At 67.0% G+C, this 56,643-nt stretch carries 53 protein-coding genes and 6 pseudogenes (1 of these 59 only partly in view); 43 read left to right on the forward strand and 16 right to left on the reverse strand.

Translation table 11 applies throughout. The features are described from left to right. Nucleotides 1-290: the 3' portion of a helix-turn-helix domain-containing protein gene (locus tag WJ438_RS07265; RefSeq protein WP_406729621.1), read on the forward strand. Its footprint begins 7 nt before the window's first position; the window shows 290 of its 297 coding nt (coding positions 8-297); the start codon falls outside the window, past its left edge; its stop codon occupies nt 288-290. 620 nt (nt 291-910) lie between these two features. Here the strand turns inward: WJ438_RS07265 and WJ438_RS07270 are convergent. Next, nucleotides 911-1,324 (reverse strand): transposase, encoded by a 414-nt coding sequence (locus WJ438_RS07270; protein ID WP_406724466.1) that lies wholly within the window; start codon nt 1,322-1,324, stop codon nt 911-913. A 242-nt stretch (nt 1,325-1,566) separates the two neighbouring features. On the opposite strand from WJ438_RS07270, the gene icmF reads away from it, so the two are divergent. Beyond that, nucleotides 1,567-4,815: a fused isobutyryl-CoA mutase/GTPase IcmF gene (gene icmF / locus WJ438_RS07275; protein ID WP_406724467.1), complete on the forward strand. Its 3,249-nt coding sequence runs from the start codon at nt 1,567-1,569 to the stop codon at nt 4,813-4,815. A 47-nt stretch (nt 4,816-4,862) separates the two neighbouring features. Next, nucleotides 4,863-5,726, forward strand: a complete 864-nt coding sequence (locus WJ438_RS07280) for a 3-hydroxybutyryl-CoA dehydrogenase (RefSeq protein ID WP_406724468.1) — start codon at nt 4,863-4,865, stop codon at nt 5,724-5,726. A 149-nt stretch (nt 5,727-5,875) separates the two neighbouring features. On the opposite strand, the gene ltrA is transcribed toward WJ438_RS07280, so the two are convergent. Further along, on the reverse strand, nt 5,876-7,138 hold the full coding sequence (gene ltrA, locus WJ438_RS07285) for a group II intron reverse transcriptase/maturase (RefSeq protein WP_406724469.1): 1,263 nt from the start codon (nt 7,136-7,138) through the stop codon (nt 5,876-5,878). Between the two features lie 620 nt (nt 7,139-7,758). Here ltrA and WJ438_RS07290 point away from each other — a divergent pair. The 3 genes and pseudogenes from WJ438_RS07290 to WJ438_RS07300 all read left to right on the forward strand — a co-directional run bounded on the left by WJ438_RS07290 (nt 7,759) and on the right by WJ438_RS07300 (nt 11,198). Continuing rightward, the gene (locus tag WJ438_RS07290; RefSeq protein WP_406724470.1) at nt 7,759-9,333 is read left to right on the forward strand and encodes an IS4 family transposase; all 1,575 of its coding nucleotides are present in this window, start codon (nt 7,759-7,761) and stop codon (nt 9,331-9,333) included. A 381-nt stretch (nt 9,334-9,714) separates the two neighbouring features. After that, nucleotides 9,715-9,918, forward strand: a pseudogene (locus WJ438_RS07295) (transposase); the annotation flags it as partial. Between the two features lie 200 nt (nt 9,919-10,118). Continuing rightward, on the forward strand, nt 10,119-11,198 hold the full coding sequence (locus WJ438_RS07300; RefSeq protein ID WP_406729622.1) for an ISAs1 family transposase: 1,080 nt from the start codon (nt 10,119-10,121) through the stop codon (nt 11,196-11,198). Here the strand turns inward: WJ438_RS07300 and WJ438_RS07305 are convergent. Further along, nucleotides 11,113-12,282: an acyl-CoA dehydrogenase family protein gene (locus WJ438_RS07305; RefSeq protein WP_406724471.1), complete on the reverse strand. Its 1,170-nt coding sequence runs from the start codon at nt 12,280-12,282 to the stop codon at nt 11,113-11,115. The genes WJ438_RS07300 and WJ438_RS07305 overlap by 86 nt on opposite strands. Before the next feature lie 82 nt (nt 12,283-12,364). Between WJ438_RS07305 and WJ438_RS07310 the strand changes: the two genes are divergently transcribed. The 6 genes and pseudogenes from WJ438_RS07310 to WJ438_RS07335 form a co-directional block, all read left to right on the forward strand. Next, complete coding sequence (locus WJ438_RS07310; protein ID WP_406724472.1) at nt 12,365-13,087, forward strand: TetR family transcriptional regulator; 723 nt, start codon at nt 12,365-12,367, stop codon at nt 13,085-13,087. 358 nt (nt 13,088-13,445) lie between these two features. Further along, nucleotides 13,446-13,835 (forward strand): hypothetical protein, encoded by a 390-nt coding sequence (locus tag WJ438_RS07315; protein ID WP_406724473.1) that lies wholly within the window; start codon nt 13,446-13,448, stop codon nt 13,833-13,835. Between the two features lie 151 nt (nt 13,836-13,986). Next, entirely contained in the window at nt 13,987-14,382 is a 396-nt protein-coding gene (locus tag WJ438_RS07320) for a hypothetical protein (RefSeq protein WP_406724474.1), read from the forward strand. Continuing rightward, entirely contained in the window at nt 14,379-14,576 is a 198-nt protein-coding gene (locus WJ438_RS07325) for a DnaB-like helicase C-terminal domain-containing protein (RefSeq protein ID WP_406724475.1), read from the forward strand. Before WJ438_RS07320 ends, WJ438_RS07325 begins: the two co-directional genes overlap by 4 nt. A 103-nt stretch (nt 14,577-14,679) precedes the next feature. Continuing rightward, nucleotides 14,680-14,841, forward strand: a pseudogene (locus tag WJ438_RS07330) (DUF6444 domain-containing protein); the annotation flags it as partial. A 306-nt stretch (nt 14,842-15,147) separates the two neighbouring features. Continuing rightward, nucleotides 15,148-16,020 (forward strand): annotated as a pseudogene (locus WJ438_RS07335) (helix-turn-helix domain-containing protein); the annotation flags it as partial. A gap of 121 nt (nt 16,021-16,141) precedes the next feature. On the opposite strand, the pseudogene WJ438_RS07340 reads toward WJ438_RS07335, so the two are convergent. Further along, nucleotides 16,142-17,405 (reverse strand): annotated as a pseudogene (locus WJ438_RS07340) (IS701 family transposase). Between WJ438_RS07340 and WJ438_RS07345 the strand changes: the two are divergent. Beyond that, nucleotides 17,399-17,683 (forward strand): integrase core domain-containing protein, encoded by a 285-nt coding sequence (locus WJ438_RS07345; RefSeq protein ID WP_406724476.1) that lies wholly within the window; start codon nt 17,399-17,401, stop codon nt 17,681-17,683. The pseudogene WJ438_RS07340 and the gene WJ438_RS07345 sit on opposite strands and share 7 nt — an antisense overlap. Nucleotides 17,684-17,722: 39 nt before the next feature. On the opposite strand, the gene WJ438_RS07350 is transcribed toward WJ438_RS07345, so the two are convergent. Both WJ438_RS07350 and WJ438_RS07355 read right to left on the reverse strand, forming a co-directional pair. After that, the gene (locus WJ438_RS07350; RefSeq protein WP_406724477.1) at nt 17,723-18,232 is read right to left on the reverse strand and encodes an Lrp/AsnC family transcriptional regulator; all 510 of its coding nucleotides are present in this window, start codon (nt 18,230-18,232) and stop codon (nt 17,723-17,725) included. 185 nt (nt 18,233-18,417) lie between these two features. Next, the gene (locus WJ438_RS07355; RefSeq protein WP_406724478.1) at nt 18,418-18,561 is read right to left on the reverse strand and encodes a hypothetical protein; all 144 of its coding nucleotides are present in this window, start codon (nt 18,559-18,561) and stop codon (nt 18,418-18,420) included. A gap of 424 nt (nt 18,562-18,985) precedes the next feature. On the opposite strand from WJ438_RS07355, the gene WJ438_RS07360 reads away from it, so the two are divergent. The 14 genes from WJ438_RS07360 (at nt 18,986) to WJ438_RS07425 (ending at nt 33,175) form a co-directional block, all read left to right on the forward strand. Beyond that, a complete protein-coding gene (locus WJ438_RS07360; protein WP_406724479.1) occupies nt 18,986-20,032 on the forward strand; it encodes a thiamine pyrophosphate-dependent enzyme in 1,047 nt (348 codons plus the stop codon). 1 nt (nt 20,033) lies between these two features. After that, entirely contained in the window at nt 20,034-21,008 is a 975-nt protein-coding gene (locus WJ438_RS07365) for an alpha-ketoacid dehydrogenase subunit beta (protein ID WP_406724480.1), read from the forward strand. A gap of 10 nt (nt 21,009-21,018) precedes the next feature. Further along, nucleotides 21,019-22,347 carry a dihydrolipoamide acetyltransferase family protein gene (locus WJ438_RS07370; protein ID WP_406724481.1) on the forward strand — a complete coding sequence of 443 codons (1,329 nt, stop codon included), beginning with the start codon at nt 21,019-21,021 and terminating at the stop codon, nt 22,345-22,347. Next, nucleotides 22,344-22,664, forward strand: coding sequence for a hypothetical protein (locus tag WJ438_RS07375; RefSeq protein ID WP_406724482.1), 321 nt, complete (start codon nt 22,344-22,346; stop codon nt 22,662-22,664). Before WJ438_RS07370 ends, WJ438_RS07375 begins: the two co-directional genes overlap by 4 nt. 41 nt (nt 22,665-22,705) lie before the next feature. After that, nucleotides 22,706-24,097 (forward strand): dihydrolipoyl dehydrogenase, encoded by a 1,392-nt coding sequence (gene lpdA, locus WJ438_RS07380; RefSeq protein ID WP_406724483.1) that lies wholly within the window; start codon nt 22,706-22,708, stop codon nt 24,095-24,097. A gap of 493 nt (nt 24,098-24,590) precedes the next feature. After that, nucleotides 24,591-24,857: a hypothetical protein gene (locus WJ438_RS07385; protein ID WP_406724484.1), complete on the forward strand. Its 267-nt coding sequence runs from the start codon at nt 24,591-24,593 to the stop codon at nt 24,855-24,857. A gap of 205 nt (nt 24,858-25,062) precedes the next feature. Further along, nucleotides 25,063-25,458 carry a VOC family protein gene (locus tag WJ438_RS07390; RefSeq protein ID WP_406724485.1) on the forward strand — a complete coding sequence of 132 codons (396 nt, stop codon included), beginning with the start codon at nt 25,063-25,065 and terminating at the stop codon, nt 25,456-25,458. A 76-nt stretch (nt 25,459-25,534) separates the two neighbouring features. After that, entirely contained in the window at nt 25,535-26,350 is an 816-nt protein-coding gene (locus WJ438_RS07395; RefSeq protein ID WP_406724486.1) for a phytanoyl-CoA dioxygenase family protein, read from the forward strand. Nucleotides 26,351-26,493: 143 nt separating this feature from the next. Next, complete coding sequence (locus WJ438_RS07400) at nt 26,494-27,582, forward strand: SDR family oxidoreductase (RefSeq protein ID WP_406724487.1); 1,089 nt, start codon at nt 26,494-26,496, stop codon at nt 27,580-27,582. Continuing rightward, on the forward strand, nt 27,579-28,037 hold the full coding sequence (locus WJ438_RS07405) for a nuclear transport factor 2 family protein (RefSeq protein WP_406724488.1): 459 nt from the start codon (nt 27,579-27,581) through the stop codon (nt 28,035-28,037). Before WJ438_RS07400 ends, WJ438_RS07405 begins: the two co-directional genes overlap by 4 nt. Beyond that, nucleotides 28,018-29,256 (forward strand): MFS transporter, encoded by a 1,239-nt coding sequence (locus tag WJ438_RS07410; protein ID WP_406724489.1) that lies wholly within the window; start codon nt 28,018-28,020, stop codon nt 29,254-29,256. The genes WJ438_RS07405 and WJ438_RS07410 overlap by 20 nt, the downstream gene beginning before the upstream one ends. Before the next feature lie 162 nt (nt 29,257-29,418). After that, entirely contained in the window at nt 29,419-30,306 is an 888-nt protein-coding gene (locus WJ438_RS07415) for an HpcH/HpaI aldolase/citrate lyase family protein (protein ID WP_406724490.1), read from the forward strand. 245 nt (nt 30,307-30,551) lie between these two features. Continuing rightward, nucleotides 30,552-31,550 carry a bile acid:sodium symporter family protein gene (locus WJ438_RS07420; RefSeq protein WP_406724491.1) on the forward strand — a complete coding sequence of 333 codons (999 nt, stop codon included), beginning with the start codon at nt 30,552-30,554 and terminating at the stop codon, nt 31,548-31,550. Between the two features lie 167 nt (nt 31,551-31,717). Further along, entirely contained in the window at nt 31,718-33,175 is a 1,458-nt protein-coding gene (locus WJ438_RS07425; RefSeq protein ID WP_406724492.1) for an MFS transporter, read from the forward strand. Here the strand turns inward: WJ438_RS07425 and WJ438_RS07430 are convergent. From WJ438_RS07430 to WJ438_RS07450, 5 genes and pseudogenes are all read right to left on the reverse strand, one after another. After that, a pseudogene (locus tag WJ438_RS07430) lies at nt 33,061-33,315 on the reverse strand (hypothetical protein); the annotation flags it as partial. The gene WJ438_RS07425 and the pseudogene WJ438_RS07430 overlap by 115 nt on opposite strands. 270 nt (nt 33,316-33,585) lie before the next feature. Further along, on the reverse strand, nt 33,586-34,134 hold the full coding sequence (locus WJ438_RS07435; RefSeq protein WP_406724493.1) for a helix-turn-helix domain-containing protein: 549 nt from the start codon (nt 34,132-34,134) through the stop codon (nt 33,586-33,588). Nucleotides 34,135-34,301: 167 nt separating this feature from the next. After that, nucleotides 34,302-35,387: an aldo/keto reductase gene (locus tag WJ438_RS07440; protein WP_406724494.1), complete on the reverse strand. Its 1,086-nt coding sequence runs from the start codon at nt 35,385-35,387 to the stop codon at nt 34,302-34,304. 55 nt (nt 35,388-35,442) lie between these two features. After that, the gene (locus WJ438_RS07445) at nt 35,443-36,321 is read right to left on the reverse strand and encodes an HpcH/HpaI aldolase family protein (protein WP_406724495.1); all 879 of its coding nucleotides are present in this window, start codon (nt 36,319-36,321) and stop codon (nt 35,443-35,445) included. Then, nucleotides 36,278-38,035, reverse strand: a complete 1,758-nt coding sequence (locus tag WJ438_RS07450; protein ID WP_406724496.1) for a helix-turn-helix domain-containing protein — start codon at nt 38,033-38,035, stop codon at nt 36,278-36,280. Before WJ438_RS07450 ends, WJ438_RS07445 begins: the two co-directional genes overlap by 44 nt. 76 nt (nt 38,036-38,111) lie before the next feature. Here WJ438_RS07450 and WJ438_RS07455 point away from each other — a divergent pair, with 76 nt between their 5' ends. From WJ438_RS07455 to WJ438_RS07485, 7 genes are all read left to right on the forward strand, one after another. After that, nucleotides 38,112-39,386: an FAD-dependent monooxygenase gene (locus WJ438_RS07455; protein WP_406729623.1), complete on the forward strand. Its 1,275-nt coding sequence runs from the start codon at nt 38,112-38,114 to the stop codon at nt 39,384-39,386. A 72-nt stretch (nt 39,387-39,458) separates the two neighbouring features. Next, the gene (locus WJ438_RS07460; RefSeq protein WP_406724497.1) at nt 39,459-40,247 is read left to right on the forward strand and encodes an SDR family NAD(P)-dependent oxidoreductase; all 789 of its coding nucleotides are present in this window, start codon (nt 39,459-39,461) and stop codon (nt 40,245-40,247) included. Between the two features lie 353 nt (nt 40,248-40,600). Then, entirely contained in the window at nt 40,601-41,782 is a 1,182-nt protein-coding gene (locus tag WJ438_RS07465; RefSeq protein WP_406724498.1) for an MFS transporter, read from the forward strand. After that, nucleotides 41,779-43,116 (forward strand): cytochrome P450, encoded by a 1,338-nt coding sequence (locus WJ438_RS07470; RefSeq protein WP_406724499.1) that lies wholly within the window; start codon nt 41,779-41,781, stop codon nt 43,114-43,116. The genes WJ438_RS07465 and WJ438_RS07470 overlap by 4 nt, the downstream gene beginning before the upstream one ends. 76 nt (nt 43,117-43,192) lie before the next feature. After that, on the forward strand, nt 43,193-43,384 hold the full coding sequence (locus tag WJ438_RS07475; RefSeq protein WP_406724500.1) for a ferredoxin: 192 nt from the start codon (nt 43,193-43,195) through the stop codon (nt 43,382-43,384). After that, nucleotides 43,384-44,583 carry an NAD(P)/FAD-dependent oxidoreductase gene (locus WJ438_RS07480; RefSeq protein ID WP_406724501.1) on the forward strand — a complete coding sequence of 400 codons (1,200 nt, stop codon included), beginning with the start codon at nt 43,384-43,386 and terminating at the stop codon, nt 44,581-44,583. Before WJ438_RS07475 ends, WJ438_RS07480 begins: the two co-directional genes overlap by 1 nt. Continuing rightward, nucleotides 44,584-44,739, forward strand: a complete 156-nt coding sequence (locus WJ438_RS07485; RefSeq protein ID WP_406724502.1) for a hypothetical protein — start codon at nt 44,584-44,586, stop codon at nt 44,737-44,739. It abuts the gene before it with no gap. A 402-nt stretch (nt 44,740-45,141) separates the two neighbouring features. Here the strand turns inward: WJ438_RS07485 and WJ438_RS07490 are convergent, their stop codons facing one another. Then, a complete protein-coding gene (locus tag WJ438_RS07490; protein ID WP_406724300.1) occupies nt 45,142-46,530 on the reverse strand; it encodes an IS1380 family transposase in 1,389 nt (462 codons plus the stop codon). A gap of 119 nt (nt 46,531-46,649) precedes the next feature. Further along, a pseudogene (locus WJ438_RS07495) lies at nt 46,650-46,976 on the reverse strand (amidohydrolase family protein); the annotation flags it as partial. Nucleotides 46,977-47,131: 155 nt separating this feature from the next. Here WJ438_RS07495 and WJ438_RS07500 point away from each other — a divergent pair. Both WJ438_RS07500 and WJ438_RS07505 read left to right on the forward strand, forming a co-directional pair. Next, a complete protein-coding gene (locus tag WJ438_RS07500) occupies nt 47,132-47,827 on the forward strand; it encodes an aminoglycoside phosphotransferase family protein (RefSeq protein ID WP_406724503.1) in 696 nt (231 codons plus the stop codon). 91 nt (nt 47,828-47,918) lie between these two features. Continuing rightward, entirely contained in the window at nt 47,919-48,332 is a 414-nt protein-coding gene (locus WJ438_RS07505) for a Tn3 family transposase (RefSeq protein WP_406724504.1), read from the forward strand. A gap of 288 nt (nt 48,333-48,620) precedes the next feature. Here the strand turns inward: WJ438_RS07505 and WJ438_RS07510 are convergent, their stop codons facing one another. Beyond that, nucleotides 48,621-49,559, reverse strand: coding sequence for an NADP-dependent oxidoreductase (locus tag WJ438_RS07510; RefSeq protein WP_406724505.1), 939 nt, complete (start codon nt 49,557-49,559; stop codon nt 48,621-48,623). Between the two features lie 259 nt (nt 49,560-49,818). Here WJ438_RS07510 and WJ438_RS07515 point away from each other — a divergent pair, with 259 nt between their 5' ends. The 3 genes from WJ438_RS07515 (at nt 49,819) to WJ438_RS07525 (ending at nt 52,586) form a co-directional block, all read left to right on the forward strand. Beyond that, a complete protein-coding gene (locus WJ438_RS07515) occupies nt 49,819-50,058 on the forward strand; it encodes a hypothetical protein (protein ID WP_406724506.1) in 240 nt (79 codons plus the stop codon). Between the two features lie 69 nt (nt 50,059-50,127). After that, a complete protein-coding gene (locus WJ438_RS07520; RefSeq protein ID WP_406724507.1) occupies nt 50,128-51,219 on the forward strand; it encodes an IS630 family transposase in 1,092 nt (363 codons plus the stop codon). A gap of 77 nt (nt 51,220-51,296) precedes the next feature. Beyond that, nucleotides 51,297-52,586 carry an IS701 family transposase gene (locus WJ438_RS07525; RefSeq protein WP_406724508.1) on the forward strand — a complete coding sequence of 430 codons (1,290 nt, stop codon included), beginning with the start codon at nt 51,297-51,299 and terminating at the stop codon, nt 52,584-52,586. A 135-nt stretch (nt 52,587-52,721) separates the two neighbouring features. Here WJ438_RS07525 and WJ438_RS07530 read toward each other — a convergent pair whose 3' ends face one another. Next, nucleotides 52,722-53,804 (reverse strand): zinc-binding dehydrogenase, encoded by a 1,083-nt coding sequence (locus tag WJ438_RS07530; protein WP_406724509.1) that lies wholly within the window; start codon nt 53,802-53,804, stop codon nt 52,722-52,724. A 114-nt stretch (nt 53,805-53,918) separates the two neighbouring features. Here WJ438_RS07530 and WJ438_RS07535 point away from each other — a divergent pair, with 114 nt between their 5' ends. The 4 genes from WJ438_RS07535 (at nt 53,919) to WJ438_RS07550 (ending at nt 54,957) form a co-directional block, all read left to right on the forward strand. Further along, entirely contained in the window at nt 53,919-54,185 is a 267-nt protein-coding gene (locus WJ438_RS07535) for a helix-turn-helix domain-containing protein (RefSeq protein ID WP_406724510.1), read from the forward strand. Further along, nucleotides 54,161-54,553, forward strand: a complete 393-nt coding sequence (locus WJ438_RS07540; protein ID WP_406724511.1) for a hypothetical protein — start codon at nt 54,161-54,163, stop codon at nt 54,551-54,553. Before WJ438_RS07535 ends, WJ438_RS07540 begins: the two co-directional genes overlap by 25 nt. 38 nt (nt 54,554-54,591) lie before the next feature. Further along, nucleotides 54,592-54,732 carry a hypothetical protein gene (locus tag WJ438_RS07545; protein ID WP_406724512.1) on the forward strand — a complete coding sequence of 47 codons (141 nt, stop codon included), beginning with the start codon at nt 54,592-54,594 and terminating at the stop codon, nt 54,730-54,732. 78 nt (nt 54,733-54,810) lie between these two features. After that, nucleotides 54,811-54,957 carry a hypothetical protein gene (locus WJ438_RS07550; RefSeq protein ID WP_406724513.1) on the forward strand — a complete coding sequence of 49 codons (147 nt, stop codon included), beginning with the start codon at nt 54,811-54,813 and terminating at the stop codon, nt 54,955-54,957. A 299-nt stretch (nt 54,958-55,256) separates the two neighbouring features. On the opposite strand, the gene WJ438_RS07555 is transcribed toward WJ438_RS07550, so the two are convergent. Beyond that, nucleotides 55,257-56,603, reverse strand: coding sequence for an MFS transporter (locus WJ438_RS07555; RefSeq protein WP_406724514.1), 1,347 nt, complete (start codon nt 56,601-56,603; stop codon nt 55,257-55,259). Between the last annotated feature and the right edge of the window lie 40 nt (nt 56,604-56,643).

Raw genomic sequence — 56,643 nt, forward strand, 5'->3', positions numbered from 1 at the left:
AGGGTGTCGACCTCGACTGGAAGAAGGACTTCTACCAGGGCACCGACGCGGGCAAGAAGGAACTCGCCAAGGACGTGTGTGCCATGGCCAACACTGTCGGCGGCATGGTCGTCATCGGCGTCGACGACGGTAAGCAAGACCACGCACACGCCCTGGCTCCCTTCGAGCCGGTCCAGGGCCGCGGCGAGGAGTGGATCCGCTCGGTGCTCGCGAACTGGATCCAGCCCATCGTTCCCAACGTGGGCGTGCGAGCTATGAAGTCCGCTGTCCACGAAGGCAAGATCTACTAGCTGCTCACCGTGCCCGCGAGCACCCAGGCCCCGCATGCGGTCGCGGCTCCGGGCAATGAATACAACTTCCGCGTGCACGTCCGGCACGGCACCACGACCCGCACCCTCGCCGAATCCGAGATCGCCCAGCGGTACCGTGACCGCTTCCAAGCTGCATCCGAAGACGTCGACCGCCTACACCAAGCCGCCGACGCGGGCTTCCGATACCTGTCGGGCTACCTGACCAGCGAGGCGCACGGCGGTAGCCCCGCGGCGACCTATACCCGGGCTGGGTCAGCCTGTCCGCGGTTCCGGCCGTCCGCGGCACCCACCCCCTGATCACACAGGCGGAGCGGAGCGCGGCGTTCGACCGCTTCTGCAAGCTCGCCGGCGAAGGAGTGACCACCCACGTCAAGCCGAACCGTCCCGTACTGGTCGGCCACTACCAGGTCCGCTTCGAAGGCGTTCCAATCGGTCAACTCCACCAGGACGGCAGCTTCTACGCCGCGCTGCCCATCAACCTCCAGAGCAACCAGTTCGATTCCGCCGGCCCCAAGTGGCTGTACCAGCGCGGACTCGAACTCGACCTCGTGGCTCTGGTGCAGGCTGCCGCAGCCTGGGCGGCGGATAAACGATGCCTGTCACCCTTCGTCACCACCGATTACGGGACAGAGCCGTTGACCGTACAGGCCTGTTGCACAGGGCGCGCAGGTGGGCCAGGAGAACGCTTTTGGCTTCTCCGGCGTTGTCGGGTGCGGATGAGGGTGTCGGTGCCGTGGCGGTGGGCGGGCAGCAGTGCTGGCAACGGCGTTGCCGGGCCTGAGCATTCCGGCCAGGGTTTCACTGGTGTTGTCCGGGAAGCACAACAGCGGGTGGTAGCCGAAGCTGCGCTTGTAGGTGGCCGCCACCTGCTCTTTCTCGGCGTGGCAGTTGACCAGGGTGGCGTCGGTGCCCAGGACTGGGCCCGGCAGGTGGCCTCCGCCGCGGGGGCCACGGGTATGCCGCTGCCCGTCTCGGCGGCCTGCAGCCAGGCAACCTCCCACTCCAACTGCCATGGAGCGCCCGGGCAGGTGATCTGTACCACGTCGGCCCGGGTGGCCTTGTGCGAGGATCAGTTTTCGAATGTACTAGGGCTTCCTAGTATATCTACTCTCTGCGACCGTGCGCCACCCTTCGTGATGTCTGGCCGTCTGGTCGATTAAGGGGAGTCGTTGCGGGCTGTGGCCGCGTCCCGCCGCGAATCCGATGTTCTCGATCTCGCCGTCTGCACCGGGTAGGCGGCTGTCTGGAGGGGACCGTGTTTGCTGCCGTCTCTGCTGTGCCGCTGTATCGGGCGAAGCACCCGGTCCGGTTCGTGACCGCCTCGAGCCTGTTCGACGGGCACGATGCGTCGATCAACATCATGCGCAGGATCCTGCAGGCGCAGGGAGCCGAGGTGATCCACCTCGGGCACAACCGCTCGGTGGCCGAGGTGGTGGACGCCGCGCTGGAGGAGGACGTGCAGGGCGTGGCCGTCTCCTCCTACCAGGGCGGGCACGTCGAGTACTTCGAGTACCTGGTGCGGCTGCTGCGGGAGCGCGGTGCCGGGCATGTGCAGGTCTTCGGCGGCGGGGGCGGTGTCATCGTCCCCGACGAGATCGAGCGGTTGGCGCGCTCGGGGGTGCGGATCTTCTCCCCGGAGGCCGGGCAGCGCCTCGGCCTCGCCGGGATGATCAACTCGATGATCGAGGCGTGCGACACCGCGCTGTGGGACCAGGCCCCAGCCGATCTGGACGGCGTACTGGCGGGGGAACGGCCGGCGCTGGCACGGCTGCTCACCGGCCTGGAGGCCGGCGCGATTGTGGAGCCCGACCTGCGGGCGCTGCGCGAGGCCGCCAACGCGCGGCCGGTGCCGGTGCTGGGGATCACCGGCACCGGCGGGTCGGGCAAGTCCTCGCTGACCGACGAGCTGGTCCGCCGGCTGCGCACGGACCAGCAGGACAAGCTGAAGGTGGCGGTCCTGGCCGTGGATCCCACCCGGCGGCGCGGGGGCGGGGCGCTGCTGGGCGACCGGATCCGGATGAACTCTCTGGACGGCGACCGGGTCTTCTTCCGCTCGCTGGCCACCCGCGGCAGCCACGAGCTGCCCGAGGGGCTGGAGGAATCGATCGCCGTCTGCAAGGCGGCCGGGTACGACCTGGTGATCGTGGAGACCCCGGGCATCGGCCAGGGGGATGCGGCCATCGTGCCGTACGTCGACGTCTCGCTGTACGTGATGACGCCCGAGTTCGGTGCGGCCTCGCAGCTGGAGAAGATCGACATGCTCGACTTCGCCGACGTGGTGGCGATCAACAAGTTCGAGCGGCACGGCGCGAAGGACGCCCTGCGCGACGTCTCCCGACAACTCATCCGCAACCGGGAGGCGTTCACCTCCCGGCCGAAGGACATGCCGGTCTTCGGCACCAGCGCGGCGACCTTCAACGACGACGGCGTCACCGCCCTCTACCAGCATCTGCGCGAGCTGCTCGCCGAGCGCGGCCTGCCGGTGGCGCCCGGCACCCTGCCCGAGGTATCGGTGCGGCACTCCAGCGGCGCCGCCCAGATCGTGCCCCCCGCGCAGGTGCGCTATCTGGCCGAGATCGCCGAGACCGTGCGCGGCTACCACGCCGAGACCGCCACCCAGGCGGAGACGGCCCGGCGGATCCAGGCGCTGGCGTCGGTCAGGGAGGAACTGGCGGCCGCCGGAGTCGGCACCGCGGACGTCGATCGTCTCCTGATCGATGCCCGGGACCGGCTCACCCCCTCCTCCCACCTCCTGCTCGAAGGCTGGCCGAAGACCGTGCGGGACTACTCGGGCGACGAGTTGGTGGTCACGGTCCGAGGCCACCAGTCGCGTACCGCGTTGGTGCGCGAGTCGCTGTCCGGCAACCGCATCCCCCGCGTCGCCCTGCCCCGCTACGCCGACCACGGCGAGCTGCTGCGCTTCCTGCGGGCCGAGAATCTGCCCGGATACTTCCCCTTCACCGCCGGGGTCTTCCCGTTCAAGCGGGAGGGCGAGGATCCGGCGCGGATGTTCGCCGGCGAGGGCGACCCGCAGCGCACCAACCGCCGCTTCCACTACCTGTCCAAGGACAGCGAGGCCACCCGGCTGTCCACCGCCTTCGACTCGGTCACCCTCTACGGCCGCGATCCCGACGAACGGCCCGACATCTACGGCAAGGTCGGCACCTCCGGGGTCTCCGTCGCGACCCTCGACGACATGAAGGCCCTCTACGACGGCTTCGACCTCACCTCGCCCACCACCTCGGTCTCCATGACCATCAACGGGCCGGCCCCCACCATCCTGGCCTTCTTCCTCAACACCGCCATCGACCAGCAGCTGGACGTTTTCCGCGCCGAGCACGGCCGCGAGCCAACGCTGGAGGAGGCGGGTGAGGTCCGCGCCCGGACCCTGCAGCAGGTGCGCGGCACCGTGCAGGCCGACATCCTCAAGGAGGACCAGGGCCAGAACACCTGCCTGTTCTCCACCGAGTTCTCCCTGCGCATGATGGCCGACATCCAGGAGTGGTTCATCCAGCAGCAGGTGCGCAACTTCTACTCGGTGTCCATCTCCGGCTACCACATCGCCGAGGCCGGTGCGAACCCGATCAGCCAGCTGGCCTTCACCCTGGCCAACGGCTTCACCTACGTCGAGGCCTACCTGGCCCGCGGCATGGACATCGACGACTTCGCCCCCAACCTGTCGTTCTTCTTCTCCAACGGCATGGACCCCGAATACTCCGTCCTCGGCCGGGTCGCCCGCCGGATCTGGGCCGTCGCGATGCGCGAGCGCTACGGGGCCAACGAGCGGAGCCAGAAGCTCAAGTACCACGTCCAGACCTCCGGCCGCTCCCTGCACGCCCAGGAGATGGACTTCAACGACATCCGCACCACCCTGCAGGCGCTGATCGCCATCTACGACAACTGCAACAGCCTGCACACCAACGCCTACGACGAGGCGGTGACCACCCCCACCGAGGAGTCGGTGCGCCGGGCCCTGGCCATCCAGCTGATCATCAACCGGGAGTGGGGCCTGGCGATGAACGAAAACCCCCTCCAGGGATCGTTCGTCATCGACGAGCTCACCGACCTGGTCGAGAAGGCGGTCCTCACCGAGTTCGACAGGATCAGCGAACGCGGCGGCGTGCTGGGGGCGATGGAGACCGGTTACCAGCGCGGCCGCATCCAGGACGAGTCCATGCTCTACGAGCAGCGCAAGCACGACGGCTCGCTCCCCATCGTCGGCGTCAACACCTTCCGCAACCCCCACGAGGACGCGACCGGATCCGAGACCGTCGAACTCGCCCGCGCCACCGAGGCCGAGAAGAGGTCCCAACTCGAGCGGGTCCGCGACTTCCAGGCTTGCCACCGCGACCAGGCACACGCGGCGCTGGCCACCCTGAAGCACGCCGCCACCAGCGGCGAAAACGTCTTCGCCGTCCTGATGGACGCGGCCCGGGTCTGCTCCCTGCAGCAGATCACCGAGGCCTTCTTCGAGGTCGGCGGCCAGTACCGCCGCAACGTGTGACCCGGCGGCCCACTCACTTCCTCCACCCTCAGCAAGGAAGGACCTTCATGTCCGACATCTCCCGTCTCGGCGTCGTCGGCTGCGGCCTGATGGGCTCCGGCATCGCCGAGGTCGCAGCCCTGCGCAGCCTCGATGTGATCGTCGCCGAGTCCACTCCCGAGCTGGCCGCCGCCGGGCGCGACCGCATCACCGCATCCCTCGACCGCGGCCTGCGGCGCGGCAAGCTCACCGAAAACGACCGCGACCAGGCCCTGGCCCACCTCTCCTTCACCCACGACCTGGGCGAGCTGGCGGACCGGCAGGTCGTCATCGAGGCCGTCGCCGAGAACCGCGAGGTCAAGCTGGACGTCTTCCGCCAGCTGGACAAGGTGGTGGCCGACCCGGAGGCCATCCTGGCCACCAACACCTCCTCCATCCCCATCGTCGACCTCGCCGTGGCCACCGGCCGGGCCTCCCACGTCGTGGGCCTGCACTTCTTCAACCCCGTACCGGTACAGAAGCTGGTCGAGGTGATCCCCGCCCTCACCACCAGTGCCGACACCCTGGCCCGCACCCGCGACTTCGCCACCGAGGTCCTGGGCAAGACGGTCGTCCAGGCCTCCGACCGCTCCGGTTTCGTAGTCAACGCCCTGCTGGTGCCCTACCTTCTCGCTGCCGTCCGCATGCTCGAGTCGGGGACGGCACGCGCGGAAGACATCGACAGCGGCATGGAGCTCGGCTGCGCCCACCCGATGGGCCCGCTGCGACTGCTCGACCTCATCGGCCTGGACACCGCCCAGGCCATCGCCGACTCGATGTACGAGGAGTTCAAGGAGCCGCTGTACGCCGCTCCGCCCTTGCTGCAGCGCATGGTCGCCGCAGGCCATCTGGGCCGCAAGAGCGGCCACGGCTTCTACGCCTACAGCACCTGAACCCCCAAGATCGCCAGCACGGTGCCATCCCGCAATTGGGTCGTGAACAGCTGCCCGGGGGCCGCCGAGTAGCCGAGGGGATTCTCACCCCTCGGCCCTCACAGATCCGTACGTGACGATCTCTCGTCATACGGCTCTTGTCGTTCTGGTCACCAGACGCGGGGAGCGTGGGTGGTCCAGGCCCAGTGGGCGAAGAACCGGGGTCGCCGTGCGACGGCCTGGTTCCACGCCGTCTGGGCTTTCTTCCTGCCCCTCAGCCGTTTGAACTTCTTGCGCATCCACCGCATCACGTAGGCGTTGACGCGTTCCAGGAGGGGGCAGAGGGCCGACTGGTAGAAGGCCCCGTAGTACGCCATCCATCCCCGAATGATCGGGTTGATGAACCGTGCGAGATCTGCTTCGGTCAGGCTGGTGCGGTGGTGCAGCCGCCAGGACCGCACCTCGGAACTGATCCTGCGCAGGGCTTCCCCACTGATGGCAGGGAGGAACGACCGGAACATCTGGCCGTCCTTGCGCACCGCGGAGCGTGTGCGGAAGGTGAACCCCAGGAAAGTGAACTCGGTGTGCTGGTACGAGGCACGCCGGTTGGCATCCTGGCAGTACACGATCCGGGTTTTCTCCGGGTGGAGTTCAAGCCCCACCTCGGCCATCCGCTTCTTGATCGCCGCGAGCACGAAGCGTGCCTGGCGTTCGCTGACGCAGTGGATCACCGCGTCGTCCACGTACCGTTCGAAGCCGATGGCGGGGAAGTTCCGCGCCATCCAGGCATCGAAGGCGTAGTGGAGGAAGAGGTTGGCGAGGACCGGCGAAACCGAAGAGCCCTGGGGCGTCCCCCGGTCCCGCTCGCGCCGTGTCCCGTCGGGCAGTTGCAGCGGTGCGGCCAACCAGCGCCGCACATACAGCAGGACCCAGGACTGGGACGGATCAGTGTGGGCGGCGACCGCCTTGAGGACCAGGTCCCACGGAACGCTGTCGAAGAACGCGCGGATATCCAGGTCGATGACCCAGTCCGCCTTCCAACAGCGTTCCCGGCACCGGCCCACAGCATCGATCGCCGACCGGCCGGGACGATAGCCGTAGGAATCCGGATGAAAGACCGGCTCGGCCTTCTTCTCCAGGACCCCGGCAACCACCGTCTGAGCGATACGATCCCCAATCGTGGGCACGCCCAAAATTCGGACGCCCCCTTTCTTGGGGATCTCCACCGCACGCACCGGAGGCGGAAAATAGGTGCCGGAGGTGAGACGGTTCCAGATCCGGTACAGATTGTCCTTCAGATCCTTCTCGAATTCCTCCATCGACACCGCATCCACGCCCGCCGCGCCCTTGTTCAACCTGACTTTCTCGTACGCCTCCCAGACGGAATGCTTGGAAATATTGAACGGCTTGTCTGATGCTTTCAACTCGTTCACGCGACTCCTCCCGGGTGACCCCCGGTTGATCGAATAAACACAGTCACGAACGACCCGGCCCCTTCGCTCCGCCCCCGTTACAGGGGTTTCATCACTACTACGAGCCGGTCCGCCGGCGTGCCTGGCATCGGTACTCAGTCCCTCACGGCTTCGGACCGCCCGGGACGCTCCCTCTCTCCCCGCTCACCAGCGGAGACGTATCCAAGCCCGCCTTCTCCTGTTCCGTACGAAGGCCGCAGACCGGGCTCGCGTCGCCTGTATGCCGGACACCGCCTGGCCAGTAAACGGGCACCCGCCAGGCTCATCCCGGGATCGCATTGACACCCCGGTTCTGATGTCGTCTCTAAGTTTCGACACGTCAGCAGCGATTCACTTGCGCTCGCCTTCCCGATCCCTACCTGACGTCTCAACGGACGCCTTTTCCTCATCGTTCACCACGGCAGTCTTCAGCTAGCGCAGCATGAGGTGGTTTAAATTCTCCCCCGCAGGGCGAATTTGAAGGGCCATACCTTCATCCTTCGTACAGCATCGCTACAAGAAGAGTTCCTACATGCTTCTTCCTTTCGCGTTCAGGACACAACAATGCCGTTTAGATAGGCGGTAGTTGCTAGGGTCACGACATGTCGCAGGGGGATGGGAAGCGCCGGGGCGTACGTCCGACGGATCTGGTGTCGCTGGGGGCGTTGACGACGTTGGTGCCGCGATCGGTGCTGGACGAGGCGATCGCGGTGACCGAGGCGCATGAGGTGCGGGTCCGCAAGCTGCCCGCGCACGTGGTCGTCTACCTGCTGATGGCATTGTGCCTGTACGCGGACGACGACTACGAGGAGGTCGCCGAGAAGCTCACCGGCATGCTGTCCTACCTGCCCGGTTCGCGCTGGCAGGCCCCTACCCGCGGAGCGATCACCCAGGCCCGGCAGCGGCTCGGGCCGGAGCCGGTGAAGGAGGTGTTCGCACAGCTCGCCGCACCGGCGGCGAGCGCGGACACGCTGGGCGCGTTCCTGGGGCGGTGGCGGGTGATGGCCGTCGACGGCTTCGTCCTGGATCTGCCTGACACCCCCGCGAATATCGAAGAGGACTCTGCTGCGCAATTCGCCAGTCTCGTAGGAACAGCCGCTCGGAGCGCCGAGCCTGTCCGCGTCGCCGCAGGTCGCGGAGTGCGGTCCCGCGGCCCCAAGGAATTGCGCAGCAGAGTCGAAGAGTTCGGCAAAGACAGCGCCGGCGGTGACGAGACCGTCTTCCCGCAGGCCAGGGTCGTGGCGATCAGCGAGTGTGCCAGCCATGCACCGATTGCGGCCGACATGGCGGGCTGCTGGGCGAGCGAGCAGACCATCGCGTTCTCCCTGTACGAGCAGCTCACACCCGGCATGCTGCTGACCGCAGATCGCGGTTTCTACGGCTTCGACGCCTGGCGGCAGGCCAGAGCGAGCGGGGCCGAACTGCTGTGGCGGATCTCCGCCAGTCTGCGCCTGGACCACCTGAAGGATCTTCCGGATGGTTCGTGGCTCGCCCTGATCACCAAGCCTCGCCTGCGGATGTCACGCAAGGAGAAGCTGCGTGCCGCCGCCCGTGCCGGCGCCGAACTCGACTCGGCCGAGGCGGTCGTGGTGCGGGTCATCGACTACACCGTGCCCGACCGCGACGGCGAGGAGATCCACTTGCTGACCTCGATCCTCGACCCCTCCGACGCCACGGCCCACCAGCTGGCGGCCTGCTACGGGCAACGGTGGGAGGCGGAAACCGGAATCGATCAGCTCAAGACCCACCTGCGCGGCCCTGGCCGGATCCTGCGCTCGCGCACCCCGGAACTCGTCTACCAGGAGATATGGGCCTACCTCCTCACCCAGTGGGCGCTCTGCACGCTCATGTGCCGGGCCGCTACGAACGCTGGGATCGATCCCGACCGCGTCAAGTTCCTCGGAACCGTCCGCATCGTGCGCCGCTCGGTCACCGACCGAGCGGCCTTTTCCCCTGAGGACCACGAGACCCTCCTGTCGCACACGCTCGAACGCGTTGCCGCTCGCCGCAACCTCAACCCCCGTCGCCGACAACGCACTTACCCACGCTCCATCAAGCGCCCCCATCCCAGCACCTATCGCGAGCGTCGGCGATCGGAGCGAGGGGTGCGTCACCCAGCTCCGCCGACCATCAAGCTGCTTCCGCCCAGTACTCGCGCCCATCCGTGCCCTATCTAAACGGCATTGGCCCGGGGGCCAGCCGTGATGCGTGCTCGGATCTTGGACAGGGGCCGGGCGAACGTCGAAGGGCGCGAGCGTCCATGATCATGTCGATTCCACTCAGCATGATCGTGAAGGCCGTGCCCGTATGTCATCCTGCCCGACCCAGCCCTCCTCCCGTCAACTCGCCGAGCAACTCGACTTTCCCGGCAGGGTGTTGTGCACGACCGAAAGTCTCCCCTCGCTGCTCGAGGCCGTCCGGTCGGTGCCCGACCCGCGCACCCCGCACCTGGTCACGCACCCCTTGCCGATGCTGCTCGGCCCAGGGCGCGTATCGGGTTGTGTTCAATCTGCGGGATGTGCCCTCGCGGCGGGGCCGGATCCGGTAGATCGCTGTGCTTGACGCGAGCGCAACTGACGGACCTGGAATGGGAGTTCATCGAGCCCTACCTGCCGATCGGCAGGTTCGGTCCGTACCCGGAGCGGCTGCGGCAGCAGTTCGAGGGGGCGCTCTGGCGGTTCAAGACGGGCGGGCAGTGGTGGGAGATGCCGGCCGAGTTCGATGCCTGGCCGACCGCCCACAACCGCTTCCGGCAGTGGAGGACTCGGAAACGCTACATCAAGGCAGTCATCCTGGAGAAGAAGGATCAGGCCACCAACAGGAGCAAGCCCTGGCCGCTTGACATCCATAGGGGGCATCAAGGCCCCTGCGAGCTACCTCGCCAGCCTCCACCTTCGCGCCGCGATGATCTGGATCAAAGACCTCGCACGGACCACCTCTTGACCACAACCGAATACGCGCCCTGGTCGCCTGCGCCCTGCTGTGCGGGGTCCGCTCGGTTCGTGGTGGGGTCCGCTGGGCCCACGGCCAGGGTGCCAGCACCCTCGCCGCCCTCGAGGTTCCCGATGGAGACCCCGGCCAGTCGCCCATGACCACGACGCTGACCCGCACACTCGCCCGGGTGGGCGCCGATGCGCTCGATGCCGCCGCCGGCGCGTTCGTCCAGGCCCACGCGGCCGACCCGCTCGCGGGCATCGTCGGCGATCCGCCCGTGCTGCAACTGGCCGCCGACGGCAAGACGGTCCGCGGCGCCCGCGACGAGGCGGGACTGCAGCTGCACCTGCTCGGCGTCTACCAGGTCGATCCCGGCGTGATGCTCGCCCAGCGTGCCATGCGCCACAAGCCGCACGAGACCCTCCACTTCACCGCCGCCCTGGACCTGATCGCCGACATCACCGGCGCCATCGTCACCGCCGATGCCCTGCACACCGCCGCCGACCACGCCCACTACCTGTACCGTCGCGGCGCCTTCGGCTTCTTCCCGGTCAAGGAGAATCGCGCCACCCTGTTTGTCCGGCTCGACGCGCTCGACTGGGATGAGACCACCAACGCGCAGGTGACCGTAGTCCGTACCGAGGAGAACAACAGCGGCCGCCACGAGATCCGCACCGTGCGCGTCCAGCCGCTGGCCGACGACCAGGTCAACTTCCCATACGCCACCCAGGCCCTGCTCGTCGAGCGGTACACCACCGGCCGCGGCGACGGGAAGCTCCACGCGGACGCCGAGATCGGCGTCACCACTGCCCCCGTCGAGGCCGCCGACGCAACCACTCTCGCCCACTGCGTGCGCGGTCAATGGGCCATCGAGGCCCAGCGCTTCGTACGCGACGTGACCTTCGGCGAGGACGCCTGCCGGACCGCACCGGAAGCGTGCCCCGCACGCTCACTACCTTCCGCGGCCTGGCGTTCAGCCTCGCCCACCTCGCTGACCTTGCGTATGGCGCGATCGTTCGTGTTCATCGAGTGCCTCCCTGGGTTCCGGGCAGGTTGCGTGCCATCACGATCCGCTGGACCTGGTTGGTGCCCTCGTAGATCTGTGTGATCTTCGCGTCGCGCATCATCCGCTCGACCGGGTAGTCGCGGGTGTAGCCGTAGCCGCCGAGGAGCTGCACGGCGTCCGTGGTGACCTCCATGGCCACGTCGGAGGCGAAGCACTTGGCGGCGGCGCCCTGGAAGGTCAGGTCGCTGTCGCCGCGCTCGGACTTCGCCGCGGCGGCGTAGGTCAGCTGGCGGGCGGCCTCGATCTTCATGGCCATGTCGGCGAGCATGAACTGCACGCCCTGGAAGTTGGCGATCGGCCTGCCGAACTGCCGGCGCTCCTTGACGTAGCCCTTGGCGTAGTCCAGGGCGCCCTGGGCGATGCCCAGGGCCTGGGCGGCGATGGTGATGCGGGTGTGGTCCAGGGTCCGCATCGCGGTGGCGAAGCCGGTGCCCTCCGCGCCGATCATCCGGTCGGCCGGGATGCGGACGTTGTCCAGGTAGACCTCGCGGGTGGGCGAGCCCTTGATGCCGAGCTTCTTCTCCGGGGCGCCGAAGGAGACGCCCGCGTCGGACTTCTCGACGACGAAGGCGGAGATGCCCCGGGAGCGCTTGGTGGGGTCGGTGACCGCCATGACCGTGTAGTACTCGGACTCGCCGGCGTTGGTGATCCAGCGCTTGACGCCGCTCAGGACATAGGTGTCGCCGTCGCGGACCGCCCTGGTCTTCATGCCGGCCGCGTCGGAGCCGGCGTCCGGCTCGGAGAGGCAGTACGAGAACATGCCGTCGCCCCGGGCGAGCGGGCTCAGGTACTTCTTCTTCAGCGCCGCGGAGCCGGCGAGGAGCACCGGGAGGGAGCCGAGCTTGTTCACGGCGGGGATGAGGGAGGAGGACGCGCAGACGCGGGCCACCTCCTCGATCACGATGACGGTGGCGAGCGCGTCGGCGCCCGCGCCGCCGTACTGTTCGGGCACGTGGACGGCGTGCAGGTCGTTGGCGACCAGCGCGTCGAGCGCCTCCCGCGGGAAGCGGGCGTCCTCGTCCACCGCGGCGGCGTGCGGCGCGATCTTCGCCTCGGCCAGCGCGCGGACGGCGTCGCGGAGCATGTCGTGCTCCTCGGACGGGCGGTACAGGTCGAAATCCGACATAGACTCTCCCACAGAGTGGTACTCAGTACCCTCATTATGCATACTGAGTGCCCCTCGGGAAGGGGGCATGTACTTTCATGTCATGAGCGAGCAGCCCTGCAACGGTCCGAGCGGGCCGGCGACCGAAGAGGACCAGGAGAAGGCCCCCATCAGGGATCTCCTCGTGTCAGCCGCCTTCACGCTCTTCACGGAGCGCGGCTACGAGAGGACCACCATCGACGACATCGTGCGCCGGGCCGGCGTAGGCCGCCGATCGTTCTTCCGGTACTTCCCCACCAAGGAAGCAGTCGTCTTCCCCGACCATGAAAGGGCCCTCGCCGACATGGTCGAGTATCTGGAGGAAGGCGCCCAGGACCCCGACCCCGTCGGACGCGCCTGCGGTGCGGCCCGCCTGGTCATGCGCATGTATGCGGAGAACGCCGAGTTCTCGGTGAAGCGGTACGCGCTCACCCGCAAGGTCGCAGCGCTCAAAGTTCACGAGACGTCCGTGGTCTGGCGCTACGAGCGGGCCCTCGCCGCGTACCTTGAGCGCCGGTTCGCCACACTTGCGGACGGAGACGTCCGGGCCTGCACTGTCGCCGCGAGCGTCGTCGCCGCACACAACCACGGACTGCGCGCCTGGTTGCGCTCCGGCGCTCGGGGCGATGCCGCCGCAGGTGTCGACCGGGCTCTCGATCTGGTTCATCGCACCTGGGGCGACACCGGCGACACCGTCGTCCTGGTCACCCGCAGCAGCACTCCCATGTGGCAGATCGTCCAACACCTTGAAGGCGCCCAGGCCGGACGATCACAGAAAGGGAACTAAGTACCCCATTATCCGGGTACTTAGTTCCCTCGTTTGGCCTGCTGTGGGTGGCCGTTACATTCCGTACCGCCGCTGCTGCTCAGGCCACAGATCGATGCGGCTTTCAGCGGGGTCCGCCGGGAGGTGTCATGCCCCCGCAATCACAGCAGGGAAGGGGCCCGGCCCTCATAGGACCAGGTCAGAACGCTTCCCTCGTTCCGGGAAGCAGAACGGTCTCCTCTCCACACCCCCGGAGGGGGAGGATTCCTCCTCCCCCTACCCCCTCACGAGTACCTCGGGGTCGCTTCCGTCACAGAGGGAGGAGGGGCGGGAGTTCTCCCCGGAGGAGATCACCGCGGCTGCGGACTTCCTGCAGCGGATGCGGCGCTGGCAGGCGGGCGCGGCGGCGGTTGGCCGGTGCGCGCCGCGGCTGCTGCGCGCCATGCGGACCCAGGGGTGGCCGGTGCTGACGGAGATGGACGAGGCGCACCGGGTGCTGCTGGAGGCGGACATTCTCAAGAACACCGGCGGTGCCGCGTCCTGGACGAAGTGTCTGCCGGGCTGGGTGGACGACCTGCGCCTGTACGCGCCGGTGCGGCCGAGCACGGCACCGGCTGGTGAGGTCAGCGGCGCGGCCGTGCGGGCCGAGCTGGCGACGGCGTGCACCGCGTGCGACCCGAGCGGCTGGGTCCTGGATGACGATGACGACGCGCCGATGCGGCGGTGCGCGCATCCGGGCGTGAGGGTGGAGACGGGGGCCGGCCGATGAGCGAGACGCAGCTGCTGGAGACCGCGAGCCCGACGGCCGAGGCCGCGGTGCTCGGGGCGTGCCTGATGGCGACCCCGGCCTACGACCCGGTGGCCGACGCTGCGCGGATCATTGCCGATGGCGACTGGTCCGCTCTCGCGAACGAGCCGGTATGGGCGGCGATCACCCGCCTGCACGGGGCGAGCCGCCCACGGGCGTGCCGATGGTCGTGGCTGAGCTGCGGCGTACCGGCGACCTCGAGCGCGCCGGTGGCGAGGTGCGCCTGTCCCAGCTCGCCGCCGGCGCTTGCGGGCCCGGCGAGGTCGAGTACTACGCCGACCTGGTCCACGGCTACGCCGCGCTGCGCCGCTACCAGGGCGCGCTCGCCCGCGGCCTCCAGGCGGCGCAGCAGACCGCACCGACCGACGTGCCGGACGCGATCCGCGCGCTCCAGGCCGACCTGGACTTCCTCGCCGCCGACGACGGCGCGCGCACTTCGGCCAGCTTGGGGACGACCTGGACGAGCACCTGCGCACGCTGGAGCAGCCCATCGAGGCGGCCGCCGTGACCGGGCTCGTCGACCTGGACCACGTCGTCAAGATGCGGCCCGGCAACGTCGTGGTCGTGGCCGGCCGCCCCGCCATGGGCAAGAGCGCGCTCACCCTGGGCATCGCCCTGGCGAACGCCGCGACCGGCCGCCCGACGCTCGTGCACTCCATGGAGCCCGACGCTCGTGCAGACGCCTACAACGTAAAAGGGTGACTGGTTTGGTGGTCCTGGCACGCTGGGTTGATCTTGTCGTCCGGCTGGTTGATTATTGGATCTCGTGTCCGAGAGTCCGCCGTTGCCGAGCTATGCCGAACTGGTGGCGCTGGTCGGCGAATTGCGGAGCGAGTTGGCTGCGGCGCGGGCCGAGATCGCCGACCTGCGGGCGGAGAACGCGCAGCTTCGCGCGGAGAACGCCGAGCTCAGGCGGCGTCTGGGGATGAACTCAAAGAACTCCTCCAAACCGCCGTCCAGCGACGGGCCGGCCCGGCCGGTGTCGCTGCGCAAGCCCTCGGGCCGGGGGCCGGGCAAGCCGCGTGGCGGTGCCGGAGGCGCGCTGATGCAGGTCGCGGAGCCGGACGCGGTCGAGGTCCATTCCCCGGCCGCCTGCCTGGGGTGTGCGGGCGACCTGACGGTGGCCGAGGTGGTCTCGGTCGAGCGGCGTCAGGTCTTCGACCTGCCCGAGGTCCGGCTGCGGGTGGTCGAGCACCTGTGCCGTTCGGAAACTCATCGCTGCTGCTCGGAGTGGGCCTGGCGCGCCACGACGGCTTACTGGAACCCTGTCCGGGTGGTTGTCTCACTGATGTACCAGGTGGCACGGAAGCTACTCGCGGTCCCGGCGGTGCTGCTGCGTCGAGACGCGGCCAAAGACGCCGAACTGCTGGTGCTGCGGCATGAGAACGCGGTGCTGCGCAGGCAGCTCACGGGCCCGGTGCGGTACGAGTCTGCGGACCGACTGTGGTTCGCGGCGCTGTCCTCGCTGTTCCCCCGACGTCGGTGGGCGCAGGTGTTCCCGGTGACGCCCGGGACCTTGCTTGTGTGGCACCGCAGGCTGATCGCCCGGAAATGGGACTACAGCAGGCACCGGAGCAAGCCCGGGAGGCCGCCAACGGCGAGCGCGGTGAAGGCGCTGGTGCTGCGGCTGGCCAAAGAGAATCCGCGCTGGGGCTGCCGTCGGATCCAGGGAGAGCTTGCGCGCCTGGGCCACTCGGTCGGTGCGACGACGGTCTGGAAGATCCTGACGGCGGCCGGCATTGAACCGGCTCCGCGCCGTGGCAGCCCGACATGGCGGGAGTTCATGACCGCGCAAGCCGAGGGCATCATCGCCTGCGACTTCGTCCACCTCGACCTGGTCGACCTGCGCCGGGTGTACGCCCTGGTGTTCCTCGAACACGGCACACGCCGCCTGCGCATCGCCGGGGTGACCGCCCATCCGACGGGATCCTGGACGGTGCAGCAGGCCCGCAATCTCGCCGTCGAGTTGGGCGTACGCATCGACTCGCTGCGCTTCCTGGTCCGCGACCGGGACGCAAAGTACACCGTGCCCTTCGACGCTGTCTTCGCAGCCGAAGGGATCGAGGTCGTCAGGACCGTGCCGCGGGCTCCTCGGATGAACGCCCACTGCGAACGGGTCATCGGAACCCTGCGGCGCGAGGTCCTAGTAGGGCTTTGTTAGGTCCTGTGGTGTGGTTCTGGTGTCGGTGCGGGCCGGCCGCATATCGAGCAGGCGCCGGCCCAGGTGGCCAGGAGGGCCTGGAGTTCGCGGAGGACCGCGTACAGGGTCAGGCCGGCGCAGGGACTTTTGGGTCGAGTCGCAGCAGGGTACAGAACGCCTGGGCGAGGGAGGCGAGGGTGGTGTGCCGGTGCCAGCCGGAGTAGTTGCGGCCCTCGAAGTGGTCCAGGCCCAGGCCGTCCTTGAGCTCGCGGTAGTCGTGCTCAACTCTCCAGCGGATCTTGGCGATCCGGACCAGGTCACGCAGCGGGGTGTCGGCAGGCAGGGTGGACAGCCAGTAGTCGGTGGGCTCGGCGGAGCCCGGTGGCCACTCGGCCAGCAGCCAGCACTCGGGCAGGGAGCCGTCGGCGAAGCGGCGGATGGTGCGGTTGGCGGGGCGGACCCGCAGCGCCAGGAAGCGCGAGCGCATCTCGGCGCGGGGGTTGTGCTTGCCGACCCTGCTGCCCTGGCGCCAGGTCACCGTCCGCACCACCGACCTTCCTGCATCCAGGGCGAGTTGGCGCAAGGTGGTGTGCGGCTGGGGGTAGGTCGGGACGGGTGGGCGACCCCGACCGGAGTACGGCGGGCGCTCGGGGACCGCGTCACCCGGGTAAGCGGTGGTGGTGCCCTTGACCGCCACGGCGTAGGCCAGGCCGCGCTCGGTCAGCCCCTCGCGAAAGCCGGTGGCATCCCCGTATCCCGCGTCGGCGACGACCGGCAGGTCCGGCAGTTCCCAGTCCCCGCGCACTTCGTCGAGCATGTCCAGGGCCAGGCGCCACTTCTCCCGGTGCCGCTCGGCCTCGGGGATGCCGGCCCTGGCACGTCGGTGCCGGATCGCCTCCGCCAGCAGCACATCGCCGGCGTGCTGGGCGTCGTCCCAGCTCTCGGGCAGGAACAGGCGCCAGTCGACGGCCGCCGAGGCGCGGTCGGACACCAGGTTGACGCTGACGCCGATCTGGCAGTTGCCGCGCTTGCCCAGCGCGCCGCAGTACATCCGGGCCACCCCCGGGGAGTCGTAGCCGTCCTTGGGGAAGCCCACGTCGTTCGATGGCGTACGCCTCCGGCGAGATGTGGGCGGCGGCCCAACGGGCCATCCGCTCACGGACCTTGACCCAGTCCCAGGTGGAGGAGGAGACGAACTGCTGGAGTTGCTGGTGGTCCACGCCCAGGCGTTCGGCCATCGGCTGCATCGACTTGCGCTTGCCGTCCAGCATCAGCCCACGCAGGTACAGCTCACCCTTGGCCCGCTGGTCCCGCCGCGGCAGCGAGCCCAGCATCTCGGCCGCGAACGCCTCCAGGCGCGGGCGGACCGTCTCCATCTCCTCCGGTGTCACACCCGAAAGAAGATCACAACACTACCTACGCACGAACAATCGGGGTACCTAACAAAGCCCTACTAGACCATCTGCTGATCTGGAACGAGACTCACGCCCGGCACGTCCTCGACGCCTACGCCCGTCACTACAACCGGCATCGCCCGCACCAGGCTCGAGGACAGCTTCCTCCCCTTGCTCAGGAGCATCCGGCGCCCGTGACCGGCCTGACCGCTCACCGACTCCGACGCACCCGAGTGCTCGGCGGCGTCATCAACGAGTACCGATATGCAGCATGACCAGCAGCGACGAGTTTCCGAACGGCACACGCTGCCTGGTTATCCGTCAAGCACTCCCGGTGTGGACCGGCCCCAGCCAGACTGCTCGGTGAGCTTTGACAGCAGCGGCTGCACCCTGAAGGGCACGGGTGTCGCTACCGAGAACGTTGATGTCGTCTTCCGGACGCCCTCGATTGCAACGATCGAGGCGGTCAGTTCTTGGAGTGCCTCCAAGGACGCGATCGCCACATGGACGAGGATGTCTTCGCTGCCGGCCTGGATCTTGACCTCCAGTACCTCGGGCAGGTCGGCCAAGCCGCGGACGATCGAGGACAACATTCTCTGGTCCAGCCCCACGCTGACCAACGCCTGGACGGGCATACCCACGGCGGCCAGGTCGATCACTGGCCTGAACCCCTTGAGGACGCCTGAGTCCACCAGGCGACTCATCCGCAGCTGCACGGTGTTGCGGCTGACGCTCAACGTCTCTGCCATCTCAGCGACGCCGGCCCGGGCATCGTTCGTCAACAGGCGGAGAATCTCGGCGTCCAGGCGATCGATCGTTGGCAAGGTGACAACCTCTATCGGGGTCGATGATTGACTATTAGGTAGAAGTGCTTAGTTAAGCAGAGATGAGTTGACCTCTGCAGCGGCACTGCTTGAGTATTGGTCAACGAAACAACCAGTGCGATCCACTGGAACTCAATGTGCGGCCAAGCCACAAGCCCGGCTGCTCACCCGAAAGAGGCCGACCTTCAATGAGCACCGATCTGCTCCAGCACTCGACCGAACCGCTCGCTTTCTTCGATCGTCGTGACGACATGCGCGACGCAGCGCACGAGCAATTCGTGTTCTGCCGGGACCGGTAGACCCGGCTTGGGGCCATCATTGCCATTCACGACACGACGCTGGGCCCCGGTCGGGGCTCACACGTGGTCACTCAGGGCGTCACTGCGGAAGGTTCCAGTGACAGCGGCCCTGCCACTCCTCTCGGTATGGTCCATGCACTGGAGGCAGCTGCGTCCGTGCAGGCTCTCTGCCGCTCGCCCCTGAAGCGGGTGACAAGAAGAGCATCCATCCGTCGCGCGTGCTGAGCCGTCGCGCTCTCGGGCGGGCGCTTGCCCTTGGCATCGCGCTGGTCCTCGCGCCGGTTCAGCCATCACGCCTGAGTGCCCACAAGTTGTCGTCGCTTCTGACTAGGAGACATTCGTGACCGTCACATCCCCGCGATTCGCCCCCACCCTTCAGCCTGACGGCGGCGCCGAACCGCTGTCACAGAACGCGCTCGCCTCCCGCGCGAGGCAGCCAGTCGCCCAACCGACTGTGCCTCTGCAGCTGATCGACGAGGACGGTGTTCCGACGTCGCTGGGTGACAGCATCGGCATCGACGTGGGCCTGGCGCGATCGCTGCACGCGGACATGGTTCTCGCCCGTCGGCTCGACCACGAGGCACTGGCCCTCCAGCGGCAGGGGGAGCTCCACCTGTGGTTGATGAGCTGGGGGCAGGAGGCTGCGCAGGTCGGCTCGGTGCGGGCGCTTCGTGACTCCGACACCATCTTTCCGAGCTATCGCGAGCACGCTGTGGCCCTGTGCCGGCGGATCTCGCCGGCCGACATCATGCGGCAGTGGCGCGGTGTCGCCCACTCAGGCTGGGATCCGGCCGAGTCGAAGGTCCACATCAACTCCCTCGTGCTCGGTACCCAGACGCTGCATGCCACCGGCTACGCCGCTGGCGTTCGGCTGGATCGCTCCGACGAGGTCGTCATGACCTACTTCGGGGACGGATCGGCGAGTCAGGGTGACGTCAACGAGGCCCTCAACTGGGCGGCTGCCGGCAACCTGCCGGTCGTGTTCTTCTGTCAGAACAACCAATGGGCGATCTCTACCCCCACGAGCAAGCAGATGCGTACGTCGCTTCATGTTCGCGCGGCTGGCTTCGGTCTCGCCGGTTACCACGTCGACGGCAATGACGCGCTCGCCGTACATGCGGTGGCACAGGACGCCGTCGCTCGGGTCCGTGCTGGCGGACCGCCGGCTCTCATCGAGGCTCAGACGTACCGCATGGCCGGGCACTCGAGCTCCGACGACCCGAAGCGCTACCGCACGGACGCGGAGCTGTCCGCCTGGCAGGCGAAGGACTCCGTTCTTCGGCTCGAGCGCTTCCTGCGCAGGGCAGGCGTCGAGGACTCTCACTTCACTGACCTCAAGGAGAAGGAAGAGGCATTCGCTGCGACTGTTCGCGAGGAGTGCAAGGCGCTCACCGGGGACGGTCTCGACGCGGTGTTCGACCAGTCCTATGCCGAACCACACCCGGTGATGGAAGCTGAGAAGAGCCAGTACCTCGCCCGTCGCGAACAGGCAGTGGCCTGACATGTCGAAACGTTACTCCTTGGGTGCTGCCATCAACGCCGGGCTGCGTGCGGCGATGGCGCGCGACGAGAAGGTCGTCGTCATGGGCGAGGATGTCGGCCAGCTCGGCGGCGTCTTTCGCGTGACCGACGGACTGTCTGCCGAGTTCGGTGCCGAACGCGTGGTGGATACCCCACTCGCCGAGTCCGGCATCGTCGGCACCGCCATCGGCCTCGCCCTGCGCGGCTACCGGCCGGTCTGCGAGATCCAGTTCGACGGGTTCGTCTACCCTGCGTTCGACCAGATCGTCAGCCAGCTCGCCAAGATGCGCGCGCGCTCCCGAGGCCGGCTGTCGCTCCCGATCGTGATCCGCATCCCCGTCGGCGGTGGGATCGGTGCCGTCGAGCACCACTCCGAGTCGAACGAGGCGTACTTTGCGCACACCGCCGGGCTGCGGGTGGTGTCCTGCTCGAACCCGGATGACGCCTTCCACATGATCCAGCAGGCCATCGAGTCCGACGACCCGGTCATCTTCTACGAGCCCAAGCGTCGCTACTGGGACAAGGGCGACGTAAAGGACTCGCCGTCGCGGTCCCTGCACGAGGCAGCCGTCCTTCGCGAGGGCAGCGACTGCACCCTCGTCGCCCACGGCCCGACCGTCGCGACCGCGATCGCTGCCTCCGACGCGGCGCGGGAGGACGGGTTCGAGGTCGGGGTGGTGGACCTCCGATCGATCTCGCCGCTGGATCTCCCGACTCTCCGCAAGGTAGCCGCCGAGTCGCACCGGGTCGTCGTGGTCCACGAGGCCTCCACGCTCTTCGGAATCGGCGCCGAGATCGCGGCGTCGATCACCGAACAGTGCTTCTACGAGCTCGAGGCCCCCGTTCTCCGAGTCGGTGCCTACAACCTGCCCTATCCGCCGGCCCACGTGGAGAACGACTTCCTGCCCGACGTCGATCGAGTTCTCGAGGCCGTCGAGTCCTGCCTGAGCTTCTGAGGAGAAGAGCGTGTTCGAGTTCAAGCTTCCCGATGTCGGGGAAGGCCTCACCGAGGCCGACATCCTCGACTGGCACGTCGCCTCCGGCGACGTGGTCGAGGTCAACCAGACACTCGTCGAGATCGAGACGGCGAAGTCGGTGGTCGAGCTGCCTTCGCCCGTCGCCGGTACCGTCGCCGAGCTGCATGTCGAGCCCGGACAGACGGTTTCCGTCGGCACCGTCATCATCAGCATCGACGACGGGTCCGGGCAGCGAGCCTCCACCGCGAGCGAGTCCGCGTCGGGGACCCACGTCGCAGCAGGCACTGACGAGGCCGACGACGTCGACGATGAGAAGCCCCTCGTCCTGGTGGGCACGGGACCGGCGCCCGCCGTCGCTCGGACGCGACGTTTGACAGGTCGCGGCCCTGGCGGCAGGTCGTCGGAGCCGGACACCGCCACTCCGTCTCGGCCCACCGCGTCGGCATCGCCGGGAGCAGTCCGGGCGAAGCCGCCGGTACGGTTCCGCGCCCGGCAGCTGGGCGTCGACCTCGCCACCGTGCAGCCGTCGAACGGCTCGATCATCTCGCGCGCCGACGTAGAAGCCGCCGCCCTCGGCGCTGAGCCTTCCTCGCCTGGTACGTCAGCCGACTCCGCCGTCCGTGAGACGCGCACACCGATCAAGGGCGTTCGCCGCGCGACTGCCGCGGCCGTGACGTCTTCGGCGTTCACTGCACCTCACGTCACGGAGTTCCTCACCGTCGACGTCACCCGCACGATGGACCTGCTCGACCGGCTCAAGAGCGATCGGTCCTGGTCCGGCGTCCGACTGACGCCGCTGGTCCTCGTCGCACGCGCGCTGCTCCTGACGATCCGTCAGCATCCCGGCATCAACGCCCGCTGGGACGAGGCTGCCCAGGAGATTGTGCAGCCTCACTACGTCAACCTGGGGATCGCTGCAGCAACTCCTCGCGGCTTGATCGTCCCCAACGTCAAGGATGCTGACACCCTCGGGCTCCGCGATCTGGCCGACACGATCGGGGAGCTGGTCACGACTGCACGCGCAGGCAAGACCTCGCCGGAGGAGATGTCCCGCGGCACCATCACGATCACGAACATCGGTGCGCTCGGCGTCGACTCGGGCACCCCCATCCTCAACCCGGGGGAGGCCGCCATCCTCGCCTTCGGCAACGTCCGCGATATGCCGTGGGTGGTCGACGGACAGATCCAGGTCCGCAAGGTGACTCAGCTTGCCTTGTCGTTCGACCACCGGCTGGTCGACGGCGAGCTCGGATCCAACGTCCTCGCGACGCTGGGGAGGTTGCTCTCCGACCCGGCTGAGGCCTTCGCGCTCGCATGAAGGCCCGGGGGACCTGCGTCGCCGACGAGCAGGCTGCAGGGCTCGCCGTCCTGACGATCTATGCGCGGGGCGACCTGGCCGTCTGCACACGGGTCACGCAGGTGCTCACTCTCCGGCAGGCCACCCTCGAACGCTTCGTCGCCGACCTGAGCCGCTTCGACCACCGCGAGGTCCGAGGACTGGAGCACGTCCGCGGACCCGTCATGCGGCTATCGGTGGTTGCGTCGTTCGACGGCGATCACGAGCTCGTCCAACTCATCAGGTTCCTCGGCCGGATCATCGACGTCTACAAGGTCGAGCACAGCGTCCACGTTTGAGATCTCCCGCGCCGTCCACATCATCTGGGAAAGGTCCCGCCATGACCAGCAACACCTTCGACATCGTCATCCTTGGTGGCGGGAGCGGTGGCTATTCCGCCGCCCTGCGAGCCAGCCAGCTCGGGCTCAAGGTCGCCCTGATCGAGAAGGACAAGCTGGGCGGGACCTGCCTGCACAGCGGCTGCATCCCCACCAAGGCCCTCCTTCACGCAGCCGAGGTCGCCGACGCCGTCCGGGAGTCGCGCACCTTCGGGGTGCAGGCCTCGCTCGACGGCGTTGACATGAACAGCGTCAACACGTTCAAGGACGGCGTCGTCGACCGCCTTCACCAGGGCCTGCAGGGGTTGGTGAAGTCCGCGGGGATCACGGTCGTTGAAGGTCGGGGCCGACTGGTCAGCACGCATCAGGGCGGCGGTGGCACCGTGGAGGTCGACGGGCAGGCGTACGTCGGACGCAACGTCGTCCTCGCAACGGGTTCCTACGCGCGGTCGCTTCCCGGCCTCGAGATCGAGGGGCGCGTCGTGACGTCGGACCAGGCCCTGCGGATGACCGAGGTTCCGAAGCGCGTGGTGATCGTAGGTGGCTCCGTGATCGGAGTCGAGTTTGCGAGCGTGTGGAGGTCGTTCGGTGCGGAGGTCGCCCTCGTCGAGGCCATGCCGACCCTGGTGCCGCTTGAGGATCCTGCGCTCTCGAAGCAGTTGGAGCGGGCGTTCCGGCGGCGGAAGATCGCCTTCCGCACGGGAACTCGGTTCGCCGGCGTCGAGCAGAGCGACTCCGGTGTCGTCGTGTCCCTCGAGGGCGGCGATAGCATCGAGGCCGACCTGGTCCTCGTGGCCGTCGGCCGCGGCCCCCGCTCCCAGGGTCTGGGACTCGAGGAGTCGGGCGTGGCCATGGACCGCGACTGGGTGAAGGTGGACGACCGGCTCGCGACGAACGTCAAGGGCGTATATGCGGTGGGTGACCTCGTCGCCGGACTGCAGCTCGCACACCGCGGCTTCGCGCACGGCATCTTCGTCGCTGAGGAGATCGCGGGGCTGAGCCCACAGCCCGTCGTCGACGCCAACATCCCGCGCGTGACCTACTGCGACCCGGAGATCGCCAGCGTCGGCCTCACCGAGCCGCAGGCGAGGTCGCAGTTCGGCGACGAGAGCGTGGAGGTCGCCGAGTACAACCTCGGTGGCAACGGCAAGAGCCAGATCCTCCAGACCGCCGGTCATGTCAAACTCGTCCGGCAGAAGGACGGTCCCATCGTCGGAGTTCATATGATCGGGACTCGGTTGGGGGAGCAGGTCGGTGAGGCCGCGCTCATCGTGAACTGGGAGGCGCATCCCGACGACGTCGCGGCGGTCATCCATGCCCATCCGACCCAGAACGAGGCCCTCGGCGAAGCCGCCCTGATTCTTGCCGGCAAGCCACTGCACGCACACTCCTGAGCGACCACCTCCCGGTCAGCCTGACCGTTCCGTCCCGGCGTCTCCGGCGCCGACCCACGTGGGCGCGGTGGTCGCCGTCACGGGGTTGGTCCGGTGGTGGCAGGGCGGAGTCCCCGCCCGGTGGTGCTGGTGGGCGGGGTGCGGGGCTGGGGAGCTAGTAGTCGTCGGGGTCGAGGCGACGTGGTGGGTCGAGGGCGCGGGTGCCGTGCGGGCCGACCAGGAGGTGCCGGCCGTTGGGGCTGAGCCACAGATAGTGGCCCGGATGTCGTTCACCCCTTCGCCCTCACGTGGCTGAGGGCGAGAAGACCAGGCTGGTGGCCTGTAGTCGCGAGATGCGCGGGGTCCATGACCGGCTGCGCGAAGCGCTGCGGGTGACTCGCGAGGCCGTTGCCGAGGACGATACTGCGGCGACAGCACCCCGCGACCTACTGCTGTTCTGCCACGGGTTCTGCACGGCGCTGGCCGATCACCACCAGGGCGCGAGGACCGGGAGTTGTTTTCCGCGGTCGCCGCCGCTTACCCGCACCTACGGGAAACCCTGCGCTACCTCGAGCAGGACCACGCGATGATCGCGCACCTGCTGGGCGGCCTACAGCAGGCGGTGGATCGCTGCGCCGGCCCGGCCGAGCTCGATCGCCACCTTGATGGCATTCCCGCCATCACGGAATCCCACTTCGGCTACGAAGAACGCCAACTCCTGGCAGTTCTCGACACCCTCGACCTGCGGGCGGAGGTGCGCTCTGTCTTCGGGCCGCTGTGATGGTCCCGCTGGTTCGGGCCATGCGGAATCGGCTACCGCCCTGCGGGCGGGTGCTGCTCCTCGAGTCGCCAGACCCATCGCCATTTCGGGCTGTACGAGGGGGCATTCGCCGTCCGACGCGGGGTGTGTTGGCATGGAGGAAAGACGGTCGAAATTGTTGCGATCACCATCGTCAACCTCACAGCCCGTCGCGGAGTATCGAGTCATGAAGCCCTCCGACGTCGACATGCGATTCGACCACGTGAGCGTGTGTGTCTCAGACCTGGATGCCGCTCGTCAGTTCTACTGTGACCTGCTGACGTTCGAGGAGGTCGAGCGTCCCGCGTTCGAGTTCGACGGCGTCTGGCTGAAGGTTTCAGGCATGCCGGTCCATCTGACGACCGGCGGCTTCCGGCGCGGCGGCGGGTCGCCACAGAGTCCTGCGGACCCCCATTTCGCCGTTGCCGTTCCCGCTGCAGGAGATCTCGATGAACTCGTCGACTCGTGGCGCGAGCGGGGCGTAGACGTGTTCGAGCTCGAGAACTCGCCGGCCGCGGAGCGCCAGTACTTCGTGACCGATCCCGACGGCAACATGATCGAGTTCTGTTCCTACGGCGCGTAGTCGCTCGGTTCTGTCAATCACGCGACACCCATTTGCTCGGACCTTCTGTCCGGGCTCAAGAGAAGGATGAAAGCACATGTCAGAAGAGCTTCTGCCCGAACTGTTGGAGGCGTACCAACTTCCGGACGGAACCCTGGAGCACCTCAGGTCACAGAGCTGGGCGCCCCTTCCGGGGCTGTTGAGCGCCGACGCGGTGCAAGCCATGCTCGAGCAGGTGCAGAGGTACGCTGCGCCCGTCCAGCCGTCTGAGTCCGAGAAGTGGATGACGTCGGAGGAGTATGCGCGGGTCGTGCAGAGCTATGACGGCATGGCGTGGACGGACAACTGGTTCCGCGAGCTCGCGTTGTCGCCCCGCCTCGCCGGGGTCGCGCTCGATCTCCTGGACGAGCCGGAGGGCCTGTTCATCCACGACATGACGTTCACGAAGCCTGGCAACGACGGCGGACCGACCCCGTTCCACCAGGACTACCCGTTCTGGCCGTTTGACCGTAAAGGCGCGTTTACGATCTGGATCGCGCTGACCGATCTCACGGCGGACATGGGGATTCTCAAGTTCATGCCCGGCTCGCACAACGAAGGGCCCCTCGGCCGGTTCAGCCGCGCACCCGGAGACGACATCCGCAAGGCGTACCCGTACCTCGAGGACAAGTATGGATTCGCGGGAGGGACCGACCTCAAGGCCGGCGACGCCACGGTGCACTACGACTTGACCGTGCACGGCGCCGACGGCAACAAGACCACGCAGGGGCGTGCGGCGTACACCTTGCGCTACATGCCGACCGACGTGATCTACACCGGGGCGCCTCACCGCCACTTCGACGGGTTCGAGATGACGCCGGGCGAGCTGTTCAGCGACAGCCCCCAGGTGCCGCGCATCAGCCGACTCAGCTGAGCGCAACTCAGCGCTCGGCAGGGTGGCGGAACTTCGAAGATCGGGTCGTCGCGACGCTGGTGCGAGCTCGCGCCTGCTGCGCGATGACCCGATCTTCGCGCGTCTCGTCCGTTCAAGCTCAACCAAGGTGAGGGAGGTTCGCCGTGTCGGGTCACGTACTGGTCGCGGGTGCGAGTGGACTGGTCGGGACCTCGGTCGTCGACAGCTTCCTCGCTGACGGGTGGGAGGTCATCGCCGTCTCCAGGCGGCGACCCGAGATCCAGTCGTTAAGAAGCTTCCAGTGGATCCCTGCGGACCTGCGTGACCCCGCCGCCCTCGGCCGGCATGCGGACCACCTCGCACGAGTGAGTCACATCGTGTTCGCGGCGCTGTACGAGATGCCGGGCCTCGTCTCCGGCTGGACGTCCGCCGACCACGGGCAGATCAACCTGGACATGCTTCGGAACGTGATCGAACCGACGACGTCCGTGGCCGAGGTGACCCACGTCAGCCTCATGCAGGGGGGCAAGGCCTACGGCGTCCATCTTCACGACGTGCCCATCCCGGCCCGTGAACGCATGCCGCGAGACGATCACCCCAACTTCTACTGGCTCCAGGAGGACTACCTCAGGTCCGAGGCGGCACGCCTGGGGTTCGGGTGGACGATCTACCGGCCCGCCGGCATCTTCGGAGCGACGGCCGGCGTCGCCATGAACAACCTCATTCCGATCGGCGTCTATGCGGCCATCTGTAAGGCGACGGGTCGACCGTTCGCATACCCGGGTGGTGCCGCGGCCATCCGTCAGGGGTGTGACGCAGGCCTGCTTGCGCGGGCGATCTTGTGGGGAGCCACCAATCGCTCAGCGAACGGCGAGCACTTCAATGTGACGAACGGTGAGGCCTTCTCCTGGCCGGACCTGTGGCCCGCCCTCGCTGAGAGCTTCGGCGTACCGGACCCGGGGCACGCGGTGCCGACGAGCCTGGCTGAGTTCCTGTCCGCCCACGAGGACGTGTGGCGCGAGATCGTCGCCGCACACCACCTCCGTCCGATGAGCTTGGGCGAGCTGCTCGGGGAGTCACACCACCTGGCGGACTTCGCAATGAACTATGGACAGGACCAGATGCCGCGCCCTGCGGTCGTGAGCTCGGTGAAGATCAAGCGGTTCGGGTTCAACGAGGTCGTCGAGACCGACGCAAGCGCACGTCACTGGATCAAGCTGATGCAGCAGCGACGACTACTGCCCTTCCCATGAGCCCCGGCAGTCGTCAGAGCTCCGATGTCGGCGATCTCCTCACGATCGCCGACATCGTCGAGGTCCACCAGCTCATCGGTCTCTACTGCGCGCTCGCAGACAGCGGAACGACATGCGACTGGACGAGGGTCTTCCACCCCGAAGCCTCGCTGGACATGACAGCGCTGGGCGGAGATCACCTGCGGGGGGTGGCCGAGATCGCAGCGTTCTTCGCTCTGGGGAGTCCGCCCCATCCGCAGGCGCACCAGACAACCAACCCGTACGTGTGGCTCGAGGACTCCGTGCTTCGCTCGACCTCGACCTACCACTCGATCGACCGAGTGAGCTTCGACGTCCGTGTGGGGCAGTACGACGACATCTACACTCGCGCGGGCGGTCGCCTTCGCATCCTCCGTCGAGTGCTGACACCTCGATGGACGGTCGGTCCGTCGCTGAGTGAACGTGGACTTGCCTAGCGCTGGCAAGGGCAGTGCGGGGGGCTCTGCGGGACCGAGCTGGGCGTTCGTCAACGCCGGCCTGGCGCTCGTCCTGCTCACCATCGGTCCCGGCGCACCTGCCTCCCTGCTGTCGGCGAGCGGGGCTAGCGAGGCGGCTCTCACCGGGTCGTTCTCGATGTACATGCTCGGAACGGCGTTGGCGCTGTTGTTCCTGAGCCGTCTGTCCGATGTGATCGGGCGTGAGGCAGGCGCGGCCAGCGCCGTCCTCGTCGCCATCGTCGGCAACTCGATCGTGGCCTTGTCGACCGGCCACACAGAGCTGTTGATGATCGGACGCCTGGCCCAAGGCGCCGCCACGGGTATGGGGCTCCCTGTGCTGAGCATCTACCTGATCGAGCTGCGGTCGCCGCGGCCCGACATGTGGCCCGCGCTCATCGCGAGCGTGGGCGCTCCGCTCGGGATCGCGGTAGGAGCATTCGCCGCGGGCGTCCTCACCGAGACGCTCGGCTTCTCTGGTTACTGGATCTACGTCGTCGTCAACCTGTTGTTGACCTGCTGTCTACTCGGACTCCTGCGTTCTCCCTCGACCACCTCTCGCCGCGTTGGCGGTCTCACCGCCTTCACGCCGGCGCTCTCGGCTCCGAAGGGCCTGCGGCTGCTGTGCGTCGCGACGGGCGCTGCCCTGGTGTCTGCATGGTCCATCGGTAGCCTCTACCAATCCTTGGGTGCACCGATGGCTGTGGAGTACCTGGACCACCAGGGCCCCCTGTTCGCCGGCGTCGTGGTGGGGCTGGTGATCGGGCTGACGACCGTCGGAGGTCCACTTCTCGCGAGGACGTCGCACTTCAATGCGGCCTTCTGCTCGCTGCTGATGATCGTCGTCGGGATGATGATGATGGTGAGGGGCCTGCACCTGCGCAGCGATGTCGTCTTCCTGATCTTCAGTGCCCTGTCCGGGATCAGCTTCGGTGGCGCGACCACCGCCGTCCTGAGGATCGTGGTTGCTGAAGTGCCGACGGACGAGAGGAGCCGGTTCCTCACCACCCTCTATCTGACCGGCTTCATCGGATCGGGACTTCCGAGCGCAGTGGCTGCGGTGGCGGAGCCGTACGTCGGCCTACGGGTCGCAGTGGTCGGCTACGCAGCCTTCATCGCGGTGCTCGCGGTGCTGGCGGTTGCACTCCTCACAAGGGTTCGTCGCATGCGACGAGACATCAGGGCTCACGCCGTCGGGTGACGTGCCGCCGAGCCTGCCCTTCCTGAGCACCCGGCGTTCCCGACTATGTGCCGACACAGCGAGTAGGCCGATATTTGGGGGGTTCCGCATTGGAACTGCTGGCTCTTCAGGGCAGGGTCGCTGGGAGGTCGCACGCCCGATACTTGATGCAAGGAGACGCTCTTGCCCGTCACACTGTCCACGTTCCGCTCAGTTCTTTTCGCAGCGCCGAACGACGATGCCCCTACCGCGGGGTCGCAGGTTCCGAGACGTTCCGAGGCGGTCGCCTCGGCGGCATCGATTCTGTTGTTCGACCTCGAGGACACCGTGCCCGAGTCCGAGAAGGCCGCGCGCCGCGAACAGATCCTGAACGTGGACGTGCCACGGGAACGGACCTGGGTGAGGATCAACCACGAGGACCATGCCGGCTGGGCGGAGGACATCCGCGTCGCGGCTGCGACAGCCTCGGCAGTGATGGTACCAAAGGTCGAGGGCCCTGAGCAGTTGGCGCGGGTACGGACCGCGTTGCGGGGCACGGGCGCGGAGGTCGAACTGGTCGCCCTGGTCGAGACCGCGCGCGGGCTACGCAATCTCGATCAGATTTGCGGCCAGGGCGAACCTCCGCTAGCCCTCGTTGTCGGTGTCGGTGACCTCACCCGCGACACGAACACCCAGTACACCGGCATGGGGGAGTTCGAGAACCACGTGCGTGCCCAGCTGGTGGAAGCGTCCGCGGCGTACGATCTCACCGCCCCCATCGACACGGCCTCGCTATTCGTCGGCGATCCGGACTTCGTGCGTGAGGAATGTCGTCTCGCTAAGCGCATGGGATTCACCTCCAAGCTGTGCCTGACCCTCCAGGACGTCGAAGTCGTGACAAGCGAGTTCGGCTTCACGGAGGCGGAGATCGATCATGCCCTCGCCATCGTGGGTGCCTACCAGGAGGGCCTCGAAGCGGGGCAGGGCCAAGTGGTAGCCCGCGGTGTGATTGTGGACGTCCCAACGGTCGGACGCGCGCGGGACGTCCTTCGCGCCGCGGGACGAGACGACGTCGGGATCGGCGCTCGCTGAGGCGGAGTACGGCGAGCCTGTCGCCAGGTCCCTCGACGAGCTAGGGACCTGGCGATCCGGCATGCCCTGCGGGCAGTCAGGCGCTCGCCTTCTCTCCGGCAGGTAGGTGTGTGTGGTTCACACCAAGCTCGAGCGAATTGTGTGAGCACACATTGTGGCTGTGATCACCGGCAGGGTCTGCTGCAGGTCAACCTGTCACCTGATCGTGCAGCAGACCCAAATGACAACACAAGGAGATTGCGAATATGCGATTCGTCAAAGGTGTCGGATCTGGACTGACGCGGTACCTGCCGCTGTGGATCGTTGCCGGAATGGCATACGCCATGTGGCAGCCGGACAGCATCGCGCCGTACTCGGCGTGGACGTTGTACGTCGTCATGCTCTTGATGTTCATCATGGGCATCACGCTTTCGGTGGCTGACCTGGCCTCGATCAGGAGGGCGCCCGCGTCGGTCCTGATCGGTGTGATCTGTCAGTTCACGATCATGCCGCTGGTCGCCTTCGGGGTCGCAAACGTCCTGAACCTGAACGACCAGCTCACGATCGGGCTCGTGATCTTGGGGTCGGTCGCCGGTGGGTCCGCCTCCAATGTGATCGTGTACCTGTCGAAGGGGGACGTCCCCCTGTCCGTCGCGATGACGACGGTTTCCACCTTCGTCTCGATCCTCGTCACCCCGCTGTGGATCGAGGTCCTCGCCGACAAGCTGGTGCCGATCCCCGCGTCGTCCATGGCCCTGGACATCGCCCGGATGGTGGTCATCCCGGTCGTCGCCGGTGCGCTCCTGAGGACCTTCGCCCCGCGCGTGTGCCATGCGGTCGAGCCGGTCGTCGCTCCGCTGTCCGCCATCGCCCTGGTCTTCATCACCGCGTCGAACCTGTCGTCCGGGCACGCGGCCTTCATGGCCAGCGGTGTGCTGATCTTCGTGGCCGTCCTGGCGCACAACGTGATCGGCCTGGCGCTGGGCTACGCTGGCGGTAAGCTCACTCGGCGCAGCACGCGGCAGACCCGAGCCATCTCGATCGAGGTCGGGATGCAGAACGGTGGCATCGCCCTCGTCCTCGCGGGGACCTACTTCGGTGCGGAGGCCGCGCTGCCGAGTACCTTGGTGGGCTCGATCGGCGTCCTGACGGGGACGATCCTAGCCCGATACTGGTCGACTCGTCCCGCGACGGACGTCTACGCCCCGCTGGCGGACAACGAGCCGGTCGCGGTGCCCCCGGAATCGGAGACGTCGCCGAGCTGAGCCCGGTGACCCATCGGGGCCGGTGCGCCGGGTGTGCGGGAGCACAAGCAGGGGGCTGACATTTGTGAACGCGCTCGAAGCGCAGTGCCCACGCCGACCCCTAGCCTCGGACGGGATGCTTGACGATGTCGAAGGACAGGTTCATGCGAGCCCGCAGGGTGGGGCCGGTGGACGAACTCTTTCGGCCGCTCAGTTTCATCCGTGGTCCGGCGATGAAGAACAGATTCGCCCTGGCGCCGATGACGAACAAGCAAAGCGCAGACGACGGAACGGCCTCTATAGGAGATGCGTTGACCACTTCGGTTGCCACACCGGCACTGACGGATAAGCGGAAGCGGAGGAAGGTCGCACGCGCAGGTGCCGTCGGAAACTTTATTGAGTTCTTCGACTTCACCCTGTACGGCTTCTTCGCGGTGACGATTGCCGCCCTGTTCTTCCCCCAGGAGAGCCCCACTGCGGCGCTTCTGTCGACCTTCGCTCTTTTCGGCGTCGCCTTCTTCATCCGCCCTGTCGGGGCGATTGTGTTCGGCCACATCGGGGACCGTATCGGCCGAAAGCGCGCTCTCGTGGTAGCCGTCATCCTCATGAGTGGTTCCACAACCGCCATCGGAGCCCTGCCGACGTATGAGACCGTGGGGATCCTTGCCCCAGTAATGTTGCTTCTGTGTCGACTGACGCAGGGGTTCTCGGCTGGGGGAGAATTGACCGGTGCCATGGTTCTCGTCGTTGAGCATTCGCCCGTGAAGGAGCGCGGTCGAAATGCATCGTGGGTCATCGCTTCAATCGTCTCTGGGGTGGCAGGCGCATCCCTGGTGGCGCTGCTCGTCAGCTTTTCGATGAGCTCGGATCAGCTCTTGGACTGGGGATGGAGGATTCCATTCCTTATCGCTGCTCCGCTGGGACTCGCTGGCCTGATCCTTCGACTGAACCTCGAGGAGTCGGATGCGTACAAGTCCGCGGTGCAGGAGATGGACGGGCCCGAGAACGCGAGAACGCCTCTGGCGCAGGCATTCAAGACGGTCAAGCAGGAGATGTTGACATTATTCGGCTGGGTGGCCGTGCAGTCCTTTGCCGGCGACATCCTCGTGGGATTCATGCTGACCTATCTCGTCACTAGGGTCGGATATGCGATGGCGGAGGCTCTACTCATCATCGTCATCGGGCACGTGATCGCCATCGCCTTCATACCCGTGCTCGGCCGTTGGGCGGACCGTGTCAGCAGGAAGTGTTTTGCCGCGGCATTGGCCGGGGCCCTGGCCATCTGGACCCTCCCGGCGTTTCTGCTGCTGAGCAGGGGGATGGTGGCTGCAGTGGTGGCGATCGCGGTGTACGCGACGATCAACTACTCCATGATGACGGTACAGGCGTTCGCGGTGGTGGAACTGTTCCCTGTTGACGTTCGATACACGGCCAGCGCCTTCCCCTTCCAGCTCGCTTATGCCCTATTCGGTGGATCCGCGCCCTTCGTTGCGACGTGGCTGGTGTCCAATGTCTCGGACTTGACTCCTGCCTATGCGATCGTCGTTCTGGCCCTGCCTGCCCTGTGGCTCGCATGGAGTGCAATCCCCAATGCCAGGGAGATGGCGGTCGTCTCCTTCCTGGACACGGAGCCCACGGATGACTGATGGCCACGCGGACGTTTGGCCCGAGTTGCCGAGGCTAAACTTGGCTCTTCTGACACACCACGCGGACGCAGCGTTTCGCGGCATCGCCACCGGCGCTTGTGCCACACCAACCGCACCGGAGCAGGCCCGTAGGGCAGGTCACGAGGACGCGTAACGACCTATCCCCTCACCGAGGACGAGACCACCCCACACGATGGGCAGGCGGCTGCGCTCTCCTCCTCGGTGACCACGTGCACCACCCGGCCGTCGGAGCTGTCGACCTCGACCCGCTCGACGGTCAACCCTCCACGCTCAGCAACCGGCTCGCGCCGACCTCGAGATGCTGATGAACACGCTGAGACTGCGTACGCTGGACCAAGGCCCGTGACCTCACCTTCCGTGGGCTCGAGTAGAACGGGTCTGTTGCACGATCAGGTGACCCGGTGGTGCGCGGTCACGCTGAGTGCGTAGCGGGAGCAGTCGTCGAGCCAGGTCAGGATCTCGGTGTCGGCTCCTGGTCGGCCGCCAGGGCGACGGAGTCGGTAGTGCGTGAAGTCGGACTGCCAGGTCTCGTTGGGCATCTCGGCGGCGAAGCGGATGTAGGAGGACTTCGGTCGCTTCTTCGGCTCCGGCACAACCAGCCCGGCCTTGGTCAGGTAGCGCGAGATCGTCGCCCGGGACACCACGGTGGCGTGGTGGTGCTCGAGATGCCACCTGATGGTGTCGGGGCCGGCGTCCAGACCGGCGGCGCTCAGCTTCTCGCGCAGCTCGACGATCAGGTCGATGGTCTCGACTGGGGTGGTGGTCGGGACGCTGCGGGGGCGCCGTGAGTGTGGTTCGAAGGCCGCGTCGCCCTCGGCCCTGTAGCGCGCCAGGAGCTCGAAGAGCCAGGACTCAGAGACGCCGTACTGGGCGGCGACATCGCGGACGGGTCGGTTCTCGACGACCACGGAGGTGATCAGCAATCGGTTCAGTGTCATGCCCAGAAGCTGGAACCGGGCCCACGCTCACTTCGGGATGACTCGCGACATCACTCCGGGATGTCTTGAGACATGGCTCCGGGATGTCCTGAACCAGCACACACAATGTCCGCGATCGGCGGCACGTCACCAGCCGGGTTTCCTACCCGACCTGAGTGGACAGCACACTAGGCCGAGGAGTTCTTGCGCTGGGCGGCACGCCCAGGGCTGTCGGCCCCTCGAATGACGCGTCGGTTCTCGCCGACCTGCCTGTCAGCGCTGTGGATGCGGTTGTGCCAGTACGGATACGGGACCGGCGGGCTGGTGACTTCGTCGAGCCTCGCTGCCTCGTCGGCGGTCATCTCCCACTGTGCTGCACCCAGGTTGTCCATCAGCTGCTTCTCCGTGCGAGCGCCCAGCACCACGCTGCTCACAGAGGGGCGGGTGATCAGCCAGTTGATCGCCACCTGCGCCGCCGAGCACCCTCGTTCGTTGGCGATGGCGGAAGCGATGTCGAGGACCGCGAAGTTGCGCTCGTCGTCCACAGGAACGGTGTCGCCGAAGCCACGGGACCGCCTCGAGTCCTCAGGCACCGCCTTGCCGCGGCCGAACTTGCCGGACAGCAGGCCGCCCGACAACGGGCTCCACACCACGTGACCCACGCCGGCGTCGAGAGCGCTCGGCACCAGCTCGAACTCGATGTCACGGCACAGCAGTGAGTAATGGACCTGGTTGCACACGAACCGCTCCCACCCGCGGGCGTCCGAGATGCTGGATGCCTTGGTCACCATCCATGCCGGGAAGTTCGAGACTCCCAGGTAGCGAACCTTGCCGCTTCGCACGAGGTCGTCCAATGCCCTGATGGTCTCCTCCAGAGGAGTCGACAGGTCGATCTGATGCAGGTGGAGCAGGTCGATGTGCTCGACGTTCAACCTCTTAAGGCTGGCCTCGCAGGCACGCATGATGTGATGCCGCGAGAGTCCGCCGTCGTTTGGGCCGTCGCCCATCGGGTACCTCAACTTGGTCGAGACGATGGCCTCGTCACGGCGAACTCCCAGCGCCTTGCCCAGGATCTCCTCCGACGCGCCCGACGAGTAGAAGTCGGCTGTGTCGAACAGGTTAACCCCGGCGTCCAGTGCAATGCGAACCAGTCGTGTCGCCTCGTCGACCTGCAATGAACCGAGCTTTCCGAAGTACTCATCGGTCCCGCCAAACGTCATGGTCCCGAAGGCCAAGGAGGAGACCTGCAGGCCAGAAGCGCCCAGGTAGTTCATTCTCATTTGTAACTACTTGTCTCTTGAGGAGTTGTCATGTCGAGGTCGGCCGGTGTCACGCCGGTTGATCCAGCGAGGTGCGCCCGGCCCGGTGGGAAGCTGTCGCACTCCAGCACTGGGTGAGCTGCTCTGCAGCGGCGTTCTTGAGTGCATGGAAGTCGGTGTTGCAGCAGATGACACGGTGGCCGGCCGCGAGGGCAGAACCCACCTCGGCCGAGCCTCCCGTCACGGGGATCACTGGAATGGAGCGCTTCCGACCAGCGTCCTCCACGACGCGGAGTGCGTCGATGACATCTTGGGGGACCGCGTTGGAGACGGAAGGTCCGTAGCTGAGGCGGTGACCCATGGACCGCGCGAGGTCGATGTGGCCAGGCATGATCGCGTCGATCCCTTCCACATCGAGGATCGCGTCGATGTTGGCGATCGCGTCGATGTGCTCGATCTGGATCACGCACGCCACATCGCCGTCGGCGTCGTCGGGATAGGCCTCACCCCGCACCAGGATGTTGCGGACCGCTCCCATGCTGCGACGTCCGGTGGGGGGATAGCGGCATGCCGACACGGCCTGCGCAGCTGCCTCAGGTGAGTTCACCAGAGGGACGACCACGCCGTCGACACCGAGGTCGAGAACCCAGCCGATCTGGTCAGGGCGGTCTGGTAGCACCCGAGCCAGGGGGCTGCACGGGGTACCGACGCAGGCCGCGACAGCCGACTCGATCTGGCGAAGATCGAACGGCGAGTGCTGGACGTCGAGAACCAGGAACTGGTAGCCCAGGCGTGCGAGCACCATCGCGCTCATCGAACTGTCCAGCATCCCGAAGGTCCCGAACCCGGTCTCGTCGGAGTTCAGCAACGACCTGAACGGATTGGACGCGAGGCGACCAGATGGGTCAGGCAGGCCGCTTCCGGGGCTGTCTGTCGATGCTTGTGTCATGCCGCTCCTTCTCATTATGGGGCGCGGGGTTGGTGGATGCGCAGGTCAGGACCTCTTGGATGAGCAATGCCAACCGGAGATCCAGGAGGTGGTCGGTGTCGTCCAGGGACCCGCTGGTCAGCTGCGCGATGCGTTCCAACCTGTTGCTCACCGTGTTCGGGTGTACCTCGAGGGCCTTCGCTGCTCGCGAGGTGCTCCGGCCGTTCGCCAGGTAGCAGCACAAGGTCGGGATCAGTGCGTCGGATGCGCGATGGCCCTGCTCCTGCAGCGGCAGCAGCAGGCGCCGACTGAACTCGATGGCTTCGTCTGAGACTCCTGGCAGCAGCACCTGCAGGGTCCCCAGATCGCTGAGATAGGCCATGGTTCCGTAGAGCCCCCGCGTCTGCCGAATCCTCAAGGCCGACTTGAGAATTCGAAAGTTGGAAGCCAGCTGTGCAGGGCCTTTGCATTTTGGTCCCACCACCGCGGACACCGATGAGCTGCCGAACTTCCGTTTGAGCACCGAGTACAGGGTCTCCGGTATGGCAGCGTGGTCAGGTGAGTCCGGGACGAGAACGACCGTGGTGTCGGTCCCGTAGGACGCGATCATCTGAGGTCGTGCCTCGGGGGCTATTGATCGCGCGATCTGCGCGATCCGTCGAGATGAGGTCGGTGTGGGGTCGTCGGCCCGTAGCACAACCAAGCGGCTGGGGACGTCGAGCCGGTACCCGAACCGAAGCGCCCGGTCGGCGAGCCCCGCGAGATCTGTGAGGTGATCGGTCGTGAGGATCTCGTTCAGGAGGTCCGACATGTGCCGGTCGCTCGCTTCCTCGAGAGACTGTGCACGTTGGATCTCCAGCGCGACCACCAGTCCGGCGGACTCGAGCGCCATCCGGGACTCCTCGTCCAGGGGGTGCTCCACGTGGATGGAGGAGAACTGTGTGCCGTCGAGGGGAAGCCTCACGGTGTTCGCGCTCGGCTCGGTCTCCTCGGAAAGGCTGATCGGGAAACCGAGCTCGGCTTGCACTGCGGCAACGATGTCGCTGACGGTCCCGCCTTGCAGCGCGAGCTCGATAAGTGTGGTGTGGAGCTCCTGCCGTCTGCTCAGCATGGCTAGGGTGCGGCTGAGCTCGTCGATGCTCTGTGCCTGGCGGCGGCGCAGCTGGAACGACTGCAGCGCCAGGGCTGCGTGATCGGCGATCAGCTCACTGAACTCGCGTTGAGGGCTGGTGAGGTGGCCGACCGAGTCGTTGTAGCAGGCGATGGTGCCCAACGCTTCGTTTCCCGTCACGAGTGGCACGGAGAACATCGCGCTGAATCCCTCCGACTCGGCCCATTCTCGCCACGGCGCGAAGCTGGTGGAGTTCCGCACGTCCGGCAGCGAGACGGCGCGGCGCTCGCGAAAGACCTTGCTCGACGGCGCCACGTCGAAATCCGAGTCCTCAGGGAAGATCTGGATCCCTGGGCCGCCGTTGACATGCTCGATGAAGTCAGGCGACAGCCCCGCGCCGCCGACCGCTCGAAGGGTGTTGCGGTCCGGGTCTGCGACCAGGACCGCGACGCGGTCCACACCTACCAGCTGGGTGCACGTCCTCGCGATGAGATCGCCCACCTCCCGCTCGCTGAGATCATCGTTCACAGCTCGGGTGATGTTCGCCAGTGCCTCGATCCACTGTCGGTAGGACGAACCTCCTGCCAGATAGGGCGAACCCGTCGGCAAACCTGTCGGATCCATGGCCTTCCTCTCTGGACAGTCTCGAAACCCAGGATGGCGTGATTCAGCATATTCTTCCGTTTGCTTGCTGATGACTATGTGGAGGAACCCACTATCAAGCACCGACTTTGTGTGGGCACACATCGGAATCGCGGCTCGAGGGCTGGATGCTCCGTATGTGATCGAAAACTCTCATCGAGACTCAAGTGCTGGCCGACGCGCCGCGGTCGTGGGTGGCTCGCTGGCCGGTCTCCATGCCGCGGCCCTGCTTCGCAGCGACGGCTGGGACGTGCATGTGTACGAGCGATCCGCCAAGCTGCTCGACGGGGCGGGTGCAGGGATCATCGCTCACCCGGCGACCCTGCGGTTCCTGACCGATGTCGAGGGTGTGCCCGCGTCGTCGATCTGTTGTCGCGCGACCGCGATCCGTACGTACGGTGCCGACGGCGCGTCGGTCGCCGAACCGTCCCGCGACTATCTGACGACGAGTTGGACTGCCCTCTACCGCTCGCTCCTCGCCTCAGTCGGCCACGACCGATACCACCTTGGTCACGAGCTCGTCGGCATCGACCCGGGACCCGACTCGGTCAGCATCAGCTTCGCTTCCGGTCACACGACTCGAGCGGACCTTGTCGTCGGCGCCGATGGCATCGCATCGACCGCACGGCGCGTCCTAAAGGCTGAGACCACGCGGGAGTACTCCGGATACGTCGGATGGCGGGGGATCGTGGATCCGGGTCTGCTCGACCCGGAGGTGGCCTCGAAACTCAGCCAGGCGATCTCGTTCGGTAGCAGCCGCGACGGGCACATCGTGGCCTATCCGATTCCCAAGAGTGGCGACTCGAGTCAGGTGATGCTCAACTTCGTCTGGTATCGCAACGTTGCGGTCGGCAGCGAGTTCGACGAGCTGATGACCGACGCTGGCGGCGTACGCCGCGACGTGTCGCTCCACAACCCGCGACCAAGCGCCCTTGCTGAGATGCGCGCTTCGGCAGAGGAGCTCGGACCGGATCTCGCCAACCTCGTGGCCTCCACGCCGAAGCCGTTCCTGCAGGCCGTCTTCGACCAGTTCGCGGACCAGATGGCCTTCGGCCGGATCGCGCTGATCGGAGACGCAGCGAGCGTTGCTCGCCCCCACGCCGCGGCCGGCACCGCCAAGGCGGCAGAGAACGGTCGAATGCTGGCCCAGGCGCTGCGCGAGAGCAACGGCAACGTGCAGGCCGCCCTGAGCCGTTGGGAACCGGGTCAACTCGAGCTCGGGCAGCAGCTGATCGAGCGTTCCAAGGCTCTCGGCGAGTCGGCTCAGGCAGCACTCACCTGGCCCACGCGCGACCCTGCATCGGAGTTCGGCCTGTATGGGCCGGGGCGCTGAGCCCTCCCACCCCGATATTCGCTGGGCACCGTCGGTGCCCAGAGCACCTAATCAAAGGAAGTTGAGCAAACTGTGCTGAAGAACAAAGTAGTTGTCGTGACCGGCGCTGCGCGTGGCCTCGGAGAGGGCGTAGCCAGGACCTGTCATTCGCTGGGCGCCCGTGTCATCCTCACCGACCTCTCCCTGGAACAAGCGGTGGCGACCGCTGAGTCCATCGGGCCGGACGTCACGGCTCGCCGTCTCGATGTCACTGATGCGGCATCGTGGCAGGATCTCGAGGAATGGCTGGGCTCCAACACCGGTAGCCCCGATGTGCTCGTCAACAACGCGGGCCTGCTGGTTCTGGGCGCCGTCGACTCCATCTCGGCTGACGCACTGCGTCAGATGAACGAGGTGAACGTCATTGGTCCGTTGCTCGGCATCCAGATGTTCGTGCGGATGAATCAAGCCGAAGCGGAGCCCCGGCCGGGATCGATCATCAACATCTCATCGGTCCGAGGGCTTGCGGGTGGCCATTCCTTCGCCGGGTACTGCGCCTCCAAGTTCGGCGTCCGGGGCCTCACGAAGGCCGCCGCCGTCGAGCTGGGGGCGCTCGGTATTCGCGTGAACTCGGTGTGCCCGGGACCGATCGAGACACCGATGAGCAAGACGAACCCCGACTTCAAGGACCTTGACTGGGACGCGTACCTGGCGAACCTCCCGCTCGGTCACATCGGCCAGCCGCACGACATCGGCCACGCGGTCGCTTGGCTGGGATCGGACCGCAGCGCCTTCGTCACCGGTATCGACCTGCCGGTGGACGGCGGGCTCACGTCGACGACCTTCAACGTCACCTCGAAGGACGCACCCGGCGCGATCTAGTCCAGCGACGAGGCCCATCGAGACCTGGATCCAGCCAGCGTGACGTGACTGGAAGCCCCTCGCGTGGATGCCGTCTCGGGCGGTGCTGACGAGTCATGGCCGGGCGGGGGGCTTCTCGATGGCGGGGTGATGCCGAGAAGGCGCAGGCCCGGGACGCCTCAGTGAACACCTTGATGCACCGCCGCCGACGGCCTGTGGCGCAAGCCGTGCGTCTGACAGGGACGAAGGGACCGACCGTGCGGACACCCGGAACTATCACACCCAGCCTCCCCAGGCGGCGCCGACGCCGCTGGGGGCCTAGCGAGGCGTGGGTAGCGCGGGCTCAGGCAGCCCTCGTCGCGACATCCTTCGCGATGCTCGTGGCCGCCTCGAATGCCGTGAACCCGCTGCTGCCGACCTATCGTGAGGCGCTCGGTCTCACCCCGCTGGTCATCTCGATGACCTTCACGCTCTACGTTGCGACGCTCGTCGTCACGCTGTTCGCCATGGCCCGCCCCCAAGTCGCCCGCTGGGCCGGCCCGGTGCTGCTGATCAGCTTGTTCCTGATGTTCGGATCGGACCTTCTGCTGGCCCATGCTCAGGAGTGGTCGATCCTCGTCGGCCGGACCATCGGCGGCGCTGCCGGGGGCCTCGGCACTGGGGCAGCATCCGCCTTGGTGGTTGCTGCGGTCGGAGCCAAGGGCCGCGCCATCACGGCAACGGGCAACACCGCCGGTGCCATTGCTGGTGCGGCCGGATCCCAACTGCTCGTCAGCCTCCTGTCAGGCGGCGCAGCACCTCGCGCAGTGTTCATCGGCCACAGCGTCATCGTCGTGCTGCTGTTCGTGGGGCTGACCGTCGTCCTCGGCCTTCGGCGTGACGACAACCGGTGCGCCCTGAGGGCGACCCCAGCCGCCTACCCGTCCGCGCGAGTCGGTCGCGACACCCTGCGCTTGTTCGTCCCGGGCATCATCGTCTGGACCTGCGTGAGCCTCGCCGCCGTCTTCAGTGCCACGTTGTTCGACGAGCTCGACATGCAGGCTGCGCGGGCGATCGGCCCAGTGGTCCTCCCATGTGCCACGGCCGCCGTACAGCTCGGGGCTCCCTTGGTGCTTCGCCTCGCGCCGCGCTCGAGCGGGATGCTGGCCACGACGGGCGGAATCCTGGTCATCCTCGTCGGTGCATGGTTCCGTGCGGACCTTCTATCAATCCTCGGATTCGTCGCTCTTGGGGTAGGCGTGGGCACCGGCTACCGAACCGCTCTCGTCGCGTTGACCAAGGGCTCGAATGCTGCGCGACAGGGCGCGCTGGCCTCGCTGTACGCGGCCGCCAGCTACTCGATCGCCGCCGCCGTGGTCACGGTCGTGGGCCTCGTAGGGAACCTGACCGGGCTGGTCGCGGCCGTCTGCGGGACCCTTGCCGTCTTCGGGGCCCTGGCGCTAAGCGTCTCGGCCTGGGCGCCCAGGGCGAGTGACGCACAGGAGGCGTCGACGGACGACGCCGGAGGTGTGGGCACGCACAACGAAGACATGTCGAATTGGGACAACTGTCGATGAAGTTCAGGCGCATCCTGCCTAGCCTCAACACGGGTGCCGAAGGTGTTTCCGACGGCACGGTCCCTCTTCTTGTCGGCTCAGCAGGGATGACACGCGAGAACGATGAAAGGTTGAACAAAGTGTCGAACACATTGATCGAGAGCCCTGTACCAACAGTGGATCTCGACTTCTACGACCCGGACTTTGTGAACGATCCGTACCCGGCTCTCGAAGCGGTCCGGGCCGTTGGTCCCATCGTGCAGCACGCGAAGCTGGGTCACTACCTCATCACCAGCTACCGCGACTGCGCTCGGGCGATGGGGCAGGGTCGGCTGTTCACGTCGGACCACGAGCAGATCGGCAAGCTGTTCGGCGGCCCGCCCTTCACCGCTCTGGAGGGCAAGCGTCACGCGGACGTCCGGGGCATCTGGGCGCGCGACTTCAGGCGCAAGAACATCGACGAGATCTCGGGCATGATCGCCGGGATCGTCGCGGAGGCCACCCAAGACGCCTTCGACCGGATGCGCGACGGCGAGGTCGTCGACATCGTCCCGGCCGTGACGCGTCCGATCCCCACTCTTGTGATCGCCACCCTGATGGGGATCCCGACCGAGAACATCGCTGAGTTCATCCGTTGGACCGACAACATGACCGGCATCATGGAGGGCCGAGACGATCCCACGCCTCGAGGACAGCGGCTCGTCGAGGTCGGTGTCGAGAGCACCAATCTGATGAATGCCTTCGTCGCCACGATCATCGAGGAGCGCCGGAGGAACCCCGGTCAGGGCGATCTGGTGAGCAAGATGGTCGAGTCGGACGTGCCGATGACCGAGGCTGAGCAGGTCTCCTGGAACACCCAGCTGATCTTCGCCGGCAACGAGACCACCTCGAAGCTCATGGGCAGCTGTCTCGCGGTCCTTGCCCAGCACCCCGAGCAGCGGGCCCAGCTGCGCGAGGATCGCGCACTGATCCCTCAGGCCATCGAAGAGGTCCATCGCTACAACAGCGTCAAGATGTGGAACATGCGTTTCGTCCGGGACAAGGACGTCGAGCTGGCCGGCCATGTCGTCCCGGCCGGCGCTTCGGTCATGGCCCTGCAAGGGCTGGGAAATCGCGATCCTGAGCGCTGGGAGAACCCCGACGTGTTCGACATCCACCGACCGGTTCAGGCGCACCTCGGTTTCGGCATCGGCGCGCACGTCTGCCTGGGCAACAACCTCGCCCGATTCGAGATCGAGACGGTCCTGAATCGCTTCCTGGACGAGGTTCCCGACTGGGAGCTGCACGACGTCAACTACGGACTGAACGCGATGATTCGCGGCCCCGTGAAGATGGATGTATCCGCTGCCCGCTGACCTCTCGCGGGTGCAGTGGGGGAATTCGAATAGTCAACACCTGTCAATCTTTCAGAAGTGTAAGTGGGGTTGATCCATGTTGGTCTCCGTTGAGGTTGAGAAGTGCACCGCATGCGGTGTGTGCGTCCTTGAGTGCCCTGATGTCTTCGACCAGGACGACGAGGGCATCGTGGTGCTCCTCGACAGCAGCCCGCCCGAGGATCGGGCGGCGGCGGTGGAGGATGCCGCTGAAGGTTGTCCGTCAGCAGTCATCAAGGTCAGTGCGTAATGAACTCGGTGGGGAAGGTCTCTGATGAGCCGGAGGTCGTCGTCATCGTCGGTGGCTCGGCGGCCGGAATGGCGACGGCGTCCAAGCTGCGGAGGCTGGGTTACACGGGCCGGCTGACCATCATCGGTGACGAGGTAGTTCCGTACGACAGACCGCCTCTGTCCAAGCAGTTCCTCGCGGGACAGTGGGCTGAGGACAAGCTCTCGTTGATGAGCCCCGATCAGCTGAAGGGGCTCGACGCTCAGCTGTTCCTGGGGACCAGGGCCATCGACCTGGACTCCCGTCGCCGGACGATCACCGACGACACGGGACGCACCCACCGGTTCGATGCTGCTGTCATCGCCACCGGTGTGCGTCCACGAATGCTGGACGCGCTGTCGGCCGGTCAGCCGCACGTGCTCCGAACGGTGTCGGACGCCGTCGGGCTGCGTGAACGTCTGCAGCCGGGGATCCGACTGGTCGTGGTAGGCGGAGGGTTCCTCGGCTTGGAGACCGCGGCGACCGCACTGGAGCTGGGTGTGGACGTCACCGTCATCGAGCCCAATCCCCACCCGTTGTCCGATCGACTGGGGATGAACGCCTCCGCGCGACTGATCGACCTGCACCGCTCCCGCGGAACGGATCTCCGCCTAGGAGTCTCGGTGGCGAGCTCGTCCAGGGATGGGCACGGCACGTGGACGTTGGAGCTGACCGACCATTCGACGGTCACCGCAGACGACGTCCTGGTGGCGGTGGGTTCAGTTCCGCAGACCGACTGGCTGGTGGAAAGTGGCTTGGGGATCAGCAACGGCGTCGTGTGCGACGCGACGTGCCAGGCTGCACCACACGTGTGGGCGGTGGGGGATGTGGCGCGATGGTGGGATGACCGGCACCAAGCGCATGTCCGGCTGGAGCATCGCACCAACGCCATCGAGCAGGCCGATGCCGTTGCCAGGGGGATTTTGGGCGTGCATCGGGATGCCTACCAGCCCGTGCCGTTCTTCTGGACCGATCACTTCGACGCTCGCATACAGTTGGCGGGAAGGTTCACACCCGATTCCTCGGAGACACTGATCGACGTGGACCCGGCGAAGGGCTCCAATATCACGCTCTTTCACCGCGACGGTCGGTTGACCGCCGTGCTCGGATGGAGTGCGCCGAAAGACTTCCAAACGTACCGTCGTCAACTGCTACAGGAACATGCGGACGGGAGGAAGTAGGTGTACGAGGTGATATGCCCTGCCTGCGGCGCGGTCTCAGAGGGCAAGGACCGGGACGAACTCTACCTCGAGGCGCGTGCGCACACCTTGGACGAGCATGACTACGACGTGCCGCGTGAGCACATCGACAACGACGCACGGCTGATCGGCGACTGACCATGCAGCCGGGCACCGAGCCGTTGCGGCCTCCTGACGCCACTTTCCGAGGCACGCCGACAACACGTGGAAGCTGTCCGGAAAACGCGCGGCCCCTCAACCAGAAAGGAAGTGCCATGAGAGTCACCGATGTACACATCACCGTATCTCGGGTCTTGGGTGCGGTTCGTGGCGCGTGCAGGTATGAAATCTGAACCTCTCCGGACCGCACCCGGGTCACATCGTTAATTAGGCTCTCCTGCCGTATGAGCCTGGATCCACCGCATGAATTTTGATCGCGCGGTGTGACCCGTCTTCGGGCGGGTTTTCCGGTTTCGGGCAGGGCTGTGTGCCGGATGGCCGTTCCGGTGGCGGGTTCTCCAAGGTCCACGGGCGGTAGGCGGGCAGGTCGGGGCAGCGAGTTCAGGTGCGCAGGCGCTGTCCGGTGGCGGTCCACAGGTCGGTGAAGTCGTCTTCCCACCGCCAGCGTTGAGGGAGGTGGAACGTGATCGTCCGGGCCTTGGCGGCGATCCGGGCCGGAACGTGGATCAGGTGGCGGCGGATGGTGCCGGTCCTTGCCCTGGCGTGGAAGGCGGAGGCGAGGTGGCCGGCGGCCCGGGTGAGGTTGTAGGCGGTGGCGGCCAGGGTCAGCCAGGCGGCATTCGCGGTGAACTTCCCCGAGGGCAGATGGCCGAGCGCGGAGTTCTCCAGGTCGGCGAAGACCTGCTCGACGACGGCGTGTTCGCGGTGCATCGGCTCGGCCTGGACCAGCTCGAAGCGGCTGTCGGTGAAGATGGCGTGGTGGCGCCAAACGCCGAACAACTCGGCCTGCCCTTCCGGGACCGTCTTCGGGTTCAGGCGTTTCACGCGGCGCACGATGAGCCGGGCCGTGGTGTGGAACTGCTTCTTCTTGCTGGTGAACGCGGTGAACGGGACCTCAGCGATCTCCGCGTCGGAAACCCAGCGTTCCTCCTCGTCATCCCAGACGGCGTCGGTGTACTCGATCGGTGTCCAGGCGTCCTCGGCGATGGGCGCGATCGCTTCGCGGATCTTCTTCCCGACCGCGACCGCCAGCGAGAACCGGGCCCCGGCCTTCCTGCAGGCGTCGACGACCTTGTGGGAGAAGAACGCCGAGTCGGCGCGCACGATGATCTGCGCGGTGATCCCCATGGCCCGCACCGTGGCCAGGGCCTCGCGCAGCAGACTCGCCGCCCCCTTGCCGGAGCCTGCCGAGCCCCTGCGCAGTCTGGTGGCGACGATGACCGGCGCGCAGGTGGGCGTCTTGACCGTGACGATCTGGAAGTGCAGGCCGCGGACCTTGGTGTAGCCGAAGGAGGCGCCCTGCTTGGCCGGCCCGTAGACCTGCTTGACCTTGGAGTCGATGTCCACGAACACCACCTCGTCGCCCTTCGGCACCAGCCCGGTATGCGCGGCCAGGTTGCAGGTGAACGCACGTGTCGCCGACTGGAGTTGGCGCACATGCCCCCAGGTGAAAGCGCGCAGGAAGCTGCCCAGCGTGGACGGAGCCCGCACCCCGCCGAACAGGCGGGGCAGGCCACCGTGCCGCAGCACATCCAGGTCGTCGATGCTGTCCGCGCCGGCGACCATCCCGGCCACGACGGACAGGGCCTTTGCGTCCGCCGCCGTGCCCGCGCCGTTCTTCGCGCCGGTCAGCTTCACCTTCTCGGCGACCAGACGCGGCAGGTCGCACCGCTCGGCCAGCCGGACGGCCGGGACCAGCCCGGCATGCGCGATCAGATTCGGTTCGTCGAACGCGGCGAACACCGCCGCCGGACTGTGGGAGGATTTCACTTACGAGGTGCCTTGCTGGTTGCAGCGGATGGAAGCGTGAGAACTCCCATCATCGCAGGTCAGCAGGCACCTCTTCTCGTTCCGCCTTCCGCAGCCCAGCCGTCATGCGGTGGATCCAGGTTCAGGCCGGCCTGCAGCGAATGGCCCTTTGACTGCACCGCGAAATCAACGATCGTCGTCGTCCCGCCCCACGCCGCCGCCCGCGTCCCCGTCTCGAACGTGTCCGAAGCGAACGTCCCACCGAACGGCAGCTCCATATGCGTGTGCGCGTCGACCCCGCCCGGGATCACGTACCTCTGCGACGCGTCGATAACACGGCCAGCCGTCCACTCCTGCGTCCCCGGCGCCGCCAACGCCACCACCCGGCCGTGCTCGATCAGCACATCCGCGTGCACCTCGTCCGCGGCCGTGATCACAAGACCACCGGTAATCAGAGTCCGAGTCATTTCCCAGCCATCCCTTCATACCCGCCGACCACACCACCACCGACACAGGCCGGGACCACGCCCCGGCCCACCCGCCCCCTCACGCCGCCATCTCGCACGGCACACGGCCTACTCCGCTAGAAAACCCCTGGTCACGCGGCCGAATGAAACCCTTGATGGAGCAGGAGTGGTTGCCCCGCCTCGCGCCCCGGCTGCCCACGGCTATCCCGGAGGTGCTCGGGGCCGGGGAGCCCGCCGAGAGGTATCCGTGGCCGTGGCCGGTGTACCGGTGGCTGGCGGGGGAACTTCCCGAAGCAGGGGCGCTGGACGAGCCGGTGCTGCTGGCCAAGGACCTGGCCGAGTTCGTGGCGGCGATGCGGAGCATCAGCCTGCCGGAGGCACCGCAGGCTCACCGCGGCGGGCCGGTCGCCTCGCTCGACGCGGAGACCCGGGCGGCGATCGAGGAACTGCGGGGGATCCCGCAGGAGGACGTCGACTGCGACGCCGCGGCCGCTGTATGGGAGGACGCGCTGCGGGCCCCCGGCTGGGACGGGCCACCGATGTGGCTGCACGCCGATCTGATGCCGGGCAACTTGCTCGTCGACGGCGGCAGGCTGGCCTCGGTGATCGACTTCGGGTGCACGGGGGTGGGAGATCCGGCCTGCGATCTGTTCCCGGCGTGGAATCTGCTGCCGGTCGATGCACGGGAGGTCTTCCACGAGGCGCTGGGTGTGGACGACGCGACCTGGATCCGCGGCCGGGGGCGGACGCTGTCACAGGCGCTGATCGCGCTGCCGTACTACCGAAGGACGAACCCGGCGATGGCGCACACCGCCCGGCACGTGATCCGGGCGGTGCTGGGAGACGGCTGAGGCCTCCCGAGGTTCCACTCGCAACGCTTCGAGTCCCGAGACGGTGCGCTGGCGACCGCAACCCCGAGGTTGACAAACCGGATGCCGCAGAATGCTGCGCTACCTCTCGGACGCGCCACTGCGGGCCCGAGTGACGGCGGCGACCAACAAGGTCGAGGCGTTCAACGGCTTCTCCGACTGGGTGCGCTTCGGCCAGAACGGCACGGTGGCGGCGAACGACCCGGTCGAGCAGGAGAAGGACGTGAAGTTCACCTCCCTACTGGCCAACCTGGTGATCTTCCACAACACTCTGGACATCGCCGACATGGTCCGCGAGCTGCAGGCCGAGGGCCGCCCCGTCGACCCGCTCGACCTCGCGCAGGTCTCCCCGTACCTGACCGAACACATCAAACGGTTCGGCGAGTACTCCACCCACGAACTCGGCATCACCCCGGACGACTACGACGCCCGCCTGGACGTCGACTTCAGCGTCCTCGGCGGCGATGACAAGGCGGCCGCAGCGTGACGGACAAACCTGTGCAACATCCCGCGGGTTCGCCATGCCCCTCGGTTCCCCGGTATGGGGCCTGAACAGGCACCTCGTCGCTCTCGGCCCGTGTGTCCGGATAGGGACCATGATGTCCTCCAAGGACCTTGGAGGACATCATGGTCCCTACGCGGATCCCTCGCTCCCGTCTGCCGGGCTGACCTGCAGCAACGGGAGATGACAGTCAGGACGATCCCGCGGAATGTCGCACACTCGATGCGGCACCGCAGGTCACAAAACCACGGTGATCAACCTGTCGTTGCAGTACTAAAACGAGATGACCGGCCGCCCACGGACGCCGCCGCGTTCGAGCATGCGGTGCGCGTCGCTGGCTTGGTCGGGTGCGAACGTCTTCGCCACGCGCGCGGTGAGTACCTTGCTGGTGGCCAGTTCCCTGATCTCGGACAACGCGTCGGCGTTATCCAAGTCGTTGATTACGAACACTCGCTCGACCTTGATGCCGCGCTCGGCGGCTCCAGGGAAGGGCATCAGTGACACAATGTGCCCCTCGTCCCGGACGGCGGTCAACACGGGTGGCCCCACCCGGGCGGCGTCGATCAGCCCGTCGGCACCACCAGCCGTCTGTTCCCGGATGGCCTGCGGCGCATGATCGTCCCTTGGGACGACGAGGTCCGCGCCCATTGACTCCACCGTGTCACGGTCCTTCTCGCCCGCCACCGCGATGACTCGGAGACCCTTGGCTTTCCCCATCTCTACGGCCATTCCGCCAATCGCCCCAGCAGCCCCGAAAACGGCGACCGTGCTCCCCGCAGGCAGTGCCAGCATCGCATAGGTCCTGTAGACCGTGAGCGCATTCATCGGCAGCGTCGACGCTTCCGTGAGGCTCATGCCCTCCGGAACCGGGACAACCGAAGCTTGCGGCACGATGACGAACTCCGCCTGCGCACCGCCGGTCGGGCGCCACGCCGACAACGGGGCCATGACCTCGTCGCCGGGGCGGATAGTGTCGACACCCAGACCAACCTCGTCCACCACACCGGCCAAATCCATGCCAGGTATGTAGGGCGGCTTGAGATCGCCGAGATAGGCGTGCTGAGCACCGTTGCGCAGGAGCAAGTCGGTCGGGTTCACCGCGGCGGCGTGCACCCTGACCCGAATATGCCCTTCCCAGGCGTGAACTTCGGGCACGTCGGCGACCTCGAGCACCTCGGGACCACCGAACTCGGGAACGACTACCGCTCGCATAGAGCCTCCTTCAGCTATCAGTGATTCTGCGGATTGCGGTCATCAGCATGGTGTCCAGCCCGCCATCGAGCAGAATCTCCTGCCCGGTGAGGTAACCCGCCTCCAGTGTGCGGGTGCCATTAACGAACGTGTCACCAGCCCCAAATGGCGATGTTCTGTCTGGTGAGCACGCTCTGCGCTGATCTCAAGCGTTGTCGCGGGCGCGTTCGAGGACTCGGTACACCGCCAGGACAACAAACGCGTCGCCGCACTGATCACGGTGATCTTCCTGGCCCTGCTGCCGTTCTTCCTGATTGAACGTCAGGTCCGCCGGGCACTCGGGGGCAGCCAGAAGGTACGGCCCACCGGCCGCATGATCCTCTACCACCTCTCCGAGCTGAGGCTACGGGTCACCAACGCCACCGACCCGCCCGTCGTCGCCATCACCCGGGGCATCCAGCTCCACCTGCTCGACCTCCTCGGCCTGGAACCCACACAACCCCGCCGGCCACAGACCTGAACGCGCTACCCGCGAAGTACGGAGCTAGTGTCCTGAGTCTTTATTTCGATTTAGAAGTATTCTGTGGGCATGGCGCGTATGGGTCGGCCGACGGTCGAGGTGGTCCTGTCGGACGCGGAGCGAGAGACGCTGCTGCGCTGGTCGCGGCGGGCAACGTCCTCGCAGGCTCTCGCGCTCTGGTGCCGGATCGTGCTCGCGTGCGCGGACGGCGGCTCGAACACCGCGGTGGGGGCGGAACTTGGGGTCCATCCGGTCACGGTGGCCAAGTGGCGTAAGCGGTTCGCGGCCGATCGGCTTGAGGGCCTGTCGGACGAGCCGCGGCCCGGACCGCCGCGCACGGTGAGCGACGAGAAGGTCGAGGAGGTGGTCGTGCGGACCCTGGAGACCACCCCGAAGAACGCCACGCACTGGTCGACCCGGGAGATGGCGGCGGCCAGCGGCCTGTCCCAGTCGACCGTCTCGCGGATCTGGCGGACCTTCGGCCTCAAGCCGCACCTGGTGGACACCTTCAAGTTGTCCAGGGACCCGCAGTTCATCGAGAAGGTCCGCGATGTCGTCGGCCTGTACCTGGACCCGCCGGAGCGGGCGATCGTACTGTGCGTGGACGAGAAGTCCCAGATCCAGGCACTGGACCGGTCGGCGCCGGTGCTGCCGATGATGCCGGGCATGCCCGAGCGCCGCACCCATGACTACCTGCGCGGCGGCGTGACGACGCTGTTCGCCGCGCTGAACGCGGCCACCGGCGAGGTCATCGGCTCGCTCCACCGCCGGCACCGCGCGGTGGAGTTCAAGAAGTTCCTGGCCAGGCTGGACAAGGAGGTCCCTGCCGACCTCGATGTGCACCTGATCTGCGACAACTACGCCACCCACAAGACGCCCGCGATCCGGAAGTGGCTGCTGGCCCATCCCCGGTTCCATATGCACTTCACGCCGACCAGCGCATCCTGGCTCAACCAGGTCGAACGCTGGTTCGGCCTCCTGACGGACAAGCAGATACGACGCGGAGTTCACAAGAACGTCCAGGCCCTGGAGAAGGACATCCGGGCCTGGATCGCCGACTGGAACGAGAACCCCAGGCCCTTCGTCTGGACGAAGCCCGCTGACGAGATCCTCGAACGCCTCTCGGGATATCTGAAGCGAATTCCCGACTCAGGACACTAGCGGTGATTTGTTGACTTGGGGCAGGGTCCGCGGTAGGCCGGTAGGTGGGGGATTTCCGCAGGCCGGAGGTGGTCGCGATGGTGACCGCGAGGCGTCCGTGCCCGCCGGCGCCGGGACCGCTGGAGGGCTATGCGACCCGGTTCGACGACCTCTTCTCCTCGCTGGCGCAGCGGCGTGGGTTCCGGGAGTACCTGGCCGGGCTGCTGCTGCCGCGGGATCGGAACAAGACGCTGACCTGCCTGGCCGGAGCGGAGCCGATCGTGGGGGCCCAGCACTCGGGGGTGCAGCGGCTGCAGTTCTTCCTCTCCGAGTCGCGCTGGGACCCCGAGCGGGTCAACGCCCGGCGGCTGGAGCTGCTGCGGGCCGATCCGGCGACGGTCCCGCACGCCGATGGGGTGCTGGTCATCGACGACTCCGGGGACCGCAAGGACGGCACCACGACCGCGCACGTCGGGCGGCAGTGGCTGGGCCGGTACGGCAAGACCGACAACGCGGTGGTCACGGTGACCACGCTGTGGGCGGACGAGCGCCTGTACTATCCGCTGCACGCGGTGCCCTACACCCCGGCCCACCACTTCGAACGGGGCCGCAGCGACCCGGCCTTCCGCACCAAGTGGAAGATCGCCGCCCAGCTGGCCGGCCGGGCCCGGGCCGCCGGATTCCCCTTCCGGGCGGCGGTGGCCGACGGCGCCTACGGCGACCTGGACGACTTCCGCTGCGAACTGCACGCCGCCGGTGTGCCGTTCGTCATGGCCGTCAAACGCCGCCGCGGCATCTGGGCCTACGGTGACCAGGCCCGCACCCCGGTGGACGCCGCCCGCGAGCTGGCCTGGGACGGCCCCGGGGAGCCCGGGGACTGGACGCCCGTGGTGCGCACCTTCCGCGACGGGCACACCGCCATCTGGTGGGCCGCCGACGCCACCTTGGGCTTCTGGGGACCGGACGGCCTGACGCGGCTGGTGGTGGCCACCACCGACCCGGCCACCCTGCCGGAGAAGGCCACCTGGTACCTGGCCACCGACCTGCCCCGGCCCGGCTCGCCCCGCGCCGTCGAGTCCCCCTATCCGCCCGCGGACCTGGCCGAGATCGTGCGGATCTACGGCATCCGCACCTGGATCGAGCAGGGCTACAAGCAGGTCAAGGACGAATTGGGCTGGGCCGACTTTCAGGTCCGCTCCGATGCCGCGATCCGTCGTCACCAGACCCTGGTCAACTGCGCGTTCACCTTCTGCTGGGAGACCTGGCTCACCGACTCGGGACCTGAGGCAACGTCGGCACCGGCATCGGACACCGACGCCGGAGAGAGGGGAACGCATCGGTTCCGCCGTGCTGGCCGAAGGCGATCCGCGCCGTCCGCGGCTGGCTGACCCCCGCGGTCGCGCTGCAGCGCTGGTGGCGGGCCTGGTCCACGGCGTCCCCGCCGACCGAGCTCCAGAGCCTGATCGACGCGGTCACCACCGGGCACACCGTGAGCCTCTACTCCCCGGTTTAACAAATCACCGCTAGTCGAACATGATGACTTGGCGCAGGACGTCCTTGCCGCTGTCGAGGGCTTTGAGGGCGTCCGGCGCGTCCGCGAGGTTGATCTTCTCGGTGACGAGGCCCTCAAGGTCGAGTTGTCCGCTTCGCCAGAGGTCGAGGTAGGTCTGGTAGTCCCGTAGTGGGACGACCGAACCGCCGACCGATCCCATCAAGTTCTTGCCGTCCATGGTCATCTCGTAGAGCGACAACGGGGAAGGCGTCGACGGTGACCCGATGCCGGACAGGACAACCGAGCCGCCGATGCGGGTAGCATCCCAGGCGGCCCGGATCGTGGTGTCGCGGCCGACGAACTCGAAGGCGTAGTCGAATCCGCGCCCGTGGGTGAGCTGCGCGGTGAGCGTGGCCAGATCGTCGGGGGTGACGGCGTGGGTGGCGCCGAAGGACCTCATCTTGTCGAACTTGGATTCGATCGGGTCAACGACGACGATCGTGCTGGCGCCGGCCAGGCGCGCGCCCTGGATGGCGGCAGCTCCGACACCGCCGGCGCCGATGATGACGGCGGTCGCGCCCGGCTCGAGCTTCGCGGTACTGATCACCGCGCCGACGCCGGTCATGACGGCGCAGTTGACGAGTGAGGCGATCTCCCAGGGCACGTCGTCACCCTGGAAGGGCACGACGTTCGTGGCGGGCAGAACAACCTCCTGGGCCCAGGCGCCGAGGCTGACCATCCCGTAGGAGGGAACTCCTCCGACGAGGAAGTTGTGGGTCGCGGCCCCCTTCTGGTCTTCGTGGCCGCACAGGAACGTTTGCCCGCGCACACAGTAGAAGCAGTGGCCGCATCCGCGGAGATTGGCCAGGATGACCCGGTCGCCGACGCCCATGCCCTTGACCTGGGCGCCTGCCTCGATGATCTCACCGGCGCCTTCGTGGCCGAGTACCACCGGCAGGCGAGTGGGCCACGTGCCGTTGGTTGCCGACAGGTCCGTGCGACACACACCTGAGGCGCGCATCCGGACTTTGACCTGGTCGGGTCCGACCTCGACGGATTCGACGTCGTCACGCACTTCCACGCGGCCCAGTTCCTCTGTGACTACTGCCCTCATGTCCGCTCCGCTTCTTCGTGTGGTCCGCTGCTGACGCCCTCTACCGTGGACGGGCACGCGCAACCGCTACACCATTATGTTACTCAGTACCGAAATTGGAGGCGAACGAAGGCCGTGTCCGAGTCCGCTCAGTCACGTCGGCCCGGCCGACCACCGCAGGTCAGCGCCACGACGATCGAGACAGTCGCTCTTCGGCTCTTCGTCGACCAGGGCTTCGCGGCGACGACCGTGTCAGACATCGCCCGGCGGTGCCATGTCAGTCGCACCACGGTTTTCCGCTATTTCCCGACCAAGGCCGATCTGGTCTGGCCGGCTTCGACGCGCACGTCACACAGTTGCGGTCGCTCCTGCGGGGCATGCCCGAGCTGCAGCCGACAATGACCGCAGTGCTTGCGGCCGCCGTCGGGGCTTTCGAATCGTCCGTCGACCAGGACGGTGTCTGGCTCACCCGCTACCGGGTGCTCCGCAACGCCACAGAACTCCGGGAAGCCGAGTGGGCCCGCTGGGCTGACTGGCGAACAGCGGTCGCCGAGTTCGTGGCGGCCAGAGTCGGCGGCTCCCCCCAGGATGTCATTCCGTCGGCCATCGCCGGTGCCGTGCTCTCGGCCTACCTCGCCGTTCACAACGCATGGGCAACGGCCGACCAGGAGCCCCGCGAGCCGGCCGCGACCCTGCGTCGCGAGCTTCTTCCCGTCTGCTCCGCGCTTGAGACCCTCATCACCGTGCGACAAGGCCGCGCCGGGGAATGAAACGTTCGGTGTAACTCCCGATCATGGAAGATGCATCGATGACCAGCAATAACGTGACCGAGGTCGAGACTGTCGAGCCGTCTGAGGGGGGACCGGCGAAGCCTGCGGACGACCGGCTGATTGACGAGCTGGGGGGCCGGGCTCACGCCGAGGGCCTGCAGCTGGCCGCCAAGGGCTGAGCAAACGGCTGAACGCCTACCGCCGCCAGGGCCAGGGGCGCAACGCCGACCACAGCGGCGGCGAGTACATCTGGCAGCTTGCCGACTGACACGCTCCTGGTCGCCTGGCACACCGTGGCCGAGCCGCCCGCCGGCCAGGCCGAGGCGGAGCTGATCGCGGAGTTCACCGCGCTTCACGGAGCGCTCCCCTTCGCCAACCGCAACCGGGGCTCCTCGATCTACTGAGCTCCCTGGATTGGGTTGACAATCGGCTTCGAGTCCCGGTACATCAAGTGCTGGCCAGGAGGGCGTATTCAGTGGTGCAGCAGGCGGCAGGTCGCCGTCAAGCCGACGCGAGGGACTCAGTAAGGAACCGTAAGCACACCCCTCCGGAGCATGATCGTTCTCAGTGTCAACGGCTGTACCGTGTCCCGGGACCCAGCTCTCACGCCTCCAAGATCATCCCACTGCCCTTTTGGGCTCACCTTGGCCGGACCTCAGAAGGATCGCCCCGCCGCGCACGGGCAGGCGACCCGCCCGTTGTGTCAGGCGCGGAGCGGGTCCGCCTCTGCCTCACCGGCCCGAGCCGACGAGGGCACGTCCGTGTCGGCCGCACTCCGGTTCTCCGTGAGCACCAGGATGCTGCTCCCGGTCAACACTGCCGCGAGGACCACCAGCAACGCGATCGGGACGAAGGTCCGGAACTCGGCGTAGAGGGCCGTCGCGAGGATCGGGGTGAACCCGCCCCCGATCAGCGAACCGACCTGGTATCCCAGCGAAACACCGGAGTAACGCACGTGGATGGGGAACAACTCGTGCATGAATGCCGGGAGCGGGCCCTGCAGGGCGGCGACGAGCACCTGAGCCACGGCTACGCCGAGGGCGGCGCCCGCGAAACCGCCGTTGCCGATGAGCAGGAACGCGGGGAAGACCCAGACGGCGAGCCCGACGACCCCGCCCAGGTAGACCTTCTTCCTGCCGATCCGGTCGGAGAGGATTGCAAAGAGGGGGATCGCGACGACCTGCAGCATTGCTCCGAGGATCACCGCGGTCAGCACGGTGTTGTAGGACATCTTCAGGACGGTCGTGCCGTAGGACAGCACGAAGGTCGAGAAGATGTAGAAGCCGACCGCGAGCAGGATCAGCGTGCCCGCCCCGAGCAGGACGTTCTTCGGGTGTCGGCGAAGGACCTCCAGGATCGGCGAACTTGTCTTGGTCGCAGTCTTCTCGGCTCGCTGCATCGCGGCGGTTTCCTCCAGCTTCAGCTGGGCGAAGAGGGCCACGGCGATCAGGGTGAAGCTCAGCAGGAACGGGATGCGCCACCCCCAGGCGAGGAACTGCTCGTCGGTGGTGATGCCTGTCGCTACGAGGAAGACGACGCTGGACAGCACGAGGCCGATGGGAACGCCCAGTTGGGCGAAGCTGCCGTACAGGCCCCTGCGACCCGGGGGCGCGTTCTCGGTCCCGACCAACACGGCGCCGCCAAATTGGCCGCCTACCGCGATTCCCTGCACGATGCGCAGGACCACCAGCAAGATCGGGGCTTGCGCCCCGATTGCCGGATAGGTGGGGAGCAGTCCGATGAGGGTCGTGGCCGCGCCCATGAGGAACAGGCCGATGACGAGAGCCTTCTTCCGCCCGACGCGGTCTCCGAAGTGGCCGAAGATCACGCCGCCGACGGGACGGGCGATGAAGCCGACCCCGAACGTGGCGAAGGCGAGGAGGGTTCCGGTCAGGGGGTCGGCCGACGGGAAGAACAGTTTGTTGAAGACCAGCGCGGCGGCGGCCCCATAGATGAAGAAGTCGTACCACTCGATCGCCGAGCCCACAGTGCTTGCGATCACGATCCTCGAGAGCGAGTTCGAGGGGTGTGTCGTGCCGTTCGACGTCATCGTCGTGCACCTTCCAGTGCGGTGAGGTAGACAGCGGGGG

It is taken from the genome of Streptomyces sp. GD-15H (assembly GCF_045291515.1).
Classification (GTDB): Bacteria; Actinomycetota; Actinomycetes; order Streptomycetales; family Streptomycetaceae; genus Streptomyces.

What these genes read in the sequence shown, in the direction of transcription:
- WJ438_RS07310 (WP_406724472.1), top strand. Translation starts at nt 12,365, where the DNA reads ATGAGCGAGCAGCCCTGCAACGGTCCGAGCGGGCCGGCGACCGAAGAG.
- WJ438_RS07315 (WP_406724473.1), top strand. Translation starts at nt 13,446, where the DNA reads ATGCGGCGCTGGCAGGCGGGCGCGGCGGCGGTTGGCCGGTGCGCGCCG.
- WJ438_RS07480 (WP_406724501.1), top strand. Translation starts at nt 43,384, where the DNA reads ATGAACTCGGTGGGGAAGGTCTCTGATGAGCCGGAGGTCGTCGTCATC.
- WJ438_RS07470 (WP_406724499.1), top strand. Translation starts at nt 41,779, where the DNA reads ATGAAGTTCAGGCGCATCCTGCCTAGCCTCAACACGGGTGCCGAAGGT.
- WJ438_RS07305 (WP_406724471.1), bottom strand. Translation starts at nt 12,282, where the DNA reads ATGTCGGATTTCGACCTGTACCGCCCGTCCGAGGAGCACGACATGCTC.
- WJ438_RS07290 (WP_406724470.1), top strand. Translation starts at nt 7,759, where the DNA reads ATGTCGCAGGGGGATGGGAAGCGCCGGGGCGTACGTCCGACGGATCTG.
- WJ438_RS07455 (WP_406729623.1), top strand. Translation starts at nt 38,112, where the DNA reads ATGTGGAGGAACCCACTATCAAGCACCGACTTTGTGTGGGCACACATC.
- WJ438_RS07530 (WP_406724509.1), bottom strand. Translation starts at nt 53,804, where the DNA reads ATGAGGGCAGTAGTCACAGAGGAACTGGGCCGCGTGGAAGTGCGTGAC.
- WJ438_RS07505 (WP_406724504.1), top strand. Translation starts at nt 47,919, where the DNA reads ATGCTGCGCTACCTCTCGGACGCGCCACTGCGGGCCCGAGTGACGGCG.
- WJ438_RS07435 (WP_406724493.1), bottom strand. Translation starts at nt 34,134, where the DNA reads ATGACACTGAACCGATTGCTGATCACCTCCGTGGTCGTCGAGAACCGA.
- WJ438_RS07390 (WP_406724485.1), top strand. Translation starts at nt 25,063, where the DNA reads ATGAAGCCCTCCGACGTCGACATGCGATTCGACCACGTGAGCGTGTGT.
- WJ438_RS07405 (WP_406724488.1), top strand. Translation starts at nt 27,579, where the DNA reads ATGAGCCCCGGCAGTCGTCAGAGCTCCGATGTCGGCGATCTCCTCACG.
- WJ438_RS07475 (WP_406724500.1), top strand. Translation starts at nt 43,193, where the DNA reads ATGTTGGTCTCCGTTGAGGTTGAGAAGTGCACCGCATGCGGTGTGTGC.
- WJ438_RS07450 (WP_406724496.1), bottom strand. Translation starts at nt 38,035, where the DNA reads ATGGATCCGACAGGTTTGCCGACGGGTTCGCCCTATCTGGCAGGAGGT.
- WJ438_RS07520 (WP_406724507.1), top strand. Translation starts at nt 50,128, where the DNA reads ATGGCGCGTATGGGTCGGCCGACGGTCGAGGTGGTCCTGTCGGACGCG.
- WJ438_RS07545 (WP_406724512.1), top strand. Translation starts at nt 54,592, where the DNA reads ATGACCAGCAATAACGTGACCGAGGTCGAGACTGTCGAGCCGTCTGAG.
- lpdA (WP_406724483.1), top strand. Translation starts at nt 22,706, where the DNA reads ATGACCAGCAACACCTTCGACATCGTCATCCTTGGTGGCGGGAGCGGT.
- WJ438_RS07440 (WP_406724494.1), bottom strand. Translation starts at nt 35,387, where the DNA reads ATGAACTACCTGGGCGCTTCTGGCCTGCAGGTCTCCTCCTTGGCCTTC.
- WJ438_RS07445 (WP_406724495.1), bottom strand. Translation starts at nt 36,321, where the DNA reads ATGACACAAGCATCGACAGACAGCCCCGGAAGCGGCCTGCCTGACCCA.
- WJ438_RS07375 (WP_406724482.1), top strand. Translation starts at nt 22,344, where the DNA reads ATGAAGGCCCGGGGGACCTGCGTCGCCGACGAGCAGGCTGCAGGGCTC.
- WJ438_RS07395 (WP_406724486.1), top strand. Translation starts at nt 25,535, where the DNA reads ATGTCAGAAGAGCTTCTGCCCGAACTGTTGGAGGCGTACCAACTTCCG.
- WJ438_RS07270 (WP_406724466.1), bottom strand. Translation starts at nt 1,324, where the DNA reads ATGGCAGTTGGAGTGGGAGGTTGCCTGGCTGCAGGCCGCCGAGACGGG.
- WJ438_RS07420 (WP_406724491.1), top strand. Translation starts at nt 30,552, where the DNA reads ATGCGATTCGTCAAAGGTGTCGGATCTGGACTGACGCGGTACCTGCCG.
- WJ438_RS07320 (WP_406724474.1), top strand. Translation starts at nt 13,987, where the DNA reads ATGGGCGGCGATCACCCGCCTGCACGGGGCGAGCCGCCCACGGGCGTG.
- WJ438_RS07555 (WP_406724514.1), bottom strand. Translation starts at nt 56,603, where the DNA reads ATGACGTCGAACGGCACGACACACCCCTCGAACTCGCTCTCGAGGATC.
- WJ438_RS07365 (WP_406724480.1), top strand. Translation starts at nt 20,034, where the DNA reads ATGTCGAAACGTTACTCCTTGGGTGCTGCCATCAACGCCGGGCTGCGT.
- WJ438_RS07525 (WP_406724508.1), top strand. Translation starts at nt 51,297, where the DNA reads ATGGTGACCGCGAGGCGTCCGTGCCCGCCGGCGCCGGGACCGCTGGAG.
- WJ438_RS07540 (WP_406724511.1), top strand. Translation starts at nt 54,161, where the DNA reads ATGCCCGAGCTGCAGCCGACAATGACCGCAGTGCTTGCGGCCGCCGTC.
- WJ438_RS07465 (WP_406724498.1), top strand. Translation starts at nt 40,601, where the DNA reads ATGCTCGTGGCCGCCTCGAATGCCGTGAACCCGCTGCTGCCGACCTAT.
- WJ438_RS07280 (WP_406724468.1), top strand. Translation starts at nt 4,863, where the DNA reads ATGTCCGACATCTCCCGTCTCGGCGTCGTCGGCTGCGGCCTGATGGGC.
- WJ438_RS07510 (WP_406724505.1), bottom strand. Translation starts at nt 49,559, where the DNA reads ATGCGAGCGGTAGTCGTTCCCGAGTTCGGTGGTCCCGAGGTGCTCGAG.
- WJ438_RS07500 (WP_406724503.1), top strand. Translation starts at nt 47,132, where the DNA reads ATGGAGCAGGAGTGGTTGCCCCGCCTCGCGCCCCGGCTGCCCACGGCT.